The organism is Streptomyces sp. NPDC059695 (assembly GCF_042733785.1).
In the GTDB taxonomy this organism is placed as follows: Bacteria; Actinomycetota; Actinomycetes; order Streptomycetales; family Streptomycetaceae; genus Streptomyces.
On record NZ_JBHWFF010000011.1, the window covers coordinates 15,006 to 55,389 of the forward strand.

Below are 40,384 nucleotides of genomic sequence, written 5' to 3' on the forward strand. Positions count from 1 at the left end.
GGCGCCGGGGGCGAGCGGTCCCCGCCCCGCCCCCCCCGCCCCCCCCCCCCCGGCCCCCCGCGCGGGGGGGCGCGCCCCCCCCGCGGGCCCCCCCCCCCCCACGCCCCCGGCCCTGCCGGGCGGCGGCGGTCTCCCCGGGTCAGTCCCGGCCGCGCGAGAACCAGTTCCTGCGGTGTCCGGACTCCGTCTGCTTGTCCGGCCAGGCCGGAGCGCCGGGGGCGGCGAACGGGACGGGGGCCGACGCGCCCGGCGGGGCCGGGGGCAGGGACCGGGTCGGCGGCTGCACGCGCTTGAGCCGCGCCCGCCACGGGCCGTCCGCCATCTCGAACTGGACGACGAGCGGCCCCTCGGGCAGCGGCACGGTCTCGCGCCGCTTGCCGATCTCGTTGACCGCGTTCTCGTACCGCGGCAGGGTCGTGGGGTCGTCGTGTCCCGCGAGTTCGTAGACGTGCACGATGAGGTTGTCGTCGCCTCGGTAGTGGACGACCAGGTCGGCCACCCCTCCCGTGTGCAGCAGTACCTCGGGGCCGCGGAACTCCGCCTCCTCCTCCGCCAGGCGGCGGGCCGCCGCCAGCGGCGACACCTGGACCTGCCAGGGCCCCTCGGCCTGGAGCTTCAGGCGCAGGGTGCCGTGGGCCGGCACGGTGGCGAGCAGCCGGCCCCGGAAGTCCTCCTCCGTGCTGTTGACGAGGTTGTCCTTCTCCTTGTTGCGCCGGTCGAGCACCCAGAGTCCCGTGTATCCGTCGCCCCTGACGTCGAGCTGGACGACGACCGGCCCCGGCGGGAGCCCACCCACGGTGATCACGTCGTTGTCCCGGCCGGTCTCCGTGTACGGCTCGAAGACGGGCCCGTACGTCCACCGGTCGGCCGCGCCGGGAGGGACGGGCGCCACGGGTGGGGCCGCGGGAGGGGCGGCCACGGGAGGGACCGCCGCGGCGGGCGGTGCGAAGGCGGGCACGGGGGCGGCCGGAGGCGCGAATCCGGGAACGGCCGGCGGCGGAGCGAAAGCGGGCACGGGCGCCGGTGCGGGCGCGGGCGGTGCCGCAGGTCCTCCCCCGGACTGTGCGGCGTCGGCCACGTCCACGCCGTGGTCCGTGGCCAGTCCCGCGAGTCCGCTCACCCACCCCTGGCCCACGGCGCGGAACTTCCAGCCGCCCGCCCGCCGGTACAGCTCGGCCAGCACCATCGCCGTCTCCCCGCCGGCGTCCGTGACGTCGTACCGCGCCACCGAGGTGCCGTCGGGCGCGAAGGCCTCCACCGAGAGACCGGGGGCGTCCCGCATCGCGCCCCGCTCCGTCGAACCGACCAGGAGCACGCGGGTGACCTGCTCCTCCACGGCGGTCAGACCGACCTCGAGCCACTGCGTACGGGCGTCCGCCCCGGTCAGCCGGACGGCTCCGGAGGGGTGCGCCGGGGCACCGTGGAAGACGACGTCCCCGTCACCCCTGACCGTGCCCGTGCCGACGAGCAGCAGCGCCATCGCGTCCACCCCGCCGCGCACGGCGATCCTCAACGGCACCGACGGAACGAATCCGTTGCTCCCCTTGGTCATCTCCCCCACGACACACCGGCCCTTTCCTCCGCGTTCCCACCCGAGACCCTCACACGAAGGATCTTGCAGCGGCCGGGCGTTCCCGGACAAGGCCGGGGCCCGCCGGTCGCTCCGGCGTAGGCTGCCCCCGACGGCCACGGGCGAGGGGGGACGCATGACGATCGGTGCGGCGCGGAGGTGGGGGTCCGCCCTCGACTCGGTCGTGGTGTACGCGCAGGGCGCGCTGTGCCGGCGCCTGGCGCGGGGCACCGTGCCGCCGGACGGCCGGGTGCGGGTGACGGGCCTGCCCCGCACGGTCGATCCCGGTTCCCTGCGGGCCCGGGTCCTGGGCGGCTCCGCCGTGCGGGTCACCGAGGCGCGCGTGGAGGTCGAGGCGGAGCCCCGGGGCGACGCCGTTCCCGACGGACCGCGGGGCGAGGTCGACCGGCTGAGCGAGGTCCACGCGGCGGCGCGGGCGCGCCGCGACCGGCACAGGACGCTGATCGCGGAGGTCGGCGGTCTGCGCCCGGTCCCGCCGCCCCGCAGGCGCGAGGACCCGCACCGCCGGACTCCGGTCGAGGCGTGGCTGGAGCTCGCCGACTTCGTCGACGCGCGGTTGACGGCGCTCCACAGCCGGCTCGCCGAGCTCGACGAGGCGGTGCTGCGTGCCGAGCACGAGCTGGAGGTCGCCCTCGACCGGCTCCACCGCGCCTCCACCGACGCGCCGTCCGCCCCTGTGGAGACCACGGTCTGCGCCGTGCTGACCCTCGACGGAGCCGGTGCGGCGGACGAGGTCGAACTGGAGCTGGAGTACGGCGTACCGGGTGCCGTCTGGGTGCCGACGTACCGCCTCACCCACCGTCAGGGCGAGGGCGGCGGCCGGCTCGTGCTGCGCGCCTCGGTCGCCCAGCGGACCGGCGAGGACTGGACCGGGGTGCGCGTCGCGCTCGCCACGGCCGATCTGCGGCGCCGCACCGACCTCCCGGCGCTGCGCTCGGTCCGGATCGGCCGCCGCCAGTCCGCGCCCGCGCCCTCGGGCTGGCGCGAACCCCCGGCGGGGCTCGCCGATCTGTTCACCGGGTACGAGGCGGCCGGTCCCGCGCCGGAGCGCTTCGCCGGGGGTTCGGCGGTGGGCGGCGGCGTGCCCGTTCCCGTGGCCGCCCCCGTTCCCGTACCTCCGCCGCCGCCCCCGCCGCCCGCCGGACCCGCGCAGCCCGGTGCCGCGTACGGCTCCGCCCCGGAGTCCCTCGGCGGCGGCGCGCCGGCCCGCGCGCGGTCGGCGGCGCCGCGTCCCGGTGGGCGGCCGTCCGGCGGTGGCACGGGCTTCGGAGCCCCCCCGCCCCAGGCCTTCGCGCCCCCGGCCCCGGCGGCCCCCGGCGCACCGCCGCCTCCGCCGCCGGTGGGTCCGCCGCGGCCGAGCGGCGCCGAACTCGACTACGCCTCCCTCGTGCTCGCCGGCCCCGAGGAGCCCGGCGCCCGGCGCGGCCGGCTCTTCCCCGGCGCGTCCGCCGACGCGGTGGCCGACGAGTACCGGCGCCGTGCCGAGGCGGTGGCGGCGCTGCCGCTGCCCCGGCACGCGGTGCGCCCCCGCACGTCGGCGGGTTCGTTCGACCACCGTTTCGACGCCGCCGCCCGTGCCGACGTGCCCTCGGACGGCACCTGGCACACCGTCACCGTCGGCGAGATCCCCGTCGTCCTGCACACCGAGCACCTGTGCGTGCCGTCCGTGGACCCGACCGTGTACGCGACCCTCGCCGTCTCCAACACCACACGCCAGGCGCTGCTCGCGGGCCCGGTGGAGGTCACCGTCGACGACGACTTCCTGGTGACCGCGGCGCTGCCCACGCTCGCGCCCGGTGGCGTCCGCCGGCTGGGGCTGGGGCCCGCCGAGGGCGTCCGCGTCACCCGGCGCACGCATCTGAAGGAGTCGACCGCGGGTCTGCGCAACAACGTCACCGTGCTCGACCACCGCGTCCACGTCGAGCTGGCGAACCGTCTCGCGGGCCCCGTCACCGTCGAGGTCCACGAGCGGGTGCCGGTCTCCTCCGAAGCGGAGGTCCGCATCGAGGAGCGCGCCGACTGGGCGGAGCCCGACGAGGGCGCCGCCCCGGAGCGGCACGCTCCGGGCACCCGCGTCTGGCGGGTGGAGCTGCCCGCCGGCGGCACCGCCGCGCTGGACGGCGGCTACGAGATCCGCATACCGGCCGGCAAGGCCCTGGTCGACGGCAACCGCAGGAGCTGACACCCACCATGACCACGGAACCACGGCCGATCCCCCTGCCCGTCACCGCCGTCACCTGTCTGGAGGACCGCGCCCACGTCGAGCGGACCGCCACGCTGGACCTGGAGGCCGGCGTCCGACGCCTGCGCCTCGGTCCGGTCGGCGCGCTCGCCGTCGACCGCACCCTCCACGCGGAGCTGACCTCCGACGGCCCGGCCACCGTGCTCGACGCGCGGATCGTCCGGGACTGGACGCCCCGGGCACCGGCGGCGCCCGCCGAGGACGACTCGGCCCTCCGCCGCCGCACGCACGCCCTGGAGGAGGAACGCCTCGCCGCGGAGCAGCGGCGCGACCGGCTGCGGGCCCGTCTCGACCTGCTCGGCCTGCTCTCCGCCGACCTGCTGCGGGAGATCGGGGAGGGAGCCGGCCTCGGCGAGTCCGACGGGGCCCGCTGGGGCGGCGAACTGGACCGCGTGGACGCCGAACGCGACACCCACGGCGAGGAACTCCGCCTCGTCGAGGCCCGGTTGACGGAACTCACCGCTGAAATCGGCGCGGCCCACAGGGCCTTGGAGCTCGCCGAGGAGGAACCCGCCGAGCTGGTCGCCCATCTGGAGCTGACGGTGGAGGCCTCGGCCGCCGGGCCCGTACGGCTGCGGGTGAGCCACCTCACCCCGTGCGCGCTGTGGCGGCCCGCGTACCGCGCCGTGCTGGACGGGGACTCGCTGACCGTGGAGACCGACGCCGTGGTCTGGCAGCGCACCGGGGAGGACTGGTCCGACGTACGGCTGACGCTGTCGACCGCGCGGTCGGCGCTCGCCACCGATCCGCCGCGGCTCACCGAGGACCGGCTGACGCTCAAGGAGCGCACCGCGGCGGAGCGCCGCACGATCGACGTCGAGGTCCGCGAGGAGGAGATCACGACGCTCGGACCCGCCGCGGTGGTCGGTCTGCCGGGCGTGGACGACGGCGGGGAGGCGCGCGTCCTGCACGCCCCCGCGCGGGTCTCCGTGCCCTCGGACGGGCGGGCCCACCGGGTGCCGCTGTCCTCGTTCACGACGGTCGCGAGCAGCGAGTACGCCTGCTCGCCCGAACTGTCCCCGCTGGTCACGCAGGTGGTGCGGGGCGAGAACCTGTCGGGTCACGCGCTGCTCGCCGGGCCGGTGGACCTCGTCCGGGGCAGCGGGTTCACCGGCCGCGGCTCTCTGGACTTCACGGCTCCGGGCGCCGCCTTCGAGCTGGCCTTCGGCAGCCGTGACGACCACCGGGTGGTCCGGTCCGCCGAGGAGTCCCGCGACACCACGGGCCTCACGCAGCGGACCGTGGTCACCCGCACGGTCCGGCTGCACGTCTCCCGGTTCTCCCCGCCCGGTGAGCGGGGCGACCGGGTGATCGTGCTGCGCGAGCGGATTCCCGTCTCCGAGGTGTCGGCGGTGGAGGTGCGCCTGCGCGAGGAGGCCTGCTCCCCGGCGCCCGGGGCGGTCGACGCCGAGGGCATCGTCCGCTGGGACGTCTCGCTGCCGCCCGGCGGCCGACGCACGGTCACCCTGGTGTACGAGCTGTCGGCGGCGGCCAAGGTCGCGGGGCTCTGAGGACCCGGGGCCGACGGCGGCGCGGCGCGCGGGCCTTCGGCGCCGGGCACTTTAGCAGCACGCACCCTCCCCCATCCGGAACTCCCCCTACTCTCCACAATCACGCGGATGCGTGCGGTAGTCATGGGGGCGGGAGGGAAACACCTTGGTCTTCAGTCTGGGCCGCCGCCGCAAGGCCGCCGCTGTCAGCACCTGTCCGTTCACGTCCGCTTCTCCGTCCGACGGGCCGGACGGCCCCTCACCGGCGCCCGCGCCCCGGGTGACGGACCGCCGGGAGGCCGAGGACTTCCTCCGGCAGTTCCACCGGGAGCAGCCCGGCGCCGGGGACGCGGAGCGCCGGGTCCGTGAGGCCCTGGCCGAGATCGGCCGGACGGGCACGTACGCGCACACCCCGGCCGAGCTCTCCTTCGGTGCCCAGGTCGCCTGGCGGAACGCTGCCCGCTGCATCGGCCGGCTCTACTGGCGCAGCCTCGTGGTGCGCGACCTGCGGCACGTCACGACGGCCGAGGGGATCGCCGCGCAGTGCTTCGAGCACCTGCGGCTCGCGGGGAACGGCGGCCGGATCCGTCCGGTGATCTCGGTGTTCGCCCCGGACCGGCCGGGCCGCCCCGCGCCGCGGATCGTCAACGACCAGCTCGTGCGGTACGCGGGGCACCGCACCCCCGAGGGCCGGTGGGCGGGTGATCCGCGCGGCGCCTCGTCGACGGCCCGCGCCGTCGGCCTGGGGTGGAAGCGGGACGAAGAGCCTTTCCAGGTGCTCCCGTTGATGGTCGAGGAGCGTCCGGGCGCGCGGCCCGAGTGGTACGAGGTGCCGGACGGGTGCGTCATGGAGGTGCCGCTGCGCCATCCGGACCACGGGTGGTTCGCTGACCTCGGGCTGCGCTGGTACGCGGTGCCGGCGATCAGCGACATGACGCTGGAGATCGGTGGCGTGCGCTATCCGGCGGCGCCGTTCAACGGCTGGTACATGGGCACGGAGATAGGCGCCCGCAACCTCGCGGACGCCGAGCGGTACGACCTCCTCCCGGTGGTCGCCGACCGCCTGGGCCTCGACCGCTCCTCGGAGCGGACGCTGTGGCGCGACCGGGCGCTCGTGGAGCTGAACGTGGCGGTGCTGCACTCCTTCCACGAGGCCGGGGTGACGATGGCCGACCATCACACCGAGTCCGAGCGGTTCCTGCGGCACATCGCGCGGGAGAGCAGGCACGGCAGGCCCACGCCCGCCGACTGGAGCTGGATCGTGCCGCCCGTGTCGGGCTCCGCGACTCCGGTCTTCCACCGGTACTACGACCCGGTGGACACGTCCTTGCGGCCCGCGTTCCTCGCCCGGGGCCAGTGACGGGGACGCTCCGCGCCGGGGAGGGGGCCGCAGGGCCGGGCGGGAGGTGGCCCGCCCGTCGAGTGGTCCCCCGGACGTCCTGGGGGGACGCTGGAGGTGAGTGAGCGCGTCCGGGGTCCCGGGCGCCCGCGGCAGCGTCACCCGGGCTTCCGGCGGCCGACGTAGCGGACGACCTCGCAGTCGTCGAGGATCACCAGACCCTCGCCGACCAGGTCGTCGAGCTCGGGCAGGAAGGCGCGGATCTTCTCCTCGGTGTCGACGACGACCACGGCCACGGGGAGGTCCTCGCTCAGGGACAGGAGCCGCTGGGTGTGGATGAGCGAGGAGGCGCCGAAGCCCTCGATGCCGCGGAAGACGCTCGCGCCGGCGAGTCCGGCCTCACGGGCCCGCCCGACGATCTGGGTGTAGAGGGGCTTGTGGTGCCAGAGATCGGACTCCCCCACGAAGACCGTCACCCGCAGGGCCCTGCCCGTCAGCCTGGTCATCGCCGCCTCCCTGCCGTACGCGGCCCCTCGCGCGTCAGCGAGGCGGGCCCGCACTTCGAGTCTACGGTCGCGCCTCCGGGGGCGGGGGCCGGCAGGCGCCGGTGCCCCTGGGGCCGGTCCCCGCGGGGGGCTTGAACACGTTGTCGCCGGGCCGTCAGGTCTGCGTCACGACGGGTACGGGCCATCTCGGCCTCGTCACCGTCAAGGCCTTCTCGCCGGAGGACTCGCCGAGCACCTACCTGACGCTCGATCTGACGGTGTGGCGGAACGGGGCTCCGTCCGCGTCGACCGGCTGATCATTTCTGCAACATGTGCCGTGATCTGCATACCGATCCGATCAAGGGAGGTTCCGAACCGATCAAGATCGGATCTATAGTGCCGTCGTTACGACTCCCCACCCCGCGTGCCTGTTCTCGAGAGTCTGGTTGATGTCGGCGCCGTCCACCCCCTTCCGCCCTGCCCTGCTCGCCTCGATGCTGACAGCCGTCGCGGGTGGTGCGCTCGCCGTCGCCGCGACCGCCGCGGCGCCGGCCGAGATCCGTTCCGCACTCGGCTGGTTCGCCGCCTGCGGCGTGCTGCTCCTCGCGGCCGCCGCCTGCGCGGTCACCTGGTACGGGCGCACCTCGCGCGCACTGAGCCGGAGGGTGGAGACCCTCACCGCCGAACTCGCCTCCGTCCAGGCCGGGGCCGCCCGGCGGGCAGCCGAATCGGCGCGCGAGACCGCGACGCTGACGGAGCGGTACGAGACACAGGCCGCTGCCGCCGAGGCGGCCCACACCGCCGCGACCCGGGAACTCACCCGGGCCCACACCGCGCGGACCGAGGAGCTGACCCGGGCTCAGGCCGACGAGGGGCGCAAGCTGGAGGCCCGGCTGCGCCGCGCCGAGTCCGCCCGCTCCGCCGCCATGGCCGCCGCCGCCAACGCGGCCGGCCGCATGCAGGCGCTGGCCACGAGCATGCTCGCCGACCTGCGCGAGATGGAGCACCGGCACGCCGACGAGGACGTGCTGACCGATCTGCTCCACCTCGACCACCGCACCGCCCAGGCCGGCCGCCTCGCCGACTCCGTGGCCGTCCTGACCGGCGCCCGGTCCGGCCGCCGCTGGGCCCGGCCCATCGTCATGGAATCGATCCTGCGCGGCGCCATGGGCCGGATCAGCGGCTACCAGCGGGTCCGGCTGCACTCCAGCAGCGACGCGGCCGTCGCCGGGCACGCGGCCGAGGGCGTCATGCACGCCCTGGCCGAACTCATGGACAACGCGGCGAACTTCTCGCCGCCCACCGCCGAGGTCCACGTCTACGTCGAGGAGGTCCCGGCCGGAGTCATCATCGCGGTCGAGGACAGCGGCCTGGTGATGAGCGACGTGCAGCTGCGCCGCGCGGAGGCCGCGGTCGGCTCGACCGCGCAGGACCTGGCCGGTCTCTCCGGCACCCGCCTGGGTCTCGCCGTCGTCGGCCGGCTGGCCCGCAAGCACGGTCTGACCGTGTCCTTCCGCCCCTCGGCCCGCGGCGGCACCGGCGCACTCCTGATGCTGCCCCAGGACCTGATCAGCCACGTGCCCACCGAGCAGGCCGCCGCCCCCGCCGCCGGCCTTCCCCCGCTGACGGGCCGCGCCCCGGCGACACCCGGGCCGGCCGCCCCCGCGCCGCCCGCCCCGGCCGCCGCGACGACGACCCGTGCTCCGGCCGTCGAGCCCGCGCCCACCCACGACGGCGCGGCCGAGAGCACCGGCGAGCACCCCCGGTTCGGCGAGAGCGGCCTGCCGCGCCGCCGCCGCGGCCGCGCCATGGCCGCCGCCCACCCCGACGGCCCCGAGGCCGCCCCCAAGCCGCGTGCCGAGGGCCCGCGCACGGGCGCCGCGGCCGGGGCGGCCACCCGCTTCGGCAGCTTCCGCCAGGCGGTCCGCGGCACCGGGACTCCGGCGGCCGGCCCGCGGACCACGCCCGACGGAGAGCCCGCCGCCGAACCCCCCGTCGCCGCGCCGAGCGACGACGCTCCCCGCACGAACCCCCCGTACCCGGAAGGCACCCCGTCATGACCGGCACCACCACCGACGAGAAGCTCAGCTGGCTCCTGGAGGGCCTGCTGGAACGCACCCCGGGCACCCGTCACGCCCTGGTGCTCTCCCGTGACGGGCTCAAGCTCTGCCGCACCCCCGAGCTCTCCGTCGACCAGGCCGACCAGCTCGCCGCGATCGCCGCCGGCATCCAAAGCCTGTCGCACGGCGCCTCGGTGGAGTTCGGCGACGGCACGGGCGGGGTCCGCTCGGCGATGGCCGAGTTCTACGGCGGCATCCTGTTCATCGTGGAGGCCGGCGAGGGCGCCCACCTCGCGCTGGTCGCCGACGAGGACGCCGACGCCGGGCTCGTCGGCCACAACATGTCCGAACTGGTGGAACAGCTGGGCGAGTACCTGGTCGCGAGGCCCCGGGGATGAGCCGCGGCAGGCCGGGCCGGGACGACTCTCCCGACCGGCTCTACACCCTGACCGGCGGTCGCACCCGCGCCGGGTCGGACGCCTTCGACCTGGTGACGCTGGTGGTCGCCGAGAGCGACCCGGTCGCCGGCATGCAGTCCGAGCACGCCGCCATCCTGCGCATGTGCCGTTTCCCCACGGCCGTGGTGGAGGTGGCGGCGGGGCTCGGCCTGCCGGTGTCGATCACGCGGATCCTCCTCGCCGACCTGCACGACACCGGCCGGATCAGCGCGCGGCACCCCCGCGCCGCGTACCGCCTTCCCGATCACGACATCCTGGAGCAGGTGCTCGTTGGACTCCGTAACCTCTGAACAGCGCCAGACCCTGCACAGCACCGCCGACAACGGACTGAAGATCGTCGTCGTCGGCGGATTCGGAGTCGGCAAGACCACCCTGGTCCGCTCGGTCAGCGAGATCCGTCCGCTGAACACCGAGGAGACCATGACCCAGGCCGGCGAGGGCGTCGACGACACCGTCGGCATCGCCGCGAAGACGGCCACCACGGTCGCCTTCGACTTCGGCCGGATCTCGCTGGACGCGCACAACGTCCTCTACCTGTTCGGAGCGCCCGGCCAGGAGCGGTTCTGGTTCCTGTGGGACCGGCTGTTCTCCGGGACGCTCGGCGCCGTCGTCCTCGTCGACACCCGCCGGCTCGCCGACTCCTGGTACGCGATCGACCGCCTGGAGCACCACGGCACGCCGTTCGTCGTCGCCTGCAACGACTTCGGCGGCCCGGCCCACTCCCCCGCCCAGATCCGCGAGGCCCTCGACCTCCCCGACGAGGTCCCGCTGGTCTTCTGCGACGCCCGGTCGCGCGAGTCCAGCAAGCAGGTGCTGATCTCGCTCGTGGAACACCTGCGGACCGTCGTCGCGGCCTCGCGGCCGACCCCCCATCCCCTCCCGGAGCCCACCCCGTGACCCTCCCCGAGCCCCAGCCGGTCCCGCTGAGCGGGCCCCGGTTCCAGACCGACCCCACCGAGCTGTACCGGCAGATACGCCGCGAGCACGGGCCCGTCGCCCCGGTCGTGCTCGACGGGGACGTGCCGGCCTGGCTGGTCCTCGGCTACCGCGAACTGCACCAGGTCACCAGCGACCCGGTCCTGTTCTCCCGGGACTCCGACCTGTGGAACCAGTGGGACGCCATCCCGGCGGACTGGCCGCTGCTGCCCATGATCGGCCGCAAGCAGCCGTCCATCCTCTACACGGTCGGCGAGCGCCACCGCGAGCGGGCCGGCGTCGTCTCCGACGCGCTGGAGGCGATCGACCCCTTCGTCCTGCGGGAGCGCACCGAGCGGTTCGCCGACGAGCTCATCGACGCGCTGTGCGGCAAGGGCTCCTGCGACATCATCGCCGAGTACGCGATGCTGCTGCCGGTGCGCGTCCTGGCCAGCTGCTACGGCTTCGCCGACGAGCAGGGCCCCGGCCTGGTCACCGCCATGAACGACATGATCAACGGGCAGGAGGGCGCGCTCGAAGGCCAGCGCCACCTGGCGGAGTCGATGTTCGCGCTGCTCGCCGCCAAGTCCGCGGATCCGGACGACGACGTGGCCTCGCGGATGCTCGCGAACACCGCCGGGTTCACCGTCGAGGAGGTCGCCCAGGACCTCATGGTGATGATGGCCGCGGGCCACCAGCCCACCGCCGACTGGATCGGCAACTCGCTGCGCCTGATGCTCACCGACGACCGGTTCGCGGCCTCGCTCGCCGGCGGCCGGCACAGCGTCGGCGAGGCGATGAACGAGGTCCTGTGGGAGGACACCCCGACGCAGAACGTCGCCGGCCGCTGGGCCTCCCGCGACACCCACCTCGGCGGGCGCCGGATCGGCGGCGGCGATCTCCTGCTGCTCGGCCTGGCCGCCGCCAACTCCGACCCCCATGTGCGCACCGACTCCGGCGCGTTCACCGGCGGCAACAACGCGCACCTCTCCTTCGGCCACGGCGAGCACCGCTGCCCGTTCCCCGCCCAGGAGGTCGCCGAGACCATCGCCAGGACCGGGATCGAGGTGCTGCTCGACCGGCTCCCGGACGTGGACCTCGCGGTCGCCGAGGGCGCTCTCGCCCGCCGCCCCTCCCCCTGGCTGCGCGGCCTGACCGCGCTCCCCGTGACGTACACCCCGACCCCCGCCCTTGGAGCCCTCGGATGAGCTGCCCGTACGACCACACCGCCGCGTCCGGCACCGATGTGATCGAGCTTGACCCCTTCGTCAGCGACCTCGACGGCGAGAGCGCACGGCTGCGCGCCGCCGGCCCGCTGGCCCGTGTCGTCCTGCCCGGTGGGGTGCCCTGCTGGGCCGTCACGCGGCACGCCGAGGCCCGCAAGCTGCTCACCGACGCCCGCCTCGTCAAGGACATCGAGGTCTGGGGTGCGTGGCAGCGCGGCGAGATACCGCTGGACTGGCCGCTGATCGGTCTCGCGAACCCCGGCCGGTCGATGCTGACCGTCGACGGCGAGGAGCACCGGCGGCTGCGCACCCTGGTCGCCCAGGCGCTGACGGCGCGTCGGGTGGAGCGGCTGCGCGCGGGCATCGAGTCCCTCACGGAGGGGATGCTGGACCGGCTGGCCGAGCGTCCGGCGGGGGACGTCGTGGACCTGAAGGCGGAGTTCGCGTACCCGCTGCCGATGAACGTCGTGGGCGAGCTGATGGGTGTGGACCCGGCCGACCACCCGCGGATGAAGGCGCTCTTCGACAAGTTCTTCTCGACGCAGACGCCGCCCGAGGAGGTCCCGCAGATGATGGCGGACCTGGGCACGCTGTTCGCGGGCATCGTGGCGGGCAAGAAGGAGCGGCCGGGCGACGACCTGACGAGCGCGCTGATCGAGGCGTCGGAGGACGGTGACAGGCTGACCACGGAGGAGATCACCAACACCCTCCAGCTGATGGTGGCGGCCGGGCACGAGACGACGATCAGTCTGATCGTGAACGCCGTGGTCGCCCTGGAGACGCACCCCGAGCAGCGGGCCCTGGTGCTCAAGGGCGAGGTGCCCTGGGAGAACGTGATCGAGGAGACCCTGCGCTGGTCGACGCCCACCTCGCACGTCCTGATCCGCTTCGCCGCCGAGGACATCGAGGTCGGCGACGGGATCCTGCCGAAGGGCGCGGCGCTGATCGTGTCGTTCGGCGCGATCGGCCGGGACGAGGAGCAGCACGGACCGACGGCGGGCGCGTTCGACGTGACCCGCACGCCGAACCGGCACATCTCCTTCGGGCACGGCCCGCACGTGTGCCCGGGCGCGGCGCTCTCCCGCCTGGAGGCGTCGGTGGCGCTCCCCGCGCTGTACGGGCGCTTCCCGCAGCTCCGTCTGGCGGTCGGCCGCGAGGAGCTCCGCAACAAGCCGGTGGTCACCCAGAACGACCTCTTCGACCTGCCGGTCGTCCTGTCCTGACGGGTTCCCGCGCGTCCTGCTCGAAGCGCCCCGTGGCCTCGGCCGCGGGGCGCTATGCTGGCTCCATGCATCTGTCGTCGTGCCTCAGCTGGTGGCGCTCCTCCTAGGAGCGGCCGTCCCCCACGCACGACCGGGCCGTTCGGACGAACGGCCCTTTTCGCTTTCCTGGCTCATGGGCTCCGTCGTCCCGACGGCACCACCGACCCTTACCAGGAGACCTCATGAGCACCCTCACCCCCGCCGTCCCCGCCCTCCCCGCCGCCACGGACGCGCTCGGGACGGCCGCCGCGCGGACGCGCAGCGCGGTCCTGGAGCAGCGGATCCTGAAGGATCCGGGGAGCTTCCGCGTGCTGACCGGCGACCGTCCCACCGGGCGGCTGCACCTGGGGCACTACTTCGGCACGCTGCACAACCGGGTCCGGCTCCAGGACCTCGGGGTGGAGCTGTTCGTGATCATCGCGGACTACCAGGTCCTGACCGACCGCGACGTGGCGGACCGGCTCCCCGAGCACGTCGAGGAGCTGGTGCTCGACCACCTCGCCGTCGGCGTGGACCCGGAGCGCAGCACGGTCTTCACCCACAGCGCCGTCCCGGCCCTGAACCAGCTGCTGCTGCCGTTCCTCAGCCTGGTGTCGGTGGCCGAGCTCAACCGCAACCCCACGGTCAAGGACGAGATCGCGCACTCTCGGCAGTCCGCCGTGAGCGGTCTGATGTTCACGTATCCCGTCCACCAGGCCGCGGACATCCTCTTCTGCAAGGCCAACCTCGTCCCCGTCGGCCAGGACCAGCTGCCGCACCTGGAGATCACCCGTACCGTCGCCCGCCGCTTCAACGACCGTTACGGCAGCGGCGGCTCCGTCTTCCCCGAACCCGACGCCCTGCTGTCCGACGCGCCGCTGCTACTGGGCACGGACGGCACCAAGATGAGCAAGAGCCGCGGGAACGCGATCGGTCTGGCCGCCGGTGCCGACGAGACCGCCCGGCTGATCAAGGGCGCGAAGACGGACTCCGAGCGGCACATCGCCTACGACCCGGCCGGCCGTCCCGAGGTGGCGTCCCTGCTCCTGCTCGCGGCGCTCTGTCAGGGCCGGACACCCGAGGAGGTGGCGGCCGACGTGGGCTCCGCGGGATCCGCCGCGCTGAAGCGGACGGTGACGGAGTCCGTCAACGAGTACCTGGCGCCGATCCGGGCCCGCCGCGCGGAGTACGCGGGGGACCGGGGGTACCTCCGCCGGATCCTGCGCGAGGGCAACGAGCGGGCCCGTGCCGTGGCGGACGGGACCCTGAGCGAGGTGCGGGCGGCGATGAACAGCAGCTACTGACGTATGTTTCCGGCATGGGAATGACGGAGGGGACCGTGGACGCCATCGACCGGGCGCTGCTCGCCGAGCTCCAGCGCGACGCCACGCAGGCGTACGCGGTGCTGGGCAGGGCCGTGGGCCTGTCGGCCGGTGCCGCGCACGAGCGGGTGCGCAAGCTGCGGGAGCGCGGGATCATCCGCCGCACCACGGTGGAGGTCGATCCCGCGGCGCTCGGGCAGGACGTCCTCGCCTTCGTCATGGTGGACTCGTCCGCCTGGATCGGGGATTCCGCGGCGGCGTTCGCCGCGATCCCCGAGATCCAGGAGGCGCACGTCATCGCCGGCAGCGCCTCGGTCCTGGTGAAGGTGCGCACCGGGACGACGGTGGAACTCCAGGACGTGCTGCGGCGGTTGTACGCGATCGAGGGCGTGAGCGGCACGCAGGCGACGGTGTCCCTGGAGACCTTCTTCGAGCGGCCGGTCGCCACGGACCCCGCGCCGGGAGAACGCCCGATCTGAGGAGGCGTACTCATGCCGTCACAGGCCCCCGGCGGGAGCATGACGGCACGGGTGGGCGGACCGGTTCGGGGGGACGCATGAGCAAGGTCGTGGGCGGGTTCGTGGCCGCGGGACTCGCGGTGGGGGCGCTGGTGCCGGCGTACGCCGTGGGGGCGCCGCCCGGAACGGTCCTCGCGGTGGGGGCGGGAGCCCTGGGGCTGCTGTGGCTGCTCCTGCTCCTCACGGCGCCGTGGAACCTGTACGCCGCGGCCGGCCAGGACTTCTTCCTGCTCAGCACCGCCTTCCGGCCGGCCGGGGCGTACTTCGGGCAGCTGCGCCGGAGGCTCGGCCTGCTGCTCCGGGAGGTGACGTACCCGCGTGACGACGTGGTCGCGCTGCGCGAGCGGGTCGCCGCCCTGGAGGGCGGTGCGACGGTGCTCGACGGCAAGGCGGAGGAGCAGTACCGGGCCCTCGCCGAGCTGCGCCGCACGGTGGACGCGGTCGGTCTCCCGGCGCACGGCCGGGCCGACGCGACCGACCGGCGGATCGCCGCGCTCGCGCGCGAGTTCGAGGCGACGGTGAACCGTCTCACCGACAACGAGGAGATCATCACCGGCCTCAAGGCGTTCCTGCGGCTCCTGCGCTCCGCCGACGGCACGACGGGCCCAGCGGCCCCCTGAGCGGCGCGGGCCTCCGACACGCCATGATCCCTCCTCGTCACGCAGGGTGACTTCCGTGCCGAGGGCCGGCCGGGGCTCACCCGCTTGCCGGTCCCGGGGTTGCAGCTAATGTCGATATATAGGCCATATGTACATCCTCGTTCCCGCGCTCACGAGGTGAGGGACAGGGGGCGTACGAAAGGAGCCTCCGATGACCCGTACATTGCGGAGCGCGATCGCCCTGGCCGGAGCCGCGGCCCTCTCCCTCGGAGTGATGGCGACGAGCGCGACGGCCCTGGGCGCGGGGAGCCAGAAACAGGAGATCAAGATCGGACTGCTGCTGCCGGAGAGCAAGACCACCCGGTACGAGACGTTCGACCGTCCCTACATCGAGCAGAAGATCAAGGAGCTGGCGCCCGACGCCCAGATCGACTACTACAACGCGGCGGAGAGCGCGACCACCCAGCAGCAGCAGGTCAACACCGCTCTCGCCAAGGGCGACAAGGTCCTCATCCTGGACGCCGTGGACGCCAAGTCCATCCAGTCCTCCGTGCAGAAGGCCCATGACGCGGGCGTCAAGGTCGTCGCGTACGACCGCCTCGCGCAGGGGCCCGTCGACGCCTACGTCTCGTACGACAACCACAAGGTCGGCGAGCTGCAGGGCAAGGCGCTCCTCGACGCGCTCGGCGACAAGGCCAAGAGCGGCGAGATCGTGATGCACAACGGGTCCCCGACGGACCCGAACGCGGCCGAGTTCAAGGCCGGCGCCCACTCCGTCCTCGACGGCAAGGTGAAGATCGGCAAGGAGTACGACACTCCCAACTGGGACCCGAACAACGCCAACCAGCAGATGTCCGGCGCCATCAGCTCGCTGGGCAAGGACAAGATCGTCGGGGTCTACTCGGCCAACGACGGACTGGCGGCCGGCATCTCCACCGCCCTCAAGGCGGCCGGGATGAACGTGCCGTTGACCGGTCAGGACGCCCAACTCGACGCGATCCAGCGGATCCTGCTCGGCACCCAGACCATCACGATCGAGAAGCCGTACAAGCCGGAGGCCGACATCGCGGCCACCATGGCCGTCAACCTGGCGGAGGGCAAGAAGCTGCCCGCCGACCTGGTCCCCACCACCGTGACCAACGGCAGTGACCACAAGGTCGCCGCCCAGCTGCTCGGCCCGGTCGTGGTGAACAAGGACAACATCAAGGACACCGTCGTCAAGGACGGCCTCTACACGGTCCAGCAGATCTGCACGCCGACCTACGCGGCGGCCTGCAAGGACGCCGGCCTCACCTAGAGCCGGACCTGTCCACCCGGCCCTGTCCACCCGCCCCGGACGGCCGGTCCCGGGCCCGGCTCGAACAGCCTGGCCCGGCCGGTCCGGTCCGGAACGGTTCGCGCGAGCGGAGGAGGCGGTTCCGTTGCCGGAGCCACCCGTGCTCACCCTGCGGGGGATCTCCAAACGGTTCGGCGCGGTGCAGGCGTTGAAGGACTTCGACCTGGAGGTCCACGCCGGCGAGGTCGTCGCCCTGGTCGGCGACAACGGCGCCGGCAAGTCCACCGCCGTCAAGTCGATCGCCGGGGTCAACCCGCCCGACGAGGGCGTCATCGAGTGGGAGGGCCGGGCGGTCACCGTGAACCGGCCGCACGACGCCCAGAACCTCGGCATCGCCACCGTCTACCAGGACCTCGCCCTGTGCGACAACCTCGACGTGGTCGGCAACCTCTTCCTCGGCCGCGAACTGCGTCGCTTCGGCGTCCTGGACGAGGTCCGGATGGAGCAGCGCGCGCGCGAGCTCCTCGACACCCTCTCCATCCGGATCCCCAGTGTCCGGATCCCGGTCGCCTCCCTCTCCGGCGGCCAGCGGCAGACCGTCGCGATCGCCCGCTCCCTGATCGGCGACCCGAAGGTCGTCATCCTGGACGAGCCGACCGCGGCCCTGGGCGTGGAGCAGACCGCCGAGGTCCTCGACCTGGTGGAGCGGCTCCGCGAGCAACAGCTCGGCACCATCCTGATCAGCCACAACATGGTGGACGTGATGGCGGTCGCCGACCGGATCGCCGTGATGCGCCTCGGCCGGAACAACGGCTTCTTCGACAAGCGCTCCACCACCACCGAGGAGATCATCTCCGCGATCACCGGCGCCAGCGACAGCGCCGTCACCCGCCGCCAGGCCCGCAAGCGGGAGGAGGAGCGATGAGACGCGACCGCGCCCCCGGAGGCTCCGCCCAGGAACCGGCGCCCGACGCGATGCCCGCGGTGGACACCCGGCTGCTCGTCCGCGAGGAGGGCCTGAAGGGATACCTCGGGGAGTTCCGCCGCAAGGTGCGCAGCGGCGAGCTGGGTTCGCTGCCCGTCGTGATCGCCGTGATCATCATCTGGACCGTCTTCGGCAGCCTCAACAGCACGTTCCTCTCGGCCCAGAACCTGTCCGACCTCAGCCAGCAGATCGTCGGCACCGGCATGATCGCCGTCGGCATCGTCTTCGTCCTGCTGCTGGGCGAGATCGACCTGTCCGTCGGCTCCGTGAGCGGCCTGTGCGCCGCCATCTTCGCCGTGCTCAACGTCCTGAACGGCATGAACCAGTGGCTGGCGCTGCTCGTCGCCCTCGCGGGCGGAGCGGCCGTCGGGCTCATCCAGGGCTTCTTCTTCGCGAAGGTCGGCGTGCCGGCGTTCGTGGTCACCCTCGCGGGCAACCTCGCCTGGAACGGTCTGATGCTCCAGATCCTGGGGTCCACCGGCACGGTCAACATCCCGAGCGAGAGCATCGTCTCCAAGCTCTACTCGACGATCTACCACAGCCCCGCCGCGGCCTACGTGGCCGCCGCCGTGGGCGTCGGGCTCTTCCTGGCCGCCTCGCTCCTGGACGCAGGGCGCCGCAGGGCCGCCCGGGTGCCGTTCCGTCCGATCTCCGAGATCGTGCTCCGTACGGTCGTGATCGCCACGATCGCGTTCGTCACGGCGTACATCCTCAACCAGTACCAGGGGCTGCCGCTCGCGCTCCTCATCTTCCTGATCCTGCTGGTGGTCCTGGACTTCGTGCTGCGCCGCACGACGTACGGGCGGCGGATCTTCGCCGTCGGCGGCAACATCGAGGGCGCGCGCCGGGCCGGCATCAGCGTGCCGTTCGTCCGGATGAGCGTCTTCTCGATCGCGGGGACGATGGCGGCCGTCGGCGGCCTCTTCCTGGCCGGTCAGATCCAGTCCGCGAGCCAGACGTCCGGCAGCGGCAACCTGCTGATGAACGTCATCGCCGCGGCCGTCATCGGCGGCACGAGCCTGTTCGGCGGGCGGGGTTCGGTCTGGTCCGCGCTCCTCGGGGCGCTGGTGATCGGGTCCATCCAGTCGGGCATGAACATCATGGGCGTCAGCAACGCCGTCCAGTTCATGATCACCGGATCGGTCCTGCTGGCCGCCGTGGTCGTCGACTCGCTCTCCCGCCGGAGCCAGAAGGCCGCGGGCCGCGCGTGACGCCGGACCGCTCGGACCCGAAGCAGCCGGGCAGGCTGCTGCACGGCCGTGACGAGACCGAGGAGGAGCGGGCCGACCGGCGCTGGAACGAGGTCATGCAGGAGGTCCGGGTGGCACAGACCGGGGTGCAGATCCTCCTGGGCTTCCTCCTCACGGTGGCGTTCACGCCGCACTTCCAGGGGCTCGCCCAGACCGACAAGACGATCTACATCGTCACGGTCGTCCTCGGGTCACTGGCCACGGGCGCGCTCATCGGCCCCGTCGCCTTCCACCGGATCGTGTCGGGCCGACGGCTGAAGCAGCGGGCGGTCGTCTGGGCCTCGCGCCTCGTCTTCACCGGGCTCCTCCTGCTCCTCGCGACCCTGACGTCGGCCCTCTTCCTCGTCCTGCGGGTGGTCACCCACGACGCGTACGTGCCCTGGCTCGTCGCCGGCGTCCTCGCCTGGTACCTGGGCTGCTGGTTCGCCCTGCCCCTGTGGGCCCGGGCCCGCTACACCAGCGACGAGTGACGCCGGCGGACCGCGTCAGGGGCGGCCGTCCGGCTCCGAGGATCCGGGGCCGATCCTCAGCTCGAAGTCCCCGTCGTACTTCTCGTGGCCCGCGATCACCGCGAGTTCGACGGCCTCCTCCCCCAACTCGCCCCGGACGATGAGCGGGTCCTTGCGCAGGTCCCGCATGAGCGCCACGCACATCCCGATCATCACGAGCACGAACGGGGCCGCCACCAGGATGGTGAGGTTCTGCAGGCCGGCGAGCGCGTCTCCCTGACCGTCGCCGATGAGCAGCATGATCGCGGCCACGGCGCCGGTCACCACGCCCCAGAAGACGACCACGAGCCGGGTGGGTTCGAAGGCGCCGCGCTGCGAGAGCGTGCCCATCACGATGGAGGCGGCGTCCGCGCCCGAGACGAAGAAGATGCCGACGAGGACCATCACCAGCAGACTCATGGCCCCGGAGACCGGGAACTCCTTGAGCACGCCGAAGAGCTGGCCCTCGGGCGTGGTCTCCGCGGCCAGTTCGCCCTGCTCGCTGAGCTTCATCGCCGTCCCGCCGAAGACGGCGAACCAGACGAGGCTGACGGTGCTCGGGACCAGGATGACCCCGCCGACGAACTGCCGGATGGTCCGGCCGCGGCTGATGCGCGCGATGAACATGCCGACGAAGGGCGTCCAGGAGATCCACCACGCCCAGTAGAAGACGGTCCAGGAGCCCAGCCAGTGGTGGATGTCGTCGCCGCTGGTCGCCTCGGTGCGCCCGGCCAGCTGCGGCAGGTCGCCGAAGTAGGCGGCGAGGGAGGTGGGCAGCAGGTCGAGCACGATGATGGTCGGGCCGGCGACGAAGACGAAGACGGCGAGCACCGCGGCGAGCACCATGTTGATGTTGGAGAGCCACTGGATCCCCTTCTCCACCCCGGAGACGGCCGACAGCACGAAGGCCACGGTGAGGACCGCGATGATGGCGACGAGCAGCCCGGTGCCGGTCTTCTCCATCCAGCCCAGCTCCTCGAATCCGCTGCCGATCTGGAGCGCGCCGAGGCCGAGCGAGGCGGCGGAGCCGAAGAGGGTGGCGAAGATGGCCAGGATGTCGATGACGCGGCCGGGCCCTCCGTACGCCCGCTTCTCGCCCATCAGCGGGACGAACACGGCGCTGATGGTCTGCCGGCGGCGGCACCGGAACGTCGAGTACGCGATGGCGAGCCCGACGACGGCGTAGATCGCCCATGGGTGGAGCGTCCAGTGGAAGAGCGTGGTGGCCATGGCGGTCTGCATCCGCTCGGCCGAGTCGGCGGGACGGGTGCCGGGCGGCGGGGTGCCGTAGTGGGCGAGCGGCTCGCTCACGCCGTAGAACATCAGGCCGATGCCCATGCCGGCGCTGAACATCATGGCGATCCACGACACCGTACGGAACTCGGGGCCCTCGCTCTCCTGGCCGAGGGTGATCCGGCCGTAACGGCTGACGGCCAGCCACAGCGCGAAGACGACGAAGCCGGAGGCGGCCAGCATGAACGCCCAGCCGCCGTCGCGGATCAGCCCGTCGAGGAGCGTGCTGGAGGCGTCCTCCAGGCTGTCGGTGGCCGTGGCTCCCCAGACGACGAAGGCCACGGTGAGGACGGCCGTCACACCGAACACGATCCGGTCGGTGCGGGCACGGTCATGGTGCTCCGGCGGGCCGGGCAGATCGGCCGTCACCGGCAGCGCTTCCCGGCCGGCCCGTTCGGGACCCGCTCGACGGCCTTCCGGCCCTTGATCTTCCTGCGACACCGGCGGAACCTTTCGGAGCATTACGGGACAGACGACGCGATCTCTCCGTAAGGCAGTACCACAGGTGCGGCCGAACTCCGCGGAACGACGGCCGTGCGCGCCCCGCCGGGACCGCGCGCACGCCCCGGGCCCGGCCGGTGCCCGTCCGGCTCAGAACACGGCGGATCCGGCGAAGAGTTCCTTCACCCAGTGGGCACTGGCCTCCGCGCAGCCCGTGGTCGGCGTCCCCGGGAAGAGACGGAACCAGGAGACCGCCCGGCCGAGCGCGGCGAGCCGGGTGGCGAGCTCCGCCGCGCGGCGCAACTCGGGGAGGGAGGGCCCCAGGTCGCTCCAGGGTTCCAGATAGGCCTCGCGCAGCGGGTGCACGTGCTCGGGACCGTGACGCTCCCGGACGGCCTGGGCGGGGACCAGCAGGCTCGCGAAGGGGTGGGCGACGTTGGCGTCGCCCCAGTCGAAGAAGGTGAAACGGTCCGCGGCGGGGGCGAGGAGCTGCGCGTCGTGCAGGTCGCAGTGGTCGAGCGAGTCCGGGATGCCGTACGCGTCGAGCTCGGCGCACCAGTCGAGGAGCCGGGGGCGCTGCTCCCGGAGGGCACGGCGGGCCTCCGGGCCCAGGGTGGCGTTTCCCTCGACGAGGGCGTCGAAGAGGTCCGGCAGCTGGGCGGTCCGGCCGCCGGGCACGCCGAGATCGGCCATCCGGTCCGTGTACGGGGTCAGGGCCCGCTGCATCCGCGCGTACTGTCCGAGCGCCCGCGCCCAGGAATCCGGCCCGGCACCTCCGCTGTCGAGGACGTGCCGGAAGAGGGGCCCACCGTCGGGGAGCAGCGACCAGCCGCGCTCCCCGTCGACCGCGAGCGGCGTCACGACGTGCTCGGGCACCCAGGCGGCGAGCGCGTCCCCGAGGGCGGCCTCGAAGGCGGCGCCGGGCGCGCTCGCCTTGAACCAGACGGCGTCGCGCGCTCCGCCGCCGATCCGGAAGCGGATCAGGACCGACCAGGGCCGGACCCTCACCTCACGGGGTCCGGTCTCCTCCAGACCGTGGCGGGCCAGCCCCCGCTCGGACCAGCCGAGGGCGGCCGCCCGCCAGTCCTCCTCCTCCCAGGGAGTGACCGCGTCCGTGAACCGCCCGCGGTCGACCGTCGTCGTGCATCGTGCGTGTGCCATCGGGCGATTGCACCACCGGGGCGGGCCGGACGCACGCGAATATCGACAGGGCCGAGGAGAGAAGCGGAACGACGTCGAGAATATTCGTATACCAAAATACCTCCCCAGCAAACCCTCTCCCGGAAGCGCACGTGCAGGCAGTTGCACCATCGGGATCTCCACCCTTGTCCACCCCTCGCCACTTGGTATACAAAATGCGGAGTCACCGGCCCACTCCCCCAAGGAGCTCCCATGTGCCTCGAAGCCATCCCGCCGCCCCCGCCCTCGGTGACCCGTCGCGGCGTCCTCGCCGGGGCCGCCGCGCTCGCCGGCACCGTGGCCGTGTCCGGCACGGCGGCCGCGGCCTCCTCCTCGACGGACCCGGCAGCGGGCGGCGCGACGCCGGCCGGAGGCGACCTCGTGATCCGGGGCGGCACCCTCCTCGACCCGGCCACCGGCGAGGTCACCGAGAACGCCGTCGTCGTGATCAGGGGCGGAACCGTGCGCGCGGCGGGCCGCGAGGGCACCGTCGCCGTGCCGCCGGGCACCGAGGTCCTCGACGCCCACGGCCAGTGGGTCCTGCCCGGGCTCGTGGACGCGCACATCCACCTCAGCACCGCCGCCGAGGCCCGCGACGCCCTGCACCGGGGCGCGACCAGCGCCCGCAGCGGATCGACCACCTTCTACCAGGACATCGCGGTCCGCGAACTCGCCCGGCACAGCCCGGCACTCGCCCCCCGCCTCACCGCCGCGGGCGCCTTCGTCACCCCGGACCTCGGCGACACCGTCCTCGCCGACCCCGACCTCACCCCGCTCGCGCGCCTGAAGGACGGCGTGCGCTCGGCCGAGGCGCTGCGCCGCGTCGTCGAGGTGAACCTCGCCCGCGGCGCGGACGTCATCAAGACCCGCGTCAACGAACGCGCGGGGCTGCCGGAGCAGGACCCGCTGGCCCAGGTGTACGCGTACGAGCAGCTCGCCGAGGTCGTCGCCGCGGCGCGGCGGCGCGGCAGGGGCGTCCTCTGCCACAGCTACAGCGAGCAGGGCTGCCACGACGCGGTCACCGCCGGGATCCGCTCCCTGGAGCACGGCGTGTTCGTCGGCGAACGGACCCTGCGCGAGATGCGGCGCCGGGGCACGTACTTCACGCCCACCCTCACCGCCATCGCCGGCCTGGCCGACTCCACGCATCCGGTCCTCGCCGAACGCGGGCGCGCGTACCTGCCCGTCCTGAAGCGGGCCGTCCTCGCCGCGCACGAGCTCGGCGTCCCCCTCGCCGCGGGCACCGACTCGTCCGGCGGCACCGTGCGCCCCATCGGCCGCGAGGTCGAACTCATGCGGGAGGCGGGCCTTTCGGCGCTCGACGCCCTCCGCACGGCCACCACCGGCGCGGCCCGCCTCCTCGGCACGGAACGCACGGTGGGCCGCCTGGCCCGGGGCTACGCGGGCGACGCGATCCTCGTGCCCGGTGACCCGCTGTCCGACGTGACGGTCCTGAAGCAGCCGACGCGGGTGGTACGGGCGGGCGTACCGGTCTGACCCCCGCCGCGCGACACGTGCGCGCCTCCCGCCCGCGCCCCATGTGGGCGCCTTCGCCCGCTGCCCGTGTGGGCAATCGTCCCGCTTGGGGGTCCCCCCTGGACGAAGTCCTTGGGGGAGGGACGGGGGGGCACACGGGACGGCGCCCGCGCCGGGGCGCGGCCCCCGCCCCCGCCCCCCCCCGGGGGCGCCGGGCGCGGCCCCCCCCCCCCCACTACAGCCTCCCGCGCCGGCAAGGGCGCCGTTCCGTTGTGCCCACCCGTTCCGCCCCTTGCGGAACGCCTGCCCACAACTCCCCCAAGGAGCCCCCGTGCACTCGTCCCTCTCCCGTCGTACCGTGCTCGCCGGAGCCGGTGCCGCCGCCCTCGCCGGAGCGACGGCAACCGCAACCCCCGCCACCGCGGCCGAACGGGGCCACCGTTCGAAGACCGTCGTGTTCCGCAACGTCCGTCCGTACGGCGCGGCGAGGGCCACGGACCTCGTCGTCGTCGACGGCCGGATCTCCGACGGCCCGGCCCCGCACGGCGCGAAGGCCGTCGACGGCGGCGGCCGCATCGCCCTCCCGTCCCTCGTCGACGCGCACATCCACCCCGACAAGACCACCTGGGGCGGATCCTGGGTGAGCCGGCGCCCCGCCTCCGCCATCGCCGACTACGTCGCGCAGGACGTGGAGCTGTTCCGCGCCCAGCGGCGGCCCGTCGCCGAGCGGGCGTACGGCCTGATGAGCCACGCCGTGGCCCGCGGCACCCGCGGCATGCGCGCCCACGCCGACGTGGCCCCGGCGTACGGCCTGGCCGGCGTCGAGGGCCTGGCGGAGGCACGTGAGCGCCTGCGGCACGCCCTCGACGTCCAGATCGTGGCGTTCCCGCAGCACGGCGTCATCCGTACCCCCGGCACGGCCGCCCTCCTGGAGAGGGCGGCCCGCCAGGGCCTCATCGACATGATCGGCGGCATCGACCCGATCGGCTTCGACGGGGCCCTCGACGAGCAGCTCGACGTCGTCTTCGGCATCGCGGACCGGCACGGCGTCGGCGTGGACATCCACCTCCACGACCGCGGCGAGAAGGGCATGCGGGCGATGCGCGGGATCGTCGAGCGCACCCGCGCGCTCTCGCTCGCCGGCAAGGTGACCGTCAGCCATGTCTTCTGCCTGCCGGGACTGACGGACCGCGAACTCGGATCCGTCGCGACCGACTTGGGCGAGCAGGACATCGCGCTCACCACCGTCGCCCCGTCGGACTCCCTGGTGCTTCCGATCGCCCGGCTGCGCGAGCACGGCGTTCGGGTCGGTCTCGGCTCCGACGGTGTGCGCGACTCCTGGAGCCCGTTCGGGGACGCCGACATGATGCACCGCGCGCACATCCTGGGATGGGTCACGGACGTGCGTCTCGACGACGAACTGAACGAGTGCTACCGGGTCGCGACCCACGGCGGCGCGGACGTCATGGGCATCCCGCACGCCGACTTCCGGGCCGGCGCACCGGCCGACTTCGTCCTGGTGCGGGGCGAGTGCCTGCCGCAGGTCGTCGTCGACATGCCGCGCCGTGACATGGTCGTCCACGGCGGCGTGGTCGTGGCCCGGGACGGGGAGTTCCTCGCCTGACGCGGCCGCGGGACCGCGAGCACCGCGTGTGCCTCCGACCCGGCGTCGTCGGAGGCACACGCGTCAGACGGGCCGGACTACAGGTACGGCCGTGTGATCAGCTCGATCGCGTGGCCGGACGGGTCCTTGAAGTAGACGCCGCGGCCGCCGTGTTCGGTGTTGGTCTCACCGGGGCGCCGCATCTGCGGATCGGCCCAGTGCTCGACGCCTCCGTCGCACAGGCGCCGGTAGGCCCGGTCGAAGAGCTCGTCGTCGACCAGAAAGGCGTAGTGCTGCATCTGGATGTCCACCGGGGGCTCGGCGAACTGGAGCAGGACGCCGTCGGTGAGCTGGATGTTGAGGAAGGGACCCCAGGACGGCGCCTCGGGGATCTCCAGCAACTCGCGGAAGAAGCGCGCGGACTCGTCGCGGTCCTTCGAGGCGATGATGGTGTGGTTGAACGTGACTGCCATGTGGATGACCTCGCTGTCGATTCGGCACGGGTGAGGGACGCACAGTGCTTGCGCACTGGGGAGGTCCGCGTGCCGAACCGTCGGGGTGCCTGTCGCGCACCCGTCGGGCGATCAGTCGTCCACCGGATGGCCCGTCTGTGTGTGGCGTGTCGCCGGTCCGGTGTTCATGAGCGTCGACGCTACTTGATCAGCCGTGCCCCGGCAAGGTCCGTCCCGTGCCCCCGGGGACCGGGGTCACGGGATCGACAGGGCACGAGCGCGGGCGGTTCAGCCGTTCGGGAGGATGACCGCCCGGCCGTTGATCCGTCCCTCGTGCAGCCGTTCGTACGCCTCGGGTGCCTCGTCCAGACCGTAGGTCTCGACGTGGACGTCGACGGCTCCGGTGCGGGCGAGGTCGAGCACCTCGATCAGCTCGGCGCGGGTGCCCCAGTACGGGGAGGCGACGGAGACCTCGTACGGCAGGGCGCCGAAGCCCACGGGCAGGGTGCCGCCGCCGAGACCGACGATGGTGACGTCGCCCTCCACCGCGGCCATCGCTCCGGCGGCCGTCACGGTGGGCTGCGCGCCCACGAAGTCGAGCACGACCTCGGCGCCGCGGCCGCCGGTCAGTTCGCGGACGGTGGCGGCCGCCGCGGCGTCGGACAGGACCGTGTCGTGGGCGCCGACGGTCCGCGCGAGGGCGAGCTTCTCCTCGGTGACGTCCAGGGCGACGACCCGGGCCGCGGTCATGGCACGCAGCAGCTGGATGGCGACGTGGCCGAGCCCGCCCGTGCCGATGACGACGGCGGTGCTGCCGGGGACGAGCTTCGGCAGGGAGCGCTTGACGGCGTGGTACGGGGTGAGGCCGGCGTCCGTGAGCGGTACGGCCCGTACGGGGTCGAGACCGCCCAGCGGCACCAGGTGGCGCGGACTGTCGACGATCATGTACTCGGCGATGGCTCCGGGCGCGCCGAGTCCGGGCGGCCTGATGCCGAGCTCGGCGGCGCGCAGGCAGTAGTTCTCCTTGCCCTGGGCGCACATGGAGCAGGCGCCGCAGCCCCAGGGGCCGTACACGGCGACGGCGTCCCCGACGGCGAACCCCTCGGCGCCGGGGCCGAGCGCGGCGACGGTGCCGACGCCCTCGTGACCGAGGGTCAGGGGCAGCGGGAACGGCAGCTGTTCGGCGGTCCAGGACATGACGGCGATGTCGGAGTGGCAGACACCGGCGGCGGTGACCTCCAGGAGCACCTGCCCCGGGCCGGGTTCGGGGTCGGGGACGGTGACGACCTCGGGAGGGGCGCCCACGGCGCGGTACTGGAGTGCCTTCATGACGTTGGTCCTTTCCGGTGGTTCAGCGGGCGGCGGGGGCGCCGTCGGCGAGGTGGCGGGCGGTGGTGCCGGGCGCGGCGGGACGCGCCCCGGGCACGGCGTGCGCGGGCGGTCGCGCGGGAGCGTCCGCCGGGGTCGGGGGCGGTTCCGCGGCGAGCAGGGCGAAGGCCTCCTCCACCAGGGCGGGGAACGCCTCCCGGGCGTCGGGGAGCGTCCAGGCGCGGGCGGCGGCCATCAGCGCCGCCGCACCGCTCCCCACGGCGACGGCCGGGCGCAGGTCGCGCCGCGGGTCGGTCCCGAGCCGCCGGGCGACCAGCTGCACGGAGGCGGCCTCGCCCTCCAGGAGGACGCGCCGCAGCACGGCGCGCAGGGGTGCCTCGTGCTCGGCGAGGCGGAGCAGCTCCCGGACTCCGTCGCGCCGGTGCCAGGCGGGCGCGGCCGGGTCGGCGAGCCAGCTCCGCAGGGCCGCACGGTAGGCGGTGAGCGGGGTCTCGGTCTCCGGGCGGGCGGCGAGCGCCTCGTTGATCCGGGCGCAGTCGGCGCGGATGCCGTCGACGACGGCTTCCTCCTTGGAGGAGAAGTACCGGCTGAAGGTGCGGCGGGAGACGCCGACCGTGCCGGTGATGTCCTCGACGGAGACCGCGGCCGGTCCGCGTTCCAGCACGAGCCGCAGTGCGGCCTCGCCGAGCGCCGCTCGGGTCCGTGTGCCCCTGGGGCCGCGGCGCGGGTCCCGCCGTTGTCGTTCCGTACCCATACATGCACCGTACACCTATTGGTGTCCCAGTGGGACATTTATGACGAGTTCTCGCCAAGTGCCCATTCGTCCGCACCGCTCGGTGCAAAGTGGGACGGATCTCCCGCGGACCGGCGGTGGTCCGCGTGAAAGGAGTGGTGCCGTGCTCTTCGACTTCTTCGACCGGTTCCGCCGGAGCGGCAACGGGCCCGGCGGGCGCGGTCCCGCGTCCACCCCCCCGAACCTGGTCCTCGACGCCGACTTCTCCTCCACCCGGCAGTGGGTCGCGGGCCACTCGTGGGCCTATCCCGACGGCGGACCGACGAATCGGGGCGACAACAAGCTCGACTACCTGGTGGCGGACCCCGCCTACAGCCGGACGGGGACCTTCCGCGCCACCCGCAGGACCGACGGCCTCTGGAACGCCGGACTGCTCACGACGGAGGGCAGCGACGAGGGGTTCCTGGTGCGGACGGGCGACGTCCTGGAGGCCCGGGTGCGTCTGCCCGTGCAGACGGGCGCGTGGCCGGCGATCTGGACCTGGCTCGACGGGGGCCAGGAGATCGACGTCTTCGAGTACCACCCCGACAACCCGGACCTCCTGGAGCTGTCGAACCGGGTGCGGGGCCGGTACCTCTACTACCGCGACCCGGCGATCCGGCCGGGGGCGTGGGTGGACCTCCGGGTCGAGTTCGGCGCGCGCTCCGTGGTGTGGTGGGTGAACGGCGCCCGCGTCTTCGACGACCGCCGCGGAGTGGGGCGCTCCTGGCGCGCGCACCTCATCGTGAACCTGTCGGTGTGCGCGGGCCGATACCACCCGGCCCCCGCCCCGGACGCCAAGGAGATGTCGTACGAGGTGACGGAGTTGCGCGTCTACCGCGCCTGACCGGGACCGCGCCTCCCCGCCCTCCCCCGCGTCAGCCGTCCGCGAGCAGGCCGCGCAGGGCGGCGGCGAGGCGCTCGTACTCCTCGGCCCGGTTGTAGATCTGACCGGAGATCCGGATGCCGCCGCCTTCGGGCCAGGCCCAGACCGCCACCCGGAAGCCGAGGCGGGCGGCGATCTCCTCCCGCAGCGCGGCGGCCTCCTGCTGCGTGCGGGCGACGCCCCGGGGCAGGCGCAGCGCACGCATGGCCAGGCCCTCGGCGTGCGGAAGCGGCGTCAGACCGGGGATGCCGGCCAGCGACTCGGCCCCGTGGCGTACGAGGTCGGCGTTGTGGGCGCGGACGCGGGCGGCGTCGAGCCCGGCGAGCAGGTCGAGGCCCTCGGGGGCGGCGAGCCAGGCGGTGTAGTCGGCGGTGGCCCGGTACTCGACCGCGCGCGGGAAGCCCCGGTCGTCCTCCCAGGACGGCACGGGCGCGGACACCCGGGCCCGGTGCCCGGACGCCACCGCCAGGACGGCGCTGCCCGGCGGGGCGTAGGCCCACTTGTGCAGGTTGCCGAACCAGAAGTCGGGGCTCCCGGCGAGCGGTGCGGCGAGCATGCCGGGGGCGTGGGCGCCGTCCACGACGGTGGTCACGCCGCGCTCGCGGAGTGCGCCGAGCAGCCGGGGGCCCGCGACGATCCGGGCGGTGGGTGAGCTGATGTGGTCGAGGAGCGCCACCCTGGTCCGGGGCGTCAGCGCGGCGAGCACCGCCTCGCACACCGCGTCCTCGTCCGGCAGGGCGGGGTCGAGGGCGACGGTGACCGTCCGGGCGCGGCGGGCCGCCGCCGCGACGACCGTGCCGTAGCCGTGGTCGGTGACCAGGATCTCGTCGCCCGCGTCCAGGCGCAGGGCGTCGAGGGCGAGTCCCGCGGCCTCGGTGGCGTTCGTGACGAAGGCGATGCCCTCGGGGTCGGCGCCCAGGTGGGCGGCGACCCGGCCGCGGGCCTCGGCGACGCGGTCGGGAACGGCGAGGAAGAAGGCGTCGGGGTCGGCCGCCGCCTCGGCCATGAGGTCGCACCGGGCCCGGGAGACCGGGACCGGCACGGCACCGAAGGAGCCGTGGTTGAGGTGCGCGACGCCGGGCGCGAGCCGGAACAGCCCGGCACCGCCGGGAAAGACGGCGGGCGCGCTCATCGGACCTCGACGGTGACGGTGCGGCCGGGGGCGAGGCGCGTGCGGAGGAGGGTGTGGGTCACGCCGTCGATGATCTCGGTTCGGGCCGGGCGGCGCACCCCCGTCGACGGCGACGGCCGTGTGGGCGCCGGAGAAGTCCGTCTCCCGGGCGTGGGCGCCGGTGCCGGTCGCACGGGTGAGGGTCGGGCGGACCACGCCCGCGCCCGGAGCCGGTGCCGCTGCGCGTGGAGTCCGGGAGACCGACGGCCGCCGGGTGCCCCCATGTCCGCCGTCCCGGCGGCCCCATGACGATGCGACGGGCCCGGCCGCCCGCTCGGCGGCCCGGGTGTTGCGTAGGCTCGAACGGAGCGTTCCGCGCGGACCCGCACGACGCCGTCCCTACGCCGAGGAGGACCCTGTGAGCACCGCCGGAGAAGGACGGCAGCAGCTGGACGAGGCCAGCGTCCTCAACGCGAAGAGGACCCTCCTCCAACTGCTCGCCCGGGCGGGGGTCTGGTCCGGCGACGCGGAGGAGCTGATCGGCTTCGTCGAGGCGGGCGCGCTGGCCCTCGCGTACGAGGAGGTCGGCACGGCCGGGCGGAGCGCGCCCGAGGGGAAGGGCGAACCGTACGCCTCCGGCTGGCTCGACGGGGCCCGGTCGGTCACCGACGCGCTGGGCGCGGTCTCCGAGCGGGCGCTGCGGCGCGCCGTGGCGGCGGATCCCTCGGCCGCCTCGCCCGACGACCGGCCTCCCGTCGGGCGGACGGAGCTGGAGCGCACCCACGTCGCGGTCACCCCGCTCTACCTCTCCTTCACCGACGCCTCCGACCTCGACCCCGAGGTCACCGAGCAGGTGCTGCGGGCCCTGCTCCGCACGATGAGCTCGCGCCAGCGGGCGGGGTACGCGGGCAGGCTCGCCGCGTTCACGTCGGAGCACCGGACGCGTCTGGAGCGGCTGTACGCCGAGTACGGGCCCGGCAGCGCGATCGCCATCCACGGCCGGTACTCCCTCATCCACTCCCCCACGAGCGTCGCCGTGCTGGAACGGCTCGCCACCGCGCCGGGCGATCTGCACGAGGAGTGGGACTCGGCGGAGCTCCCTCCGGCATGGCTGGACGGACTGACGACGGCGTGGGAGGCCTCGGGCTGACGTCCGCTCACGAGCAGGAGCGGCGTCAGGGCCCTGGCGCTCCGGGCCACAAGGAAATAGGTTAGGCTCACCTAACAAGCGCCTCGCGATGGCCGCTGCCTCGACATCCCCATGTCTGGAGAAGCGGCCGGCGGGGCGTCAGCACACCTCTGCCCGGAGACAAGGATCCGCCATGCCTGCACTGTTCACCCCCCTTCGCCGCCGCGTCCTCGTGGCGGGTGCCGCCGCGGTCTCGCTCGGCCTCATGGTGACCGGGTGCGGCTCGGACGACAAAAAGGACGACGCGAAGGACTCGGCGGCCAAGGCTCCGGCGGGGGCGTTCCCCGTCACCATCAAGAGCGCCCTCGGTGACGCCGTCATCAAGGAGAAGCCGAAGCGCGTCGTCACCCTCGGCCAGGGCTCCGCCGAGACCGCCATCGCCCTCGGCAACGTCCCCGTCGGCATCGAGAGCTACGCCTGGGGCAGCGACAAGACCGGCTACCTGCCCTGGATCCACGACGCCGTGAAGAAGTCCGGCGCCACGCTGCCCAAGCAGTTCGACGGCGGCGAGGAGCTCGACATCGAGGCGATCACCGAGCTCGAGCCCGACGTCATCCTCGCCCCCTGGTCGGGCATCACGCAGAAGCAGTACGACCTCCTGAAGGAGATCGCGCCGACCGTCGCCTACCCCGAGAAGGCGTGGAGCACCGACTGGGACCAGCAGATCGAGATCGTCGCCAAGGCGCTCGGCCAGCCGGAGAAGGCCAAGGAGCTCACCTCCAAGATCGACAAGCAGCTCGCCGACGCCGCCGCCTCGCGTCCGAACTACAAGAACGTCACGTTCTCGTACATCTACAACACCGGCCCCGGCACCCTCGGCGTCTTCAAGCCCGAGGAGCAGCGCGTCGCGATGGTCTCCAAGCTGGGCCTCAAGGTCGACCCGGTCGTGAACACCTTCAAGGAGACCGAGGGCACCGACTCCGCCCTCATCGGCCTGGAGAACGCCAACAAGCTCTCCAAGAGCGACATCGCCTTCACCTTCTACATGGACGACAAGTCCCGCAAGGAGATCGAGGCGCAGCCGCTGTACGCGGCCATCCCCGCGGTCAAGAAGGGCGCGCTCGTCTACAGCAACGACCAGCCCTTCGTGACGGCCTCGTCGATGATCAACCCGCTGACGGTGCCGTACAGCATCGAGCGGTACCTCCCCATGATCGACAAGGCCGTCGCCAAGGCCGGGAAGTAGCAGCGGGTCCCCAGCGTGACCACTCTCTCCCGGATCGGCCAGGGCCCCGCCGGCGTACGGCGGGGCCCTGGCCGGCACATCGCGGCCGCCGCCCTGTGCCTGGTCCTGCTCGCCCTCGCGGTCCTCGCCAGTGTCATGTTCGGCAGCAAGCCGACGTCGGCGGGCGACGTCCTCAAGGTCGTCACCGGCGGCGGCGACGACTATCTGCGGACCGTCGTCGAGAGCCGTTATCCGCGCACCGCCCTCGGGCTGCTCGCGGGCCTCTGCCTCGGGGTCGCCGGCACCCTGATGCAGGGCATCACCCGCAATCCGCTCGCCGAGCCGGGACTTCTCGGCATCAACGCCGGCGCGTCCGCCGCGATCGTCGCCGCGACCGCGTTCCTCGGCGCCTCCGGACAGCGCGAGAACATCTGGTGGGCCCTCGCCGGAGCCCTGGCGACCGGTGTGATCGTCCACCTCATCGGCACGGCCGCCGGCGGCGGCGGACCGGTCCGCCTGGTGCTCGCGGGCGCGGTGCTCTCCGCCGTCCTCGCCGCGTTCATCCAGGCCGTCGCGCTGTCCCGTCCGCAGGTCTTCGACACGTACCGCTACTGGGTGGTGGGCGCGCTCGGCGGGCGCGGCTTCGACGCCTTCTGGGCCGTCCTGCCGTTCGCCGCCGTCGGCTTCGTCCTCGCCGTACTCCTCGCGCCGGGGCTCAACGCCATGGCCATGGGCGACGACAAGGCCGCTTCCCTCGGCATCAGCCCCGCCCGCGTCAAGGGCGCCGGTCTCCTCGCCGCGACGCTGCTGAGCGCCGCCGCGACGGCCGCCGTCGGCCCCATCGCCTTCGTCGGGCTCGCCGTCCCGCACCTCGTCCGGGCCCTGGTGGGCGCCGACTTCCGCCTGCAGATCCTCTTCACCTCGCTCGCCGGGCCCACGCTGCTGCTGTTCGCCGACGTCGTCGGCCGCGTGCTGCTCCGCCCGCAGGAGCTCATGGTCGGTGTCGTCACCGCCTTCGTCGGCGCGCCCGCGCTGCTCTTCGCCGTCCGTCGTATGAGGGGAGCGGCATGAAGACCGCCGAGCGGATCGACACGTCGGCCGCAACCGCGTCCCCGGCTCCCGTCCGGCCCAAGGGCCGGACCCTCGTGCGGATCGGCCCGTGGGTCGCCGTCCCCGTGCGGCGCCCCACCCTGGTCGCCGCCGCGGTGACCCTGGTGCTGCTCCTCGGGGCGGCCGTGGCGACCCTCTCCCTGGGCCGGCTCGGCATCGACCTGCCCGACCTTCCGTCGGCGCTCATGGGCGAGGCCACCGGCAAGAACGCCTTCGTGCTGAACCGGCTGCGCGGGCCGCGGCTCGTCGTCGCGATCGGCGCCGGCGCGGCCTTCGGCCTGTCCGGCGCCCTGTTCCAGTCGGTCACCCGCAACCCGCTCGGCAGCCCCGACGTGATCGGGCTCGGGGCGGGCTCCGGGGCGGGCGCGGCGGCGGCCGCGCTGTTCTTCCCGGACGTCGTGCCGGTGCCCGTCGGCGCGCTGCTCGGCGCCGTCCTCGCGATGGCGGTCGTCTACTTCTCGACGGGCACCGGGTTCCGCAATCCGGCACGGCTCGTCGTGGCCGGCATCGGCGTGTCCGCGATGGCGACGGCCCTCACCCAGTACGTGGTGTACGCCGTCGAGCGGGACAAGGCCAGCGCGCTGACCGCCTACATCAACGGCAGCCTCGCCGCCCGCTCCTGGGACGACGCGACCACGATCGGGCTCGTACTGCTCGTCTGCCTCCCGCTCGCGGCGCTCCTCGCGCGGCCCCTGAGCATCGGTGAGATGGGCGACGACCTGTCGACCGGTCTGGGCGCCCGCCCGGCCCGTACGGCGACCGCGGCGGTCACGCTGTCGATCGTGTTGTCCGCAGGCGCCGTCAGCGTCGCGGGGCCGATCGCCTTCGTCTCCCTGACGGCGCCGCAGATCGCCAAACGGGTCACCCGCGGCGGCGGACCGCACCTGGTCATGTCGACGCTGCTGGGTGCCCTGCTCCTGGTCCTCGCCGACCTGACGGCCCAGCAGCTGCCGCTCTTCGACAACCTGCCGGTCGGCCTGTACACGATGGCCGTCGGCGGGGCGTACCTCGGCTACCTGCTGCTGCGGGAGTGGAAGCGTCCGGCCGCCTGATCCGTGGGGCGACGCGTAGGGGGGACCGCTGTGCGGTCCCCCCTACGGCTGTCCGAGCGGCTCCCCCGCGCGCAGGTTCCAGCGGCCCGCGCGGCCGGTGAGGTGGACGGCGGTCAGGGGACGGACGTCCAGACGCCAGGCCATGGCGTCCGGCGCCGCGAGGGCGTGGACCGTCGCGGCGCGGATGACGTCCGGTTCGGCGACCGCGGTCACGCGGCCCGCGTCGTCCCCGAGGCCGTCCAGCCAGGCACCGACCCGGACCCTCAGGTCCCGCAGGGACTCCCCTCCGTGCGGGGCCGCCGCGGGGTCCGACAGCCAGGCGGCGACCTCCGCCTCCTCGGCGGCGGCGACGGCCTCCAGGGTGCGTCCCCGCCACCGTCCCATCGCGCATCCCGCGAGCGCCTCCACGGGCTCCGCCGGCAGGCCCAGGGCCCGCGCCGTACGGCGACAGCGCCGGGAGGGCGAGGCGTACGCGTGCGGGGTCGGGCCGACGGAGTGCGCGAGGGCCTCGGCGCGGGCGACGCCCGCCGGGTCCAGGGGGCCGTCGTCGTCGAACCGGATCTCGCGCAGCGCCTCGCTCGTCGCGGGCGAGATCAGCGTCAACCGGACTGTCATCGGGTTCCTTTGCGGCGGGCGGCGGAGGGGCGGGGGCCGGGCGGACCCGCACCGGGGGCGTACGGCAGTGATGCGTGCCTCACGCCCTTGGCGACGGTCCCCGCGCGCGGTACCGTCAGGCGACATTTGAACAGCGTGACGACGGCGAGACGGAAGCCCGGTGAGAATCCGGCACGGTCGCGCCACTGTAAGCCGCGGCGTCCCCGAGCGTGACGTCGCGGTGAGTCAGACCCGTGGACCGTCGTCCTGCACCACCGTCTGGGACGCGAGTTCCCACAGGAGGTTCCATCATGGCCGAGGCCGTCGTGTCCGCTGCCGTTTCCACCCCTTCCGTCGCCGTACCGGCTCCGCTGCCCGTGCGGGCGGTGCTGCCCTGGGCCTTCTTCGTCGGGCTGCTCGCGCTGATCGCGCTGTACTTCGTGGGTGCCGAGCAGGGCGCCACCTCCGTGTTCGCGGGCACCGACGTGCACGAGTGGGTGCACGACGGACGCCACCTGCTCGGCTTCCCCTGCCACTGAGAGGCGAACCGCACCATGCACGCCTCAACTGTCAGATCCCTGCTGGTCCGCGGCATGCTCGCGGGCCTGATCGCCGGACTGTTCGCCTTCGCCGTGGCCTACGCGGTGGGTGAGCCGCCCGTGAACGGCGCGATCGCCGTCGAGGAGGCCACGGCCGCCGAGGAGGCCCCGGCCGCCCACGGGGCGCACGCCGGGCACGGTGGCGGCGCGGCCGCCGCCGAGCCCGCCGAGGAGGAGGGGATCAGCCGCTCCGCGCAGTCGACCTTCGGCCTCGCCACCGGCGTCCTCGTGTACGGCGTGGCGCTCGGCGGCATCGCCTCGCTCGCCTTCTCCTTCGTGCTGGGCCGCGTCGGCCGGTTCAGCCCCCGGGCGACTGCGGCGCTGACCGCCGCCGCCGCGTTCACCACCGTCTATCTGGTGCCGTTCCTCAAGTACCCGGCGACCCCTCCGGCCGTCGGCAATCCGGACACCATCGGGCAGCGCACCACCCTGTTCTTCCTGATGATCCTGCTCAGTGTGCTCCTCGGGATCGGCGCCGTGATCGCCGGGCGCCGGCTCGCACCGCGCCTGGGGAACTGGAACGCGACCCTGGCGGCCGGCGCCGGGTTCGTGGCTGTGACGGCGATCGCGTTCGCCGTCCTGCCGGACAACACCGACGCCGTCGCGGCGGGCTTCCCCGCCGCCCTCCTCTGGGAGTTCAGGATCGCCTCGCTGGCGATCCAGGTGGTGCTGTGGGCGGTGTTCGGGATCGTCTTCGGCGTCCTCGCGCAGAAGACCCTCGCCGCCCGCACGGCCGCGTCCGACACCGAGGGCCGGGTCGCGGCCCCCGTCGCCGGCTGACCCGCGGACGTTCCGACGACGGCGCCCCGCCCACCACACGGTGGGCGGGGCGCCGTCGCGTCCGGGACACCGCCAGGGGGTGCCCCGCCCCGGCGCGGTGCTGCGCGGGGGCACGTCACCTCCGGGCGACCGCCGTCGGGTCCGTGCTCAGCCAGTGGCCCGCGGTGGCCCAGCCGGTCAGGCGCCTGGCCCGTCCGCCGTCGGCAACGCCGTCGGCGCCGAACGAGCCCCCTTCCGCCACGAGCCGCAGTCCCGCCAGGGCCGGTGCGAGCCGGGCCGCCACGTGGCAGGGGTGCCGGGCCGCCTCCTGCGGCAGCCACTTCAGCACCCCTGCCGCCGCCTCGTCGTCGCACATCGACAGGTGGAAGAGCATCTGCCGCCAGGCGTACGCCGCGTCCTTGATCGTGGCGAGCGGGCGCGCCTCGTGGTGCACGCGGCCCGTCAGACGGCAGACCGTGGCGAAGCAGCGGCGCGCCGGCTCCGCCCAGCCGGAGGCGGGGGCGACTCCGACGCGGTGGACGAGGGTGGCGAGGTTGTGCGTGGTGAGGATCTGCGCCTGCTCGATCACCGTGCCGTTGGCCGCCACGCCCCGCGAGGCGGGCCTGCCCGCCCGCGCGTGACAGAGCGCGGCGAATCCGGGCGCCGTCCGGGCGCCCGTACTCCTCGACGCGTTCCCCGCGAGGGCGAGGACCTCTCCGTAGTCGATGCCGTAGTACCGCTCGTACAGGGATCCGCCGCCGAGGAGTTCGGCCGCCACTGCCGCGGCCGACTGGAACTTCGGGCTGAAGGTGCCCATGAAGATGTCGGCGGCCAGCTCCTCGACAAGCGGGGCGTCCAGGCCCGCCCGGCCGGCGAGCACCCCCAGTTCCCGCACGAGGGGGTTGGGCAGCAGGGTGCCCGGGAAGCCGTCGACGGCCACCTCGCCGAGCTGCCGCAGCGCCGCGTGCGCGGAGGCCTCGGAGCGCGCGTCCCCGACGCGCCGTGCGGACACGGCGCGGACCCAGGGAAGTTCCCCGGGCCGGACCTGCCGCGCCAGGTCGAGCAGCAGCAGCGAGCGGCGCCTGCGGAACGCCCGGTAGTTCGCGGCCATGAGCGCGCGCAGTGGCCCGTCCTCGTACCCCGCCGCGGTCTCGGCGGCGACGAGCTGGGGGACCAGCTCGGCCATCGCCTCTGCGGACGGGACCACTCCGAGTGCGACGAGCGTGGCGAGGGGCGCGCTGCGCGCTCCCTCGACCACACGGCGGATCGCGGGCGGTACGGCCGTGCCGGCGGGCAGGCCGGTGGCGCGGCGCTCCGTCTCGGTGACCGGGGCGACGAGCGGGGCCACGTCGGCGGCACCGGCGTCCTGCGGGAGGCCGGAGAGGCGTTCGGCCACGAGGTGCGCCAGGGCCTGGTGCGACGGCAGCGCGGCCTGGGCCGCCTGGGTGTCGCGCAGTACGGTGTGGCGCTCCGACCCGGGCAGGCCCCGCTTGCGGACCATGGAGGCGACGGCGTGCCGCAGCAGTCCGGTCCGGCGCGCGTCGAGCGGGCGTCCGGCCGTGGTCTCCTCCAGCGCCCCGCGCAGGATCCCGACGTTGCCCTTGGGGTCGCGGTGTCCCCCGCACCGCGTGTGCTCACGGGCCAGGTCCCGGTACCGGTCGAGGAGCGCGGCACCGCGCGCGTGCCACCCGGCGTCCGGCTCGCGGCCGAACACGCGGTGATCGGGGCCGGCCGTCTCCAGCCAGTGGCGGAGCAGATCGTCCGCGAAGGGCCTCCACACGGCGAGCGCCTCGCGCTGCGCCTCCACGGCGCCGTTGGGGCGGCGGCGTGCCAGCGCCGCGCCCGCTTCCGCGACGGTACGGCGGTGCACGTTGCCGGTGTCCGGTGCCGGGGCCTGCGAGGGCCGCGGGGTGAAGCGGAGTCGTCCCGCGAACGGGCGCAGTTCGTCGACGAGTTCGAGGGCGGCGTCGGCCTCGCCGGCGCGGACCAGCCAGGCCGCCGTGAGCAGCGCGGCCTCCTCGGGGACGGCGATCTCGTAGCGGGCCGTGTCCAGCAGCGCCCACAGCTCCGTGAGCCCTTCCTCGGTGAGGGAGTGGGCGAAGAGCGCGGCCCTGTCCTCCGGCAGTCCCGCTCTCCGCGCGGCCTCGGCCTCGTACGGCAGGAGGGGGCCGCCCGCACTCGGGGCTCCCGTGGCGAAGCCGCCGCGCAGGACCTCGGGCGTCACCCAGGCGGGGAGGCCCTCCACGGGGGTGCGCGAGCCGATGCGGAGGGTGCCGTCGGTCAGTCCGGCGAGCACGCGGCGCCAGCCGCGGACCCGTTCTTCGGCGCGGGCCCGGGTGGCCGGGTCGGCGTCGGTGAGCGCGGTGACGAAGGCCCTGGCGAGGTGGGACTCGGCGTAGGAACCGGATGTCTTCGGCGGCTGCTGGTCAGCGTGGGCGTCCATAAGCCGACGTGGCGGGTTCCGCCCCCGCGCCCTCCGGGTCCCGAGCCCGGCGCTCTGCTGCTGAGCTACACGTCGTGTGGCACGGACGGTAGTCAAGGTGGCGGGTCCGGGGCAACGGGGTTTCGCCGCCGCGGGCATGGGCCCCGTGCGGAGGGGGACGGCTGCGGGATCCGGCCGCTTGGGAGCGCTCTCAGCGCGTGGGGGTTACAGATATCCTGGTCCGCGCAGGACCGCACAGCACCCATCGGACACGCACACCGCAGACCCCGTCCAGCCGACGCAGCCGAGGAGCGCCCGCCTTGCCCGAGCAGACCACGGGGTCCCGCCCCACGCTGGAAGCCGTCGCCGCACGTGCCGGGGTGTCGCGCGCCACGGCCTCGCGGGTCGTCAACGGGGGTGCGGGCGTGCGTGCCCCGCTGGTGGAGAAGGTGCTCAGGGCCGTGGAGGAGTTGGGTTACGTGCCGAACCACGCGGCGCGCACCCTGGTCACCCGGCGCAACGGCGCCGTGGCCGTGATCATCGCGGAGCCCGAGTTCCGGATCTTCTCGGACCCGTTCTTCGAGCAGCAGGTGCGGGGGATCAGCCGTGAGCTGACCGCCCACGACTCCCAGTTGGTGCTCCTGTGGGTGGAGGGGCCGGGGGACCACGAGCGGATCTCGCGCTACCTCGGGGGCGGGCACGTCGACGGCGCCCTGGCGTTCTCGCTGCACAGCGACGACGCGCTGCCGACCGTGATCGAGCGGGCCCGGATCCCGGTGGTCTTCGGCGGGCGGCCCGCCCCCGGCATCGATCCGGAGGTGCCCTTCGTCGACTGCGACAACCGCGGGGGCGCGCGGGAGGCGGTGCGGCACCTGGTGGGGCTCGGACGGCGGACCGTCGCGCACATCTCCGGCCCCGCCGACCAGACGTCCGCGATCGACCGGATCCACGGCTACCGTGACGTGTTCCTGGACGCCGATCCCGCGCTGCTGTGCCGGGGCGACTTCACCGAGGAGAGCGGGGCCCGGGCGATGGCGGAGCTGCTCGGCAGACGGCCGGACGTGGACGGGGTGTTCGTCGCCAACGACCTGATGGCGGCGGGGGCGTTGCGGACGCTGCGGGAGCGCGGGGTGCGGGTGCCGGAGGACGTGGCGGTCGTCGGCTTCGACGACATGGCCTCGGTGGTCGGCAGGACCGTTCCCGCGCTGACGACCGTGCACCAGGACATCGAGGGCATGGGACGGCTGATGGTGAAGCTGCTGATGCGGCTGCTGGACGGGACCGGACCCGGGATGCCGGCGTCCGTGATCACCCCGACCGCACTGGTCCGCCGCGCCTCCGCCTGAGCGCGTACGGAAGGGCGGCGGGTCCGGGTGCGATGCCTGTCTCTTTTACACAACTGAAGCTGCCGACGAAAAATATATCAGTCTCTTATAACAAGACTACGCTCGCGCCCCAAAATATAGT

Annotated in this window: 37 protein-coding genes, 1 tRNA gene and 1 riboswitch; of the genes, 27 read left to right on the plus strand and 11 right to left on the minus strand. The window is 74.0% G+C overall.

Going from position 1 to position 40,384, the window contains the following annotated elements; translation table 11 throughout:
- Positions 1 to 139: 139 nt before the first annotated feature.
- Positions 140 to 1,552: a TerD family protein gene (locus ACFV2S_RS15635; RefSeq protein WP_385558406.1), complete on the minus strand. Its 1,413-nt coding sequence runs from the start codon at positions 1,550 to 1,552 to the stop codon at positions 140 to 142.
- Positions 1,553 to 1,706: 154 nt separating this feature from the next.
- On the opposite strand from ACFV2S_RS15635, the gene ACFV2S_RS15640 reads away from it, so the two are divergent.
- The 3 genes from ACFV2S_RS15640 (at position 1,707) to ACFV2S_RS15650 (ending at position 6,683) form a co-directional block, all read left to right on the plus strand.
- Positions 1,707 to 3,773 carry a DUF4139 domain-containing protein gene (locus tag ACFV2S_RS15640; RefSeq protein WP_385558408.1) on the plus strand — a complete coding sequence of 689 codons (2,067 nt, stop codon included), beginning with the start codon at positions 1,707 to 1,709 and terminating at the stop codon, positions 3,771 to 3,773.
- Positions 3,774 to 3,781: 8 nt separating this feature from the next.
- Entirely contained in the window at positions 3,782 to 5,344 is a 1,563-nt protein-coding gene (locus ACFV2S_RS15645) for a mucoidy inhibitor MuiA family protein (protein ID WP_385558411.1), read from the plus strand.
- Positions 5,345 to 5,489: 145 nt separating this feature from the next.
- Positions 5,490 to 6,683, plus strand: coding sequence for a nitric oxide synthase oxygenase (locus ACFV2S_RS15650; protein WP_385558414.1), 1,194 nt, complete (start codon positions 5,490 to 5,492; stop codon positions 6,681 to 6,683).
- 137 nt (positions 6,684 to 6,820) lie between these two features.
- Here the strand turns inward: ACFV2S_RS15650 and ACFV2S_RS15655 are convergent, their stop codons facing one another.
- Complete coding sequence (locus tag ACFV2S_RS15655; RefSeq protein ID WP_385558417.1) at positions 6,821 to 7,168, minus strand: DUF190 domain-containing protein; 348 nt, start codon at positions 7,166 to 7,168, stop codon at positions 6,821 to 6,823.
- A gap of 131 nt (positions 7,169 to 7,299) precedes the next feature.
- Here ACFV2S_RS15655 and ACFV2S_RS15660 point away from each other — a divergent pair, with 131 nt between their 5' ends.
- The 14 genes from ACFV2S_RS15660 to ACFV2S_RS15725 all read left to right on the plus strand — a co-directional run bounded on the left by ACFV2S_RS15660 (position 7,300) and on the right by ACFV2S_RS15725 (position 19,467).
- Complete coding sequence (locus ACFV2S_RS15660) at positions 7,300 to 7,464, plus strand: hypothetical protein (protein ID WP_385558420.1); 165 nt, start codon at positions 7,300 to 7,302, stop codon at positions 7,462 to 7,464.
- Positions 7,465 to 7,596: 132 nt separating this feature from the next.
- Positions 7,597 to 9,207 carry a sensor histidine kinase gene (locus ACFV2S_RS15665; RefSeq protein ID WP_385558423.1) on the plus strand — a complete coding sequence of 537 codons (1,611 nt, stop codon included), beginning with the start codon at positions 7,597 to 7,599 and terminating at the stop codon, positions 9,205 to 9,207.
- A complete protein-coding gene (locus tag ACFV2S_RS15670; protein WP_030690508.1) occupies positions 9,204 to 9,605 on the plus strand; it encodes a roadblock/LC7 domain-containing protein in 402 nt (133 codons plus the stop codon). Before ACFV2S_RS15665 ends, ACFV2S_RS15670 begins: the two co-directional genes overlap by 4 nt.
- Positions 9,602 to 9,955, plus strand: a complete 354-nt coding sequence (locus ACFV2S_RS15675; protein WP_383795457.1) for a DUF742 domain-containing protein — start codon at positions 9,602 to 9,604, stop codon at positions 9,953 to 9,955. The genes ACFV2S_RS15670 and ACFV2S_RS15675 overlap by 4 nt, the downstream gene beginning before the upstream one ends.
- Entirely contained in the window at positions 9,936 to 10,562 is a 627-nt protein-coding gene (locus ACFV2S_RS15680) for an ATP/GTP-binding protein (RefSeq protein WP_385558427.1), read from the plus strand. Before ACFV2S_RS15675 ends, ACFV2S_RS15680 begins: the two co-directional genes overlap by 20 nt.
- Positions 10,559 to 11,788: a cytochrome P450 gene (locus tag ACFV2S_RS15685; RefSeq protein ID WP_385558430.1), complete on the plus strand. Its 1,230-nt coding sequence runs from the start codon at positions 10,559 to 10,561 to the stop codon at positions 11,786 to 11,788. Before ACFV2S_RS15680 ends, ACFV2S_RS15685 begins: the two co-directional genes overlap by 4 nt.
- A complete protein-coding gene (locus tag ACFV2S_RS15690; protein WP_385558433.1) occupies positions 11,785 to 13,029 on the plus strand; it encodes a cytochrome P450 in 1,245 nt (414 codons plus the stop codon). The genes ACFV2S_RS15685 and ACFV2S_RS15690 overlap by 4 nt, the downstream gene beginning before the upstream one ends.
- Before the next feature lie 221 nt (positions 13,030 to 13,250).
- A complete protein-coding gene (gene trpS, locus ACFV2S_RS15695; protein ID WP_385558436.1) occupies positions 13,251 to 14,351 on the plus strand; it encodes a tryptophan--tRNA ligase in 1,101 nt (366 codons plus the stop codon).
- Between the two features lie 35 nt (positions 14,352 to 14,386).
- Positions 14,387 to 14,848 carry an Lrp/AsnC family transcriptional regulator gene (locus ACFV2S_RS15700; protein ID WP_383795492.1) on the plus strand — a complete coding sequence of 154 codons (462 nt, stop codon included), beginning with the start codon at positions 14,387 to 14,389 and terminating at the stop codon, positions 14,846 to 14,848.
- Positions 14,849 to 14,925: 77 nt separating this feature from the next.
- Positions 14,926 to 15,507, plus strand: coding sequence for a hypothetical protein (locus ACFV2S_RS15705; RefSeq protein WP_385558439.1), 582 nt, complete (start codon positions 14,926 to 14,928; stop codon positions 15,505 to 15,507).
- 190 nt (positions 15,508 to 15,697) lie between these two features.
- Positions 15,698 to 16,783, plus strand: a complete 1,086-nt coding sequence (locus tag ACFV2S_RS15710; RefSeq protein WP_385558442.1) for a sugar ABC transporter substrate-binding protein — start codon at positions 15,698 to 15,700, stop codon at positions 16,781 to 16,783.
- Between the two features lie 124 nt (positions 16,784 to 16,907).
- The gene (locus ACFV2S_RS15715; protein ID WP_385558444.1) at positions 16,908 to 17,687 is read left to right on the plus strand and encodes an ATP-binding cassette domain-containing protein; all 780 of its coding nucleotides are present in this window, start codon (positions 16,908 to 16,910) and stop codon (positions 17,685 to 17,687) included.
- Entirely contained in the window at positions 17,684 to 18,958 is a 1,275-nt protein-coding gene (locus ACFV2S_RS15720) for a sugar ABC transporter permease (RefSeq protein WP_385558447.1), read from the plus strand. Before ACFV2S_RS15715 ends, ACFV2S_RS15720 begins: the two co-directional genes overlap by 4 nt.
- The gene (locus ACFV2S_RS15725; RefSeq protein WP_385558450.1) at positions 18,955 to 19,467 is read left to right on the plus strand and encodes a DUF6328 family protein; all 513 of its coding nucleotides are present in this window, start codon (positions 18,955 to 18,957) and stop codon (positions 19,465 to 19,467) included. The genes ACFV2S_RS15720 and ACFV2S_RS15725 overlap by 4 nt, the downstream gene beginning before the upstream one ends.
- 15 nt (positions 19,468 to 19,482) lie before the next feature.
- Here the strand turns inward: ACFV2S_RS15725 and ACFV2S_RS15730 are convergent, their stop codons facing one another.
- On the minus strand, positions 19,483 to 21,219 hold the full coding sequence (locus ACFV2S_RS15730) for a BCCT family transporter (RefSeq protein ID WP_385558453.1): 1,737 nt from the start codon (positions 21,217 to 21,219) through the stop codon (positions 19,483 to 19,485).
- A 150-nt stretch (positions 21,220 to 21,369) separates the two neighbouring features.
- Positions 21,370 to 22,380, minus strand: a complete 1,011-nt coding sequence (locus ACFV2S_RS15735; RefSeq protein ID WP_385558455.1) for an aminoglycoside phosphotransferase family protein — start codon at positions 22,378 to 22,380, stop codon at positions 21,370 to 21,372.
- Positions 22,381 to 22,611: 231 nt separating this feature from the next.
- On the opposite strand from ACFV2S_RS15735, the gene ACFV2S_RS15740 reads away from it, so the two are divergent.
- Positions 22,612 to 23,895: an amidohydrolase family protein gene (locus tag ACFV2S_RS15740; protein ID WP_385558458.1), complete on the plus strand. Its 1,284-nt coding sequence runs from the start codon at positions 22,612 to 22,614 to the stop codon at positions 23,893 to 23,895.
- 310 nt (positions 23,896 to 24,205) lie between these two features.
- The gene (locus ACFV2S_RS15745; protein WP_385558461.1) at positions 24,206 to 25,498 is read left to right on the plus strand and encodes an amidohydrolase family protein; all 1,293 of its coding nucleotides are present in this window, start codon (positions 24,206 to 24,208) and stop codon (positions 25,496 to 25,498) included.
- A 77-nt stretch (positions 25,499 to 25,575) separates the two neighbouring features.
- Here the strand turns inward: ACFV2S_RS15745 and ACFV2S_RS15750 are convergent, their stop codons facing one another.
- From ACFV2S_RS15750 to ACFV2S_RS15760, 3 genes are all read right to left on the minus strand, one after another.
- Positions 25,576 to 25,950, minus strand: coding sequence for a VOC family protein (locus ACFV2S_RS15750; protein WP_385558464.1), 375 nt, complete (start codon positions 25,948 to 25,950; stop codon positions 25,576 to 25,578).
- Between the two features lie 267 nt (positions 25,951 to 26,217).
- Positions 26,218 to 27,258, minus strand: a complete 1,041-nt coding sequence (locus ACFV2S_RS15755) for an NAD(P)-dependent alcohol dehydrogenase (protein WP_385558467.1) — start codon at positions 27,256 to 27,258, stop codon at positions 26,218 to 26,220.
- Positions 27,259 to 27,280: 22 nt separating this feature from the next.
- The gene (locus ACFV2S_RS15760) at positions 27,281 to 28,012 is read right to left on the minus strand and encodes a TetR family transcriptional regulator (protein ID WP_385558470.1); all 732 of its coding nucleotides are present in this window, start codon (positions 28,010 to 28,012) and stop codon (positions 27,281 to 27,283) included.
- Positions 28,013 to 28,235: 223 nt separating this feature from the next.
- On the opposite strand from ACFV2S_RS15760, the gene ACFV2S_RS15765 reads away from it, so the two are divergent.
- Complete coding sequence (locus ACFV2S_RS15765) at positions 28,236 to 28,877, plus strand: beta-glucanase (protein WP_383801182.1); 642 nt, start codon at positions 28,236 to 28,238, stop codon at positions 28,875 to 28,877.
- 31 nt (positions 28,878 to 28,908) lie between these two features.
- On the opposite strand, the gene ACFV2S_RS15770 is transcribed toward ACFV2S_RS15765, so the two are convergent.
- Positions 28,909 to 30,048 (minus strand): aminotransferase class V-fold PLP-dependent enzyme, encoded by a 1,140-nt coding sequence (locus ACFV2S_RS15770; protein WP_385558473.1) that lies wholly within the window; start codon positions 30,046 to 30,048, stop codon positions 28,909 to 28,911.
- Positions 30,049 to 30,445: 397 nt separating this feature from the next.
- Here ACFV2S_RS15770 and ACFV2S_RS15775 point away from each other — a divergent pair, with 397 nt between their 5' ends.
- From ACFV2S_RS15775 to ACFV2S_RS15790, 4 genes are all read left to right on the plus strand, one after another.
- On the plus strand, positions 30,446 to 31,177 hold the full coding sequence (locus ACFV2S_RS15775) for a hypothetical protein (protein WP_385558476.1): 732 nt from the start codon (positions 30,446 to 30,448) through the stop codon (positions 31,175 to 31,177).
- A 172-nt stretch (positions 31,178 to 31,349) separates the two neighbouring features.
- Positions 31,350 to 32,402, plus strand: a complete 1,053-nt coding sequence (locus tag ACFV2S_RS15780; RefSeq protein WP_385558479.1) for an iron-siderophore ABC transporter substrate-binding protein — start codon at positions 31,350 to 31,352, stop codon at positions 32,400 to 32,402.
- Between the two features lie 15 nt (positions 32,403 to 32,417).
- Positions 32,418 to 33,452 (plus strand): FecCD family ABC transporter permease, encoded by a 1,035-nt coding sequence (locus tag ACFV2S_RS15785; protein ID WP_385558482.1) that lies wholly within the window; start codon positions 32,418 to 32,420, stop codon positions 33,450 to 33,452.
- A complete protein-coding gene (locus ACFV2S_RS15790) occupies positions 33,449 to 34,543 on the plus strand; it encodes a FecCD family ABC transporter permease (RefSeq protein WP_385558484.1) in 1,095 nt (364 codons plus the stop codon). Before ACFV2S_RS15785 ends, ACFV2S_RS15790 begins: the two co-directional genes overlap by 4 nt.
- Positions 34,544 to 34,585: 42 nt before the next feature.
- On the opposite strand, the gene ACFV2S_RS15795 is transcribed toward ACFV2S_RS15790, so the two are convergent.
- Positions 34,586 to 35,158 (minus strand): histidine phosphatase family protein, encoded by a 573-nt coding sequence (locus tag ACFV2S_RS15795; protein WP_385558487.1) that lies wholly within the window; start codon positions 35,156 to 35,158, stop codon positions 34,586 to 34,588.
- Between the two features lie 151 nt (positions 35,159 to 35,309).
- Positions 35,310 to 35,389: riboswitch (cobalamin riboswitch) on the plus strand.
- A gap of 59 nt (positions 35,390 to 35,448) precedes the next feature.
- On the opposite strand from ACFV2S_RS15795, the gene ACFV2S_RS15800 reads away from it, so the two are divergent.
- Both ACFV2S_RS15800 and ACFV2S_RS15805 read left to right on the plus strand, forming a co-directional pair.
- Positions 35,449 to 35,676, plus strand: coding sequence for a CbtB-domain containing protein (locus ACFV2S_RS15800; protein WP_329852665.1), 228 nt, complete (start codon positions 35,449 to 35,451; stop codon positions 35,674 to 35,676).
- A gap of 15 nt (positions 35,677 to 35,691) precedes the next feature.
- Complete coding sequence (locus tag ACFV2S_RS15805; RefSeq protein WP_385558489.1) at positions 35,692 to 36,516, plus strand: CbtA family protein; 825 nt, start codon at positions 35,692 to 35,694, stop codon at positions 36,514 to 36,516.
- Positions 36,517 to 36,631: 115 nt separating this feature from the next.
- Here ACFV2S_RS15805 and ACFV2S_RS15810 read toward each other — a convergent pair whose 3' ends face one another.
- Positions 36,632 to 38,938, minus strand: coding sequence for a hypothetical protein (locus tag ACFV2S_RS15810; RefSeq protein WP_385558492.1), 2,307 nt, complete (start codon positions 38,936 to 38,938; stop codon positions 36,632 to 36,634).
- 3 nt (positions 38,939 to 38,941) lie between these two features.
- Positions 38,942 to 39,013, minus strand: a tRNA-Pro gene (locus ACFV2S_RS15815).
- Between the two features lie 224 nt (positions 39,014 to 39,237).
- Between ACFV2S_RS15815 and ACFV2S_RS15820 the strand changes: the two genes are divergently transcribed.
- Positions 39,238 to 40,263 carry a LacI family DNA-binding transcriptional regulator gene (locus ACFV2S_RS15820; protein WP_385558495.1) on the plus strand — a complete coding sequence of 342 codons (1,026 nt, stop codon included), beginning with the start codon at positions 39,238 to 39,240 and terminating at the stop codon, positions 40,261 to 40,263.
- Positions 40,264 to 40,384 lie beyond the last annotated feature (121 nt).

Coding starts and splice junctions, on each gene's coding strand:
- ACFV2S_RS15760 (WP_385558470.1), bottom strand. CDS start 28,012: ATGGGTACGGAACGACAACGGCGGGACCCGCGCCGCGGCCCCAGGGGC.
- ACFV2S_RS15720 (WP_385558447.1), top strand. CDS start 17,684: ATGAGACGCGACCGCGCCCCCGGAGGCTCCGCCCAGGAACCGGCGCCC.
- ACFV2S_RS15690 (WP_385558433.1), top strand. CDS start 11,785: ATGAGCTGCCCGTACGACCACACCGCCGCGTCCGGCACCGATGTGATC.
- ACFV2S_RS15750 (WP_385558464.1), bottom strand. CDS start 25,950: ATGGCAGTCACGTTCAACCACACCATCATCGCCTCGAAGGACCGCGAC.
- ACFV2S_RS15645 (WP_385558411.1), top strand. CDS start 3,782: ATGACCACGGAACCACGGCCGATCCCCCTGCCCGTCACCGCCGTCACC.
- ACFV2S_RS15705 (WP_385558439.1), top strand. CDS start 14,926: ATGAGCAAGGTCGTGGGCGGGTTCGTGGCCGCGGGACTCGCGGTGGGG.
- ACFV2S_RS15710 (WP_385558442.1), top strand. CDS start 15,698: ATGACCCGTACATTGCGGAGCGCGATCGCCCTGGCCGGAGCCGCGGCC.
- ACFV2S_RS15655 (WP_385558417.1), bottom strand. CDS start 7,168: ATGACCAGGCTGACGGGCAGGGCCCTGCGGGTGACGGTCTTCGTGGGG.
- ACFV2S_RS15635 (WP_385558406.1), bottom strand. CDS start 1,552: ATGACCAAGGGGAGCAACGGATTCGTTCCGTCGGTGCCGTTGAGGATC.
- ACFV2S_RS15780 (WP_385558479.1), top strand. CDS start 31,350: ATGCCTGCACTGTTCACCCCCCTTCGCCGCCGCGTCCTCGTGGCGGGT.
- ACFV2S_RS15795 (WP_385558487.1), bottom strand. CDS start 35,158: ATGACAGTCCGGTTGACGCTGATCTCGCCCGCGACGAGCGAGGCGCTG.
- ACFV2S_RS15670 (WP_030690508.1), top strand. CDS start 9,204: ATGACCGGCACCACCACCGACGAGAAGCTCAGCTGGCTCCTGGAGGGC.
- ACFV2S_RS15735 (WP_385558455.1), bottom strand. CDS start 22,380: ATGGCACACGCACGATGCACGACGACGGTCGACCGCGGGCGGTTCACG.
- ACFV2S_RS15770 (WP_385558473.1), bottom strand. CDS start 30,048: ATGAGCGCGCCCGCCGTCTTTCCCGGCGGTGCCGGGCTGTTCCGGCTC.
- ACFV2S_RS15665 (WP_385558423.1), top strand. CDS start 7,597: ATGTCGGCGCCGTCCACCCCCTTCCGCCCTGCCCTGCTCGCCTCGATG.
- ACFV2S_RS15675 (WP_383795457.1), top strand. CDS start 9,602: ATGAGCCGCGGCAGGCCGGGCCGGGACGACTCTCCCGACCGGCTCTAC.
- ACFV2S_RS15790 (WP_385558484.1), top strand. CDS start 33,449: ATGAAGACCGCCGAGCGGATCGACACGTCGGCCGCAACCGCGTCCCCG.
- ACFV2S_RS15805 (WP_385558489.1), top strand. CDS start 35,692: ATGCACGCCTCAACTGTCAGATCCCTGCTGGTCCGCGGCATGCTCGCG.
- ACFV2S_RS15755 (WP_385558467.1), bottom strand. CDS start 27,258: ATGAAGGCACTCCAGTACCGCGCCGTGGGCGCCCCTCCCGAGGTCGTC.
- ACFV2S_RS15800 (WP_329852665.1), top strand. CDS start 35,449: ATGGCCGAGGCCGTCGTGTCCGCTGCCGTTTCCACCCCTTCCGTCGCC.
- trpS (WP_385558436.1), top strand. CDS start 13,251: ATGAGCACCCTCACCCCCGCCGTCCCCGCCCTCCCCGCCGCCACGGAC.
- ACFV2S_RS15640 (WP_385558408.1), top strand. CDS start 1,707: ATGACGATCGGTGCGGCGCGGAGGTGGGGGTCCGCCCTCGACTCGGTC.
- ACFV2S_RS15740 (WP_385558458.1), top strand. CDS start 22,612: ATGTGCCTCGAAGCCATCCCGCCGCCCCCGCCCTCGGTGACCCGTCGC.
- ACFV2S_RS15810 (WP_385558492.1), bottom strand. CDS start 38,938: ATGGACGCCCACGCTGACCAGCAGCCGCCGAAGACATCCGGTTCCTAC.